Raw genomic sequence first — 57467 nt, 5'->3', positions numbered from 1 at the left:
CGGTCTGGTGGTCCGGGCACTTGCCGTCCACCAGCTCCTTCTCGGTGTAGAACCGCTCGCAGCCGAAGCAGTAGTGGCCGCCGTACTCGCCGAAATAGATGTCGCCCGCGTCGAAGACCTTCTGGAGGATCTCCTGGACCACCTTGACGTGGCGGGGCTCCGTGGTGCGGATGAAGTCATTGTTCGAGATGTGCATCTCGGGCAGCAGATCGCGGAACCGGGCGCTGATGGCGTCCACGTATTCCTGGGGCGACTGCCCGTTGGCCTCGGCGGCCTTGACGATCTTGTCGCCGTGTTCATCCGTTCCCGTCAGAAAATACGTTTCCGCGCCCATGAGCTTGTGAAACCGGGTGACGGCATCCGCCACCGTCGTGGTATACGCGTGTCCCAGGTGGGGTTTCGCGTTGACGTAGTATATGGGCGTGGTGATGTAAAACCTGTCCAAACCGAACTCTCCTTGCCGGGTGGTCCACCCCGGTCCATTTACTTCCTCGGCGGTTTGCGCCGACGCCTGCGCGGGCGGCGCGCCTTCCTGGACCTGTCGTCGTCCCCCTCGTCCGCGGGACGGGCGGAACGGCCCTTTCGGGAATCCTGCTCCTGCAGGTCGTCCCGGTCATCAACATCCGGCGCATCGACCGGGTCCCCTTCGTATTCGTCCTCGGCGTCGATCCACGCCTCGGACGATTCGATTTCCCTGGCCGGTTCCGGAGCCATGGCACGCCGCCCTCCCCTGCGCATGCGCTGCGACTGGGCGCGGACCTCGGCCATGGCCTCCTCGTTGGGCGGCTTGTTAACTATTTCATTCCATTCGTCAATGGAAACCTCCCGCTCGTCAAAGTTCTCCATGAGCACGGACAGCGACTTCTTGAAGAAGTTGGAGCGCAGCACCTTCACCGGCCCGATGGCGGTGGTGTACTTCTTGCCCACGCGCGGACACATGCGGTGGAACTCCTCGTACCCCTTCTGCTCGAAGCTGAGGCAGCAGAGCAGGCGGCCGCAGATGCCTGAAATCTTTGTCGGATTCAGGAAGAGATTCTGCTCCTTGGCCATCTTGATGGTCACGGGCACAAACTTGCGCATGAACCGGCGGCAGCAGCACATCTGGCCGCAGTTGCCGATGGCCCCGAGCATCTGGGTCTCGTGGCGCACGCCGATCTGCCGCAGCTCGATGCGGGTGCGGTATTCACGAACCAGATCCTTGATGAGCTCGCGGAAGTCGATCCGGCCGGGCGCGGTGAAGTAGAAGATCATCTTGGAGCGGTCGAAAAAGACCTCCACGTCCACCAGCTTCATGCCCAGCTTGAGCCGGGACACGCACTTGCGGCAAAAGGTGAAGGCGTCCCTCGACAGGGCCTCGTTCTCGGCCACGGACTCCAGGTCCTTCTCGTTGGCCAGGCGATAGATGGGCTTGTAGCCCTCCTCGTCGTCCGTATCCACTTCCAGCGGCGCCTGGCGGGTGAGGATGACCTTGCCAAGCCCCATGCCCTGGTCCGTCTTGACGATGACGTGCTGCCCTTCCCGAACCACGAAGGCTCCGGAAGCGAAGTAATACACCTGCCCGTAATCGTTGAATTTAACACCGAGTATTTGGCTCATTTTCGGTTATCCCGCATATGCAGACCCCCGCCGGGCGGGGGGGAGAAAGTGTCGCAAAAAAAAAGAACATATTAGAAAACCGCGCCAGGGGCAAATGGCGTGAGCGCAAGCAAGCCGGACAGGAACCCCGCGGGTCGCCGTCCGGCCTTCCGGATGCAATGGGCGGTGCGGCTAGATCAGCCCGAGGCTCTTCACCTCGCCCAGGAGCTTGTCCTCGTCGATGGGTTTGACCAGGTAGGAGGTGGCTCCCCCCAGGAAAAAGGCGTCGTGGGTCTCCTGCTCGTCGTCGAGCATGGTGGTGACCACCACCTTGACCTCGGACTGCATGGGTACGTCGCACTCCTTCTCGATGGCCCGGATCTCGCGCAGGGCCTGCTGGCCGTCCAGCTCGGGCATGAGCAGATCGAGACAGATCAGGTGGTAGGGCTCGCCCTGCATGAGCGCCCGGCGGAAGGCCTCGATGGCTTCCTCGCCGTTGACGGCGATGTCGCAGTGGGCCACCGACCTGAGAATTTCATGGATCATGTTCCGGCTGTAAAAATCGTCATCCACGATCAACGCTTTCATCGCATCCTCCACCTGTCATTTTCCATACCCCCTCCGGCCGCGACTTGGCAAACGCATTGTCGCTTCCGGGGGACCGGCGCCAGGCCGCCGTCACACCTCCACGGTTTCCCCTTCCCGCGCCATGTCGAATCGCACCCGACGGTCCGCCCACTCCCGTTTCAGCCGGTCGAGGATCGCGTCCACCTCGGCGTCCGTCCGGGTGGTCTCGTGATGGGTCAGGTACACTCGTCCCACCCCGGCCTCCTCGGCCAGGGCGAGCGCCCGTTCGAAGGTGGAATGGCCCCAGCCCCGCCGGGTGGCGTATTCCTCCTCGGTGTACTGCGCATCGATGATGAAGGCGTCCACGCCCCGCAGAAATTCCGTGATGGCCCGGTTGCGCTCGTCCACGATCTTGCCGTAGTCCGCATAGTCCTCGTCGCCGGGCTCGTAAATATTATAGAACGGCTCGTGGTCGCCGGTGAAGAACAGCGTCTTGCCGTCGCAGGCCACCTTGAAGCCGAAATCCATGGCCGGGTGGTTCATGAGCATGTTGGACACCGTGGCGAAACCGAGGTCCACGACCTGGCCGTCGCGCAGGGTCTCGTAGTCGATGTCGGCCAGGAGTTCGGCCGCGCGGACCGGAAAGTGCGGATACTCCATCTGCTTGGTCAGCACAGCCTCGATGCCGGTCATGGTCAGGGGATCGGGCGGGCCGTAGATGGTGATCCGGTTGCCGGGCACGAACAGCGGCACGAAGAACGGCAGCCCCTGGATGTGGTCCCAGTGGGTGTGGGAAATGAAGACGTGACAGTCGATGGGCATCCGCCGGGCCTCGTCCAGGCCGAGTTCACGGATGCCGGTTCCGGCGTCCAGGACGAGGAGCCCGCCCGCGTCGGACCGGACCTCGATGCAGGTGGTGTTGCCGCCGTACCGGACGGTGTCCGGCCCCGGCGCGGGCAGCGACCCCCGCGTGCCGCGAAACCTGAAGCGCATCTAGGAGGCCTCCCCGAGCTTGATGAAAATCCGGGCATGCTCCACCTCTTCGTCCAGGGTGGGCATCTCCTTGATGAGCCCCTCCAGGTCGAGGGCGAAGCGCGCCTCGACGCCGGGAGGCAACGGCGTGGACGAAAAATCACCGGCCGCGCCAAAGGCGAGCTTCTTGCTGATCTGGTTGGCGGCGAACACGCAGTCCACCAGTTGGGAGCGGCCGCCCTCGCCCACATCGTGGTGGCGCTCGATGGCATTGCGCAGCGGTCCGGGCAGGTTCCACTTCTCGGCCAGGAGCGCGCCGATGTCCGCATGGGTGGCCCCCAGGGACTCGGCCTCGGCCTCGTGCAGGGGGGAGTTGTCCTCGGCCGCGCGGGCCAGGGCCTGCTGGAATTCGACGGGCATGTACAGGGCGAAGACCACCTTGCCGATGTCGTGCAGCAGCCCGGCCGCGAAATAGTCCGCCGCCTCGTCGCGCGAGACGCCGAGCATGGAGCCGAGCATCCGGGTGGCCGTGGCCACGGCCAGGGAATGGAGCCAGAAGGCCCCCATGTCCAGCCCGGCCACGTTGGCCTTCGGAATGGCCCCCACGGCGGCCAGCCCGAGGGCCACGTTCTTGAGGGTGTTCAGCCCGAGGTAGACCGAGGCGTGGTTGATGGACGTGATCTCCCGCGCCAGGCCGAAATAGGCAGAGTTGACCAGGCGGAGAATCTTGAGGGTGAAGACGGGATCGCGCTTGATGACCTCCACCAGCTCCTTCTGCGGGCAGTTGATGTCCGAGGCGAGCTTGAGGACCTGATGCACGCTCTTGGGAAAGGCGGGCATCTTCTCGACGGCGGTCAACAGCTTTTTCTTGACGTCCTGCATCGGTCACACGGTGGGATAAAGGTGCTGGGGCCCCGAGACGCCAGGCCTGTCCGCCTCGGGTCATACCTTTCGCCTTATTGCAGGAATAGACGAATTTGGCAAGCGGGTTACGGCCGGAAGACGCGCAATGTCAGGCGATTGTCGGCATCCCAGACCGCGGAGACCGCCCCGTGCGTCGCGGTGTCGCACACCGGCGCGCCCACGCTCCCCATGACCTCGGCGTGCGGAAAGCCGTAGCGGTTGAGGTAGCCGGTGGAGCACAAGGCAGCCTCGGGCGCGACCCGCCGGTACAGCTCGGGCGACCGGCTCGTCCGGCTGCCGTGGTGCGGCAGGACCAGGACCTCGGCCGAGACGTTCCCGCCCGGAGCGAGAAACGCGCCCTCCCCTTCCCGCTCCACGTCGCCCGGCAGCAGGGCCAGCCCCTTGCCCCGGCGGACCAGACGCAGGACCAAGGACCGCTCGTTGGCGCGGGCGGAGCCGAAATCCGGGGCCGGATGCAGCACATCGAGAACCGTGTCGCCATCCAGGCGCACCGAATCCCCGGCGGCCAGGGGCTCGGGGACGATCCCACGGCCGGCCAGGACGCGGGCCATGCGTTCGCCGGTCAGTCCGCGCGGCAGCATCCCGTTGGTATAAAAGGCATTGGTCCGAAACCGGGAGAGGATGAACGGCAGGCCGTGGCTGTGGTCCACGTCCGGATGGCTCATGAATACGCCCTCGATCCGGGGCGGCCGCCCCCAGGCCAGGGCGGGCCCGACCACCGCCTCGCCCAGGTCGAACCGGGCGAAGCCCCCGCCGCCGTCCACCAGCCAGCGGCGGCCGCCGGGCGCGGCGATGAGCGCGGACTGCCCCTGCCCCACGTCCAGCAGGGTCAGGGTGACGCGGTCCCGGCTGTCCTGTCCCATGACCCACAGGTGCGGCGCGGCCAGCAGGAGCAGCCCTAGCCCGGCCAGCCCGAGGCGGACGTCCCGCCGGGCCCGGCCCACGGCCGCCAGGACCAGGAGCAGCGCGAACCCGAGCATCTCCGGCCACAGGGGACGGAGCGCGGCCAGGACCGGGGTCAGCCCGGCCGAGGACGCGGCTCCGAGAAACGCGATGAGCCCGTCGGCGCAGGCGGCGGCCAGATGCAGGAGCGCGCCCCCGGCCGGGGCGGTCCCCGGCAGAGCCGAAAGGGCCATGCCCGCGAGGCTCAGGGGCATGACCGCGCAGCCCAGGACCGGCAGCCAAAGCAGGTTGAGCAGAAAATCCGGGCTGAAGGAGCCGAAATACCAGGTGGTCAGGGGCAGCAGCGCCAGGATGGCGCTCAGCGACACGGCCAGCACGCCCCAGGCCCAGCGGAGAGGCCTGAGCCAGCCCCGCCCGCCGGTCCCGGGCAGGCGGTTCAGCCGGGGCAGCAGCAGGCCGATCCCGGCCACTGCCGTTGCGGACATCTCCAGGCTGAGGTCGTAGACGGACAGAGGCGCAACCAGGATGATGGCCGCCAGGGCGAAGAAGAGGCCGTCCAGGAGGACGCGGGAGCGCCCCTGCCAGAGCAGGACGCCCCAGGCCCCGAACATGACCGCCGCGCGCAGCAGGGAGGCTGACGGCTGGCCGAGCCAGGCGTAGCCCAGCACCAGGGGCGCGGCCAGGAGCACGCCCAGCTTCGGGCGCGGCACGGTCAGGAGCAGCCCCGGCCACAACCGGCCGACCAGCCAGGCCAGGCCGAACCCGATGGCGGCCACGAAGCCCACGTGCAGGCCGGACAAGGCCAGGGTGTGGGCCAGCCCGGCGCTGCGGGTCATGTCCAGGAGGTCGTCGCCAAGGGCGGAGCGGTCGCCGGTGGCCAGGGCGCGGACCATGCCCCCGCCCGGCGTGTCGGGAACTCCGGCGGCCACGCCCGCGCGCAGCCGATGCTTGAGGGCGTGGAGTGGGCCGTTCGGCGGCGCTCCCCAGGCAAGGACCGCGTTCCCAGACGGCCAGCCGCGCCAGAGCACGCCCTGCCGCCGCCAGTACCAGGCGTAGTCCCACGAACCGGGGTTGCCGAAGCTGCGCACCGGGACCACGCGGAAGGCTGCGACGTCCAGGGTCTGCCCCGGTTCGGGAGCGGTGTCGGGATAGCGCCAGTTCCAGGCCAGTTCACCGGGGAGCGCGACCTCCTCTCCGTCCACGCGGCAGCGCAGGTCGCGCAGGACCACGCGCAGCCGGTGATCGCTCAGGGGCTCGGCCCGGTCCACCACGGCGGAAAGCCCGACGGGACGGCGCGTCTCCATCCAGGCCGGGACCGGCGCGGGGGCCGGCGCGCGCTGGGCGGCGTAACCGTAGCCGAAGGCGAAACAGACGGCGAAGGCCAGGAGCGGCAGCCGGTGCGCCCGGCCGCGCAGGGTCGCGTCGGCCAGCAGGAGCACGGCCAGCGCGCCGAGGGAGGGGGCGGAAAAACGCAGGGCCAGGACGCCCAGGACAAAGGCGAGAAACAGGCTCTGCCACGGCAGCAGCCCGGCGGCGGGACGCGCGGGGCGGTGCACGCGGCGTTCGGTCACGGGTGCTTCCCCTGCCCGCTAGGCGCTCTTGGCCAGTCCCTGCTGCATCATGATCTTGAACACGGTCTCCATGAACTTGCCGGAGACCACGTCCGGCAGGGGAAAGTGCGGCAGGCTCTCGGTCCCCATGGAGCCGGTGTAGGCGAACCATATCTCGGCGGAAATCTTGTCCAGGGCCGGGGTCAGCATCTCGCGCCACAGGACGTCGCCGCCGGCCTCCTCCAGCCCGAAGGTCCGGCACTGAAGCGGGCGGCAGTCGAAGAGGCGGCACCGCCCTGCCTCAAGCAGGGGACAGACGGTCCCGGCCTCGGACAGGCAGTACTCGGTGTTCTCCCCGGCCTCGCCCAGGTCGTGCACGGCTTGGCGCTCCTTGAGGGCGACATCCACGGCCCGCTCGATGAGGGCCACGCGGGCGTCGCTGTCCAGGACCTTGTTGATGGAGTGGGTCAGGTGCACGGCCTCCACCAGGGTAAGCCGGACCGGCGTGGAGCAGCACTGGACGTTGTCCAGGCCGCACGCCCTGCCCTTGAGGGAGTCGCCCATGCGCTCGTTGGCGCGCTGGACGAGCTCTGCGTAGTCGTTGAAGAACGGCGAAAGGTCCACCAGCCGCTTGAACTCCAGTGACGGCTCGCGCACGGTCAGCCGACCGGACTGCTTGCCGTAGTTGCGCACCGTGCGCCACTGGACGAAGTTGGCGGGCTTGCTCTTGAGCTTCTTGAGGGCGCGCCCGGCCAGCTTGTGGCCCAGCCCGCGCCGCAGGAGGTAGGCGTTGAGCACCGTGCCGGTGCGGCCGATGCCGTGGCGGCAGTGGATGAGCACCTTCTTGCCCAGGTAGATGGCCTCGTCCAGCCAGGACAGGGCCTTTTCCAGCTCGATGAGGCTCGGGGCCTCCTCGTCGTTGAGCGGCAGGTAGTGCACCTCGAACCCGGCGTCCGCCTCGATCTCGTGCAGGTCGCAGAACTCGCCGCACAGGTTGAGGATGGCGTCCACGCCCTGGGCGCGGATGGCGTCGAGCTGGGGATAGCTCATGGGCGCCTGGCCCACGCCGAGCTGGTCCGTGACCCAGGTCACCTGGTAGGCGGGCTTATCCTTGCACAGCATCATCTGTTCTCCGCTTCCGTCATGAACCGCTCCACCTCGGCCTCCACCTGATCCTCGTCGTCCATGCGCATGTCCATGAGCCGGGTCACGGCCATCAGGTAGCCCAGGCGGGCCAGCAGCCGCCGGGTCTCGTTCTCGCTCATGCGCCCGACCTTGGCGTCGATCATGTCGCCCCGGGTGGCGGTTTCGAACCCGTACCGCTCCAGCACGCGCTGAATGAACAGAAGGCGCAGCAGCCGCTGGTCGAACCCGGCCCCGCCGCCCTTGAAGCGGAAGTTGATGTAGTTGGCCCCGTCGTCCGGCCCGCAGATGGAGTCCACCACCGAGAAGTGGTAGCCGAAGCGGATCATCAGGTGGAGGTAGTCCTCGCTGATGAGGCCGTAGCTGGCGAGGAGCTTGGAGTCGAAGCTGAAGATGCCGCCGGACATCTTGTCGAACTCCTCCCAGTCCATGTGGGTCAGGGTGTTGGGCCATTTGACCCGGCCGTCCGAAAGCCCGTACCAAAGGGCCCACATGGGGCGGCTCTTGATGTCCGCCGCCTCCACCAGCTTGCCGTCTGCCGCGGTGGGGAAGAGGCCCTCGCCCAGATCCAGGAGATACATGACCAGCGGCAGGTGGGTCTTGAGCCGCCGGGCCGCGCCCATGCCGCGCCCCTTGCGGTCCACCAGGGAGAACATCTCGCCCACGCTCTTCTCATGGCAGAACCGGACCACGTCGTGCATGGACCGGCATCCCTCGGGGGTGAAGTTGTCGGCCCTCGGGTCGGTCAGGTTGAGCCTGACCGTCAGCGGCACGACCTTCTCATACTGCTTGAGCACCCGGCCCGAGACCCGCCCGCCCTCGCGGGAGCGGGTCAGGATGGACTCCATGCATCCGTCGTGGATGGTGCCGGTGGAGCCGTCCACCGTGACCAGCCTGCCGGGGGCCAGCGGCGGGTCCAGCTCGCCCACCAGCACAGGCACGCCGTACTCGCGGGCCACGGAGGCGAAATGGCTGGCCCGGCTGCCCGTACGCGAGATGACCCCGCTCATGTTGCCGATGAAGGTCAAAAGCGACGGTTTGAGGGTGGGCGTGACCACCACCGCGCCGTCCGGGATGCGGGCGATCTCCGCGCCGGTGGGGGCGTAGTAGATCTCGCCGCAGCCCGCGCCAGCCGAGGCGCGCTCGAACCCCTCGGCCAGGGGAACGGCCGCCACCGGGGCGTGCTCCTCGGCCGCCTTGTCCCGCTCCAGTTGGAGGGGCCGCGTCTGGAGGATGAAGAGGCGGCCGGTGACATCCTCGGCCCACTCGATGTCCTGGGGGCCGCCCAGAGCCTTCTCCAGCTTCATGGCCAGCCGCCCCAGTTCGCACAGGGTCGTCTCACTCGGCAGCCCGCCTTCGTCCGGGGTGCATCCCTCGGCCAGTCGGGGCTCGACCTCGCGGGTCAGCACGGCCTTGGCGGGCGAGGCCGAGCCGTCCACCAGCCGGTCGCCCAGGCCGCGCACGCCGTAGACGCCGATGGCGTCCCGGCCGTGGCAGTCCGGGTCCATGGAATAGACCACGCCCGCGTTGTCGGCGTCCACCATGGGGATGACCAGGATGGCCATGGCCGTGTCCGCGTCCGTCAGGCCGTTGGAGATGCGGTAGGACACGGCGCGCGGACAATACTTGCCAGCCAGCACGCGCTTGTACGCCTCCAGCACGTCGTTGGGCTGAACGTTCAGCTCGCTGGCGTACTGCCCGGCGAACGAGATTTCGCCGTCCTCGGCCAGGGCGCTGGAGCGCACGGCGATAAGGGCGTCGTCGTCCTCGATGATCTCGGACACGGCGAAGCGGATGCCCCGGGCTATTTCCTCGGGCACCTCGGCGGCCAGGATCAGCTCCTGCATCTCGGCGGTCAGCCCGGCCAGGAGATTCCGGTCGCCCACCACCATCTGCCGGAGGCGGCTTTCGATTTCCGCGCCCAGCTCGTTGTAGTCCACCAGGTAGTTGAAGGCGTTGGCCGTGATGACGAAACCCGGCGGCACGGGCACGCCCCCCACCCCGAGCACGCGGCCCAGGTTGGAGGCCTTGCCCCCCGCCAGCCGGGGCATGGCCGCGGCGTCCCCCAGGGAGAGGATGTACGGCGGGCCGACCTCGGGCTGCTCCAGCTCCAGGGCCATGCGCACGTAAAAGTCGATCTTCCGGAAATACTCCGGCAGATCCATGAATTTCGACGGATTCATCTCCACGAGCTGACCGGCCATGGTCTTCACGGACTTGGACAGCCGGGCGGCCAGCCAGTTGGCCCGCTGCCGGTCGGCCAGGACCTCGCCGTAGAAGAGCTCCTCCAGATCGGCGATGAGCTCCAGCGCGATGGCGTCGTGCCTGAGCAGCGACTTGAAGGCCTCGTACTTTCGCCTCAGCAGGGTGCCCGGCGAAAAGACCTGGTATGTCCAGTGCTTGAAGAGCTGACTAACATGCATGAACTACTCCCCGAGAACTTCAGCGACCTTGGTCTCCAATTCATCCTTGTTGATCGGTTTCACACAGTACTCCTGGGCCCCCAGGCGCAGGGCGTCCCTGGCTGTCTCCAGGGTGGGGTAGCCGGTGAGCATGATCGCCTTGATCCCCGGCCGCTCCTTCTTGAGTTCCTCGAGCACTTCGACGCCGGTCATCTTCTTGAGCTTGATGTCGAGGATGGCCATGTCCACGGGCGTCTTGCGGACGAATTCCAGGGCGTCCTCCTCCTCGGTGAAGGCGGTCACCTGATGTCCCTTGCGCTCCAGAATGCGCCTCACCAGCATCCCGGCGTCCGAGATGTCGTCCAATACGATGATATGAGCCATGATAACACTCCTTATTCATTGCCGGTAACCCCCGTTTCCGGCTTGTTCGCCTTGGTGTTTTCCCCCGTGTCGGCATGGTCGAGCGGCAGGTCGACCTCGAACAGCGTGCCCGGGCCCCGCTCCTCGCCCTCCGCGGACAGGGGGAAGTTGAAGCTCGCCGGGACAGGGCTGGTGGCCATGATCTGGCCGCCGTGGTCCTCGATGATCCCGAACGAGACGGACAGCCCGAGGCCGGTGCCCCGGCCAACGGGCTTGGTGCTGTAGAACGGATCGAAAATCTTGCCCAGCTTGTCGGCCGGGATGCCCTCGCCCGTGTCCGCCACCCACAGGGAGACGATGCCCGAGGGCGAGTCCAGCCGGGTGCGGATGACGATGGCGCCGCCCCGTCTCAGCATGGCGTCGCGGCTGTTGTTGAGCAGGTTGATCCAGACCTGCTTGAGCTTTTCCGGGTCGCCGTAGATGACCGGGAAGCGGTCGTCCAGCTCGGTGACGATCTCCACCCGGTCGAGCTTGAAGGTGTGGCGCACCAGGCTCACGGCCTCCATGACCGAGTTGTTGAAGCACATCTCGCGCTTGGCCGAGTCTGTCTGTCGGGAGAAGCCGAGGAGGTCGGCCACGATCTTCTTGCAGACCTTGGCCTGCTTCTCGATGATGCCCAGGTCCTGGTGGATCTGGCTGCCCTCCTTGACGTCCTCCTGCAGGAGCTGGGAATAGCCCAGGATGATGCCCAGCGGGGTGTTGATCTCGTGGGCCACGCCCCCGGCCAGCATACCCAGGGATTCCATCTTCTGGGCCTGGATGAGCTGCTTCTCGTACCCCTTGAGGTCGGTGATGTCGCGGTCGGTCCGGAGCAGGCCGCCGATGCGCCCGTCCTCCTCGTACACCGGGATGCAGACCACGTGGTACCAACGCTCGACAGACTCCTCGACCACACGCAACTGGGTGTCCAGCCGCCTGCCGGACTGGAGGATGTCGCGGGCGGCCATGTGCCGCTCCTCGGCCACGGTCTCCTCGAACAGGTCGAAGTCGGTCTTGCCCTTGAGCTCTGAGAGCTCCATGCCCACCGACGCCGCGAAGCTCAGGTTGGCGCCCTGGTAGCGCATGGTGGTGTCCACCAGGGAGACGCGGTCCGGCGTGGCGTCGAGGATGGTGCGCATGAGCCGTTCCTGGTCGCGCAGGCTGCGTTCGGCCGAGCGCAGCTCCTCGATGTGGGTCTTGAGCGATATGGCCATGACGTCGAAGGTCTCGGCCAGGTCCTGGAGCTCGTCCCCCGCGCTCTCGCGGTAGACGCGGCAAAGCTGGCAGGAGGATTGGCGGTCGCCGATCTTGGTGTCCCCGCAGTCCGGACAGAGGGTCCCGGCGATGTACCAGCAGCGCCGCCGCGTGTCGCCGTAGGCCGGGCAGGACTTGAGCCCGCACTTCATCCGCTCCCAGCAGTGGGTGCCCACGTCCGGGCCGGACTGGGTGTCCAGGTTGCCCATGAGCATGGCCTCGGCGTGCTCGCGCAGGGTGGCCAGCCGCCGGGTGACCTGGCGGGCGAAGAGCGTGCCCATGATGGTGGTCAGGAACAGGGCCCCGGCAAAGAGCCCGGCCATGGTGGTCAACTGCCGGTGCACGCTGGCGTTGATGCGCGTCTTGGAGAGGCCCACGCGGACCGTGCCCAGCCGGTCGACGCCCACCCTGACCGGCGAGGCGAAATCGTAGATGCGCTCGGCCCCGTTGGCCAGGAGCTGGATGTGGACCGTGTCCCCGTCCGCCACCCCGTTGGCCTTGACGAGGTCCAAGGGGAACCCCTTCTGAAAGGTATGGGCCAGGACGTGCCCCCGGTTGTTCTGGACGAAGACGTAGACCACGTCGCCCATGGCCACCTGCTCGTCCACCATGTTCTTGAGGCGCAGGAAGTCCTGGGCCAGGATGGGCTCCACGGCGCGGGCAGCCAAGCTCTGGGCCAGTGCCGAGCCGCGCTTCTTGTTCTCCTCGATGAGCAGCTTGGCGCTCATGTTCCCCACCAGGGTCAGCAGCAGCACCGCCATGACCACGAGGATGCAGCAGATGCCCAGGTTGAGCTTGGTCCGGAACTTGAGGGTGGAGAGGAACCGCATGGGAGACGCCTACTGGATGCCGAGCTTTTCCACGAGCTCGCGTACAGGTTCGTAGTCCTCGTCGCGCGCCGGGATGATGCGCCGCATGCCCGCGGCCCCGAGGATGGCGGCCTGGTCCGGATTGTCCGGGTCCAGGGCGAACATGGCGCTGGCCACGGCCCGGATCACCTCGGGGTCCAGCCCCTGGCGGGCCGAGTAGACCCAGCCGGGGTACGGCCGCGTCTCCGCCAGGATGCGGATGTCGTCGCGGTGAATCTTCTGGGCCACCACGTCCAGGGTGCCCTTGCGGATGGTGCCGATGTCGTAGGCCCCGGCATGGACGGCCAGCACGACCTTCTCCTGCTTGCCGCCGGGCCCCGGAGCGAAATCCACCTCGGCGAAGTCGTGCAGGTGGATGCCGTGGTCGTAGAAGAGGCCCAGGGGGAAGAGGTAGCCGCCCGCCGAGCCCGGGTCCACGGCGATCCAGCGCTTGCCCTTGCAGTCGGCGATGGACTTGATGGTCGGGTTGTCGCTACGGCAGATGACCTGCCCCCGGAAGTCGGGCTTGCCCGAGGGCTCCACGCTGCGGGCGAAGGCCGTGGCCCCGACCTTGGCCAACTGGAGGTAGACGAAGGGGTTGGAGTAGGAAATGTCGATCTCGCCGCGCTGCACCATCTTGATGTGCTCGTCGAAGGTGTCCGGGAAAATCTGCCGGAGCGGCAGGCCGGTGGCGGTGCGCAGGTACTTGAGCAGGGCGCGATGTCGCTGGAAGGAAATGGTGTGGGAGTACTGCGGCAGGTAGGCGTAGGTGATGGCCTCCAGGGGCTTGGGAGCCATGAGCCGCTCGCGCTTGTTCAGGTCGACCTTGACCACGGGCTCGTCGTCGCCGCACCCGGCGCAGGAAAGGGCCGCCGCCAGGAGCAGGACCATGCCCGCCCACCGGGCGATCCGCCCCATCCATCCGTTTCCGACCTTGCCCGTCGCCGCCACCATCCGTCTCCTTCCGCTCCCGTTTTCGAACGTCTCCCTACCCTACAGAATTTCACGCCGTAGTCCAAACCTATCTTACCCCTTGGCAACCGCCCGCCAAGCCCGTATGTAGGGCAAAAAAAACGCATCCCCAAGGAGTCGCCTCATGGCAAGCACCTACAAGATACCCATGAAACCCATCGTCCCCGTCCTGCTGCTCGTGTTCGTGGTCGGCGTCACCGCCGCCGTGGCCTGGTGCTTCCGGTCGGGCCTGACCTGGAGCGGCATCAGCCTGGCGGCCATCGCCGGGCCGCTGGCCATGCTCTACTGGTACATGCTCTACATCAACCCCAAGCGGGCGGCCATCACCGTGGCCGACGAGGGCCTCCTGCTGGCCGCCCCGCCGTTCGCCAGCGCGGTCATCCCCTGGGCGTCGGTGGAAAAGGTCTTTCCGGGCAACCTGAAGCTCGACGACGGCCTGGCCGTGGCCAAGAGCCGAAAGATCATGCAGTTCGCCGGATACCAGTCCGGCCTGGTGGAGCTCAAGAACGGCGCGGAAGCCGTGATCGTGACCAACCGCCCGGACGTGCTCTGCATCAAGACCGCCGAGCGCCACTACCTGCTCGGCCCCTCGGACCTGGAGGGATTCGTCCGCGACGTGGCTGCCGCCCGGGGCGAGTAGCCTCCCCGCCGGGACTGGCCCGGCCCATCTCAAAGAGCAAAAAAAAGGCCGCCCAAAAGGGCGGCCTTTTTCACTCGGACCTTCAGACGCTGCCCGCCGCGGGCTGCTTGTCCGGGGCCGAGGACGTCGGCTTTGCCAGATCGGAAAAGAACATCATTTCCTCGTCTCCCTCGTTCTCCTTGATCTTCCGCTTGATGGTCCGGAAGACCGGCATCCACGGCTTGGCCTTGCAGAACAGGACCCGGGTCAGGATGTAGAGCGGGAGGAAGTAGAAGGCCGGGCCCACCGAGCCGAGGAACGGGACATTGAAGTCCACCGCGCCGAAGCGGTAGTAGACCCAGCCCAGCCCGAAGGGGACCATCCAGACGGAGGACGCGAAAAGGGCGACATGGGCAAAGAAATTCTTGCCGAAGGCCTCGTTGGCGATGGAGTTGCAGGCCTTCCAGGCCGTCTTGTTCCGCACGCCGAGGGCCTGCACCGACAGGTTGTGGTTGTGCACCATGTCCTTGTTCATCTTCCCGAAATGCTTGGCGTTCAGGAAGTAGACCCCGGCCATGCACAGCTCGCCGAGAACGGTGGCCGCCAGGCAAATCCAGAAGATGCCCAGGGCGAATCCCAGGTAGGGATTGGCGGTCAGGCGGAAGGACCAGATCAGCCAGGGGTCGAGAAATTGAAAGATCGCTTGAGCGGTCATGGTTGTTCCTGCGGTTTTTTTGTACGGGGCCGCCCGGACGGGCGGCCCCGATGTTGTTGCGCTTCTTGAGGCTTGTTCGCGACCTAGAAGGGGGGCAGCCAGGACTGGCCCAGGAAGCCCTTGGTGGTGTAGCGGATGCCCACGTAGGCGGCCAGGATGATGAAGATGTACTTCAGCACCTTGTCCGGGATGAACTTGGAGGTCTTGGGTCCGATGATGGAACCGATGACGATGCCCACGAGTTCGGCGCCGATCAGGCTCCACTCCACCGGGGAGTGCTTGATGACCATGTAGGAGAAGATGGAGCTGATCATGCCGACGAGCACCGCCAGGGCGGAGGTGCCGGCGACCAGGTACATGGGCAGACCGGCCACGGAGGTCAGGAACGGCACCAGCAGGAAGCCGCCGCCGACGCCCAGGAAGGAGGCCAGGGCCGCGATGACGAAGCCGCCGATAACGGGAATCAGCGGATTGAAGCTGAACTCCACGCCGAAGAAGGTGAATTCACAGGCGGTGGGGGTGAACTTCTGGACCTTGACGCCCATCTCGGCCATGTCGACATGGCCACCGGCCTGCTGCTCCTTCACGGACTTCTGGAAGGCGGCGGCGGCCTGCTTGGCGGCCTTCTGACCAGCCTGACCCTTGGGGGTGGTCTGGTAGAACAGGTAGCAGCCCAGGAACAGGACGAAGAGACCGAAGTAGCCCAGGTAGGCCTTCAGGCTGATCTTGCCGGCGGTCAGAATGGGCACCAGCAGGGAGCCGGACACGGAGCCGATGGCCAGGGCGATGGCCAGGGGCAGCACCAGGCGGCCGGCACGGTAGTAGTTGAAGGAAGAAAGCGCCGCGGAGCAGCCCACCAGCCACTGGTTGGACACGCGGATGGAGTCGGTGACGATCTTGTTGAGCTTCATGGTTTTCTTGAAGCTCTTGGCGTAGTCGCCGAGGCCGTAGATGGTGATGTGGCCGACACCGGCCATGATGCCGCCGAACGCGCCGACGGTGGAGAAGATCCAGCCAACCCAGATCGCCCAGACGAAGCCGATCATGACGTTGAGCTGCGGACCGCCGGGAATGCCCAGATAGCCGGGCTCACCCTGCGGGTTGGCCTCGGCGATGGCGTCGGCCAGCTGGTCGGCCAGCGCCGGTACCGCCATAAGGCAGACGGCGGCCAGCAAGGCCAGGATCAGAAGCATTTTCTTGGAACGTAACACGGTTACCTCCTCACATGATGTTGATAGAACCCCGAAAAATCACCCCGCCATACCGCATGGCGTGGTTTGAACCTCACCTACTCGGGCCGGACGAAGGTCAACGCCTTGGCCGTACAGCCCGTAACGCAGGCGGGTGTGCCGCCGGCATCCACCCGATCCACGCAATAATCGCATTTCATGATCTTGCCGGTGGCCTCGTTGAACACCGGCACGCTCCAGGGACACGCCTCGATGCAGGCCTTGCAGCCGTCGCATTTGTCCGCATGCAACAGGACCAGGCCGTCCTCGCGCTGATACAGGGCGCCGGTGGGACAGGCGTCAACGCACTGCGGATTCTTGCAGTGGCGACAGTTCTGGTACTTAAGCTTGGCGGTGGGCCTGCCATCCTTGCCGGCCATGGGGCCTTCGACAAAGAGGTGATTGAGGCTAAGCCCCTCGGGCACCTTGTTCTTCACCTTGCAGTGAATGAGACAGGCGTCGCAGGCGATGCACCGGCTCTTGTCAAATTTCATCTTGTAAATGGCCATTTTTCCACCTCATAAAAAGTCGTGATGGGCGCGCGCAGTCCGATCATGTCCCACCATCTGAGGAAATTTTCGGATATGGTCAACGGAGTCCCAGCTTGTGATATCTTTCTCAATTAAGCCACCAAAATTTCCTATTATTTTTTCTTCCGACCCACAAAATAATGTGAAATCTTTCACATCAGGGCTAATCATTGCGATGTGTTGACGCGCGCTGCTAGCGTGCCAGTCATCAGAAAAGTCGCGCAGTCCACCTTATTCCCGACGGATCGGGAACCAATCAGGGAGGAGTTGATGAAGGAATACGTTTACAGCATATGCGGCATGTGCACCGTGCGCTGTCCCATCCAGGTCGAAGTCGTGGATGGCAGGGTCGAGTACATCCAGGGGAATCCCCATGCCGCCGGGATCGAGGGGGCGCTGTGTCCGCGCGGAGCCGCGGGAACCGCACTCACCTACGACAAGGAACGCCCGCAGGGTCCGATGATCCGCCAGGGCGCACGTGGCGAAGGAAAATGGAAATCCGTGTCCTGGGACGAAGCCCTGGACTACGTCGCCGAAAAACTCACCGCCATCCAGAAAGAGTACGGCAGGGACTCCGTGCTCTTCTCCGACCGCGGCGGTCCGTTCCGAGATTTCTACCGCGCCTTCCTGCGCGGCATCGGCACGTCCAATTACAACAACCATGACGCCGCCTGCGCGCGCAACGTGCAGAACGCCGCCCTTTCCGTGTTCGGATTCGGGCGCAAGGGCGTGGCCTACGACCTCAAGAACGCCAAGCACATCGTGCTCCAGCAGCGCAACATCTTCGAGGCCATCAACGTGGCCGAGGTCAACAACACCCTGAACGCCATGGCCAAGGGGTGCAAGCTCTCGGTCATCGACATCCGGGCCAACGTTCCGGCCACCAAGGCGGACAACTTCTACATGATCCGCCCCGGCACGGACTACGCCTTCAACCTGGCCGTCATCCACACCCTCATCGAAGAGGAGCTCTACGACAAGAAGTTCGTGGCCGACTGGATGGACGGGTTCGACCAACTGAAGGACTTCGTGGCCGGGTACTCGCCCGAATGGGCCGAGCGCGAAACCGGCATCAAGGCCGAGGCCATCCGCGACTTCTGCCGCCAGCTCGCCGAGGCCGCCCCCAGCGTGCTCTGGCACCCGGGCTGGATGACCGCGCGCTACACCGACTCCTTCGACATGAGCCGGACCATCTACCTCATCAACTCGCTCCTGGGCTCCGTCGGCGCCAAGGGCGGGCTGCCGCTGATGGTCAAACCGGGCGACGTGGGGGCCAAGGGGCTCAAGAGCTTCATGAACCTCTACCCGAAGCCCGAAGGCCGCCGCGCCGACGGCGTGGGCTGGATGGAAGGCCGCAAGCACTATGACGCGGGCCCCGGCCTGGTCAACCTGGCCTACGAGGCCGCCGAAAGCGAATCGCCCTACCCGGTCAAGGCCTACATCGTGAACCGCCACGACCCGCTCATGGCCTTCCCGGACAAGAAAGACGTCCTGAAGATGTGGGAGAACATCGAACTCATCGTGGCCGCCACCTTCACCTGGTCCGACACGGCCTGGTACGCGGACGTGGTTCTGCCCATCTCCCCGTACCTGGAGCGCGACGAGATCATCATGACCAAGAACGGCGCCAAGCCCGCCTTCCAGATTCGCAAGCGGGCCGTCGAGCCGGTCTACGACACCAAGGCCATCTGGGAAATCTACGCGGGCCTGGCGAGGCGCATGGGTCTCAAGGAGCTCGCCTTCGACAAGATCGAGGACATCTGGAACTTCCAGTTGGAAGGCACCGGCGTGACCATCGCCGACTTCGACAAGAAGGGCATCGTGACCCTGGCCAGCGAACCGCTGCTCAAGCCGGTCAAGGAAGGGACCTTCAAGACCCCCTCCGGCAAGATTCAGGTCATCGACGCCAAGCTCGAAGCGGACGGCCTGCCCTCCCTCAAGCCCTACGTCTCGCCCGAACGGCCGCCCGAGGGCTCGTTCCGCATCACCTTCGGCCGCTGCGCCCTGCACACCCAGGGCCACACGGTCAACAACGCCCTGCTCTTCGAGCGCAAGCCCGAGAACGTGCTTTGGATCAACACCGCCAAGGCCGCCGCAATGGGCATTGAGAACGACGAGTACGTCACCGTGACCGGCAACGGCTACTCGGCCAAGATCAAGGCCTTCGTCACGGACTTCGTCCACCCCGAATGCGTGTTCATGCTCCACGGGTTCGGGCACACCCTGCCCGTCGAGTCCCGCGCCATAGGCAAGGGCGCGGCCGACAACCTGCTGATGCCCAGGGGCATCCGCAAGTACGACAAGGGCGGCGGGGCCGTGGCCATGCAGGAGCACTTCATAACGGTTTCCAAAGGATAACCTCCTTACTACCTACCCCCAAGATGAGAGAGGCCGGGATCGTCGTGATCCCGGCCTCGCTCTCTTTGATGTATTGGATGGGCGGCCCGGCCGCTCCCGTTATGCCGGAACCCGCTTGATGCGCGCGCCCACGCCGGAGAGCTTGGCCTCGATGTTCTCGTAGCCCCGGTCGAGATGGTAGATGCGCTCGATGGTCGTCGTGCCCTCGGCGGCCAGCCCGGCCAGGACCAGAGAGGCAGAGGCGCGCAGGTCCGAGGCCATGACCGGCGCGCCGATGAGCTTGCCCACGCCCTGGACCATGGCCGTGCGGCCCTTGAGGCGGACGTCCGCGCCCAGGCGGACCAGCTCCAGGACGTGCATGAACCGGTTCTCGAAAATCTTCTCCTCGATGGTGCCCGCGCCCTTGCCGAAGCACATCAGGGCCATGATCTGGGCCTGCATGTCGGTGGGGAAGCCGGGGTGCGGCAGCGTGGTCACATCCACGTTGCGCAGCGGGCCGTCGGAACGGCGCACCAGCACGAAGTCGTCCATCTCCTGGAGCCAGACGCCCATCTCGCGCAGCTTGTAGCTGACCGCGTCCAGGTCGGCGAAGGGGCAGTCCACGATCTCCAGCTCCCCGCCGGTGATGGCGGCGGCGATCATGTAGGTGCCCGCCTCGATCCGGTCGGGCATGACGCGGTACGCGCACCCCTTGAGGGTGGAGACGCCCTCCACGGTAATGACGCTGGTGCCCTGGCCCGTGATCTTCGCGCCCATGGCGTTCAGAAAGTTGGCCAGATCCACGACCTCGGGCTCGCGCGCGGCGTTCTCCAGGGTGGTGGCGCCCTGGGCCAGGCTGGCGGCCATGAGCAGGTTCTCGGTACCGCCCACGGTGGGGAAGTCGAGGGTGATCTTGGCCCCCTTGAGCCCGCCGGGGCAGACGCCCCGGATGTAGCCGCCGGTCAGCTCGAACTTCGCGCCCATCTTCTCCATGCCGCGCAGGTGCAGGTCCACGGGCCGCGCGCCGATGGCGCACCCGCCGGGCAGGGCCACCTGGGCCTCGCCCAGCCGGGCCAGCAACGGCCCCAGGCACAGGACCGAGGCGCGCATGGTCTTGACCAGATCGTAGGGGGCCTCGGACTTGAGGCCGGTGCACACGCTGGTGGCGTCGTTGCCCTCGAAGGCGGTCTCGCAACCGAGTATATTCAACAATTTTAGTGATGTGCGAATATCAGCCAGTCTCGGGACATTGGTCAGGGAGACCGGTCCCTCGGCCAGGAGGCAGGCCATGAGGATGGGCAGAGCCGCGTTTTTGGCTCCGCTGACCCGGATGGAGCCCTGCAGGGGCACGCCACCTTCAATAATAAGTTTATCCATGGGTTACCTTTTTTTATTTCTTTGTGCTTGACCGCCGGTGAAACCTTCGCTACATCAATCCCCTCACGTGGTGGGTGTAGCTCAGTTGGTAGAGCACCTGGTTGTGGCCCAGGGGGTCGTGGGTTCAAGCCCCTTCACTCACCCCAGCTATCATTTGGACGGAGTTTCGGCTCCGTCCTTTTTTTGCGCCTTTTCGCCTTGTTCCAGCGCGTCGCCCAGGGCCCGGCGCAGGGCCAGGCCGTCGGCGGGCGCGGGCGCTCCCTTGAAGAGAATGGGCTCGGGATCGCCCTCGCCGAAGCCGTAGTATGCGCGGTTCAGGTACTCGCGGCTGAGAAGCCCGCCGCCGTGCACTCCCACTCCCGCATACAGCCCGGCGGTGTCGCCCACGAAAAACACGTTGCCGCTCCCGTTGAACTTCGGAGTGTCCTTGCCCTTGAAATTGGTGTTGAGCACCGTGACGGACGCCCGGCCCTGGAAGACACCTCCGGTCTCCAACAGGTAGCGCACGTCTTCCACGTCGGTGTAAAGGAACACGCCCGAGGTCTTGGTGACGCCCGCCTGGAGGCCGAAGCCGCCCGTGGCCTCGGTCAGGAAGACCGGGCCGGTCCAGCCGTTCCCGGAGCGCAGGAGCAGCACGCCGTTGCCGGTGTCCACCGAAAAAAGGAAACCCGCGCTGCCCATGTCCGGGACGATGAGCACGCCCCTGGCCCTGGGGAGCAGCCGCCGCAGGTCGCCGCCCCGCGCCCCCGCCAGGCAATCGGCCAGGGTGGCCGAGGCGCGCTCCACCAGGGCGTGCGCCTTGGCGGCGTCCTGGTCCGGGGTGGCCGACGACCGGCGCGTGGCGCAGCCCGCCGCCAGCCCCAGGCAAAGGGCGACGGCGAGAAGAATGGCGTGGCGGATGTGCATGACCATGGCGTAAAAGGGTTCCTCCGGCCCGTCAAGACCGTTTGCGCAGGTGGCGGGCGTCGCCCACGCGCACGGTGACCTTTTCCTTGTCGAAATACTCCAGCACCGGGATGAGGTATTTGCGCGACAACCCGGTGATTTCCTTGAAGTCCGGCGCGGTCATGGCCTCGTGGTCGGCAAAGAAGCCGACCATGCGCTCCCGGATCTCGGCCAGGGCCGGGACATGGTAGTACATGTCATCCTTGATGCGCGTCAGCTCCCCCTGGTCCTGAAGCAGCTTGAGCACGGGCGCGGCCTGCTTGAAGTCCATGCCGAGCGGTTCCAGCACGTCCTTGAGGTTGGGCGGGGTCAGGCCGCCGCCCGCGTAGGCCGAAAGCAGGGCCTCACGCACCTTCGCCTGGTCCGAGGCCAGGGAGACCTTGTGGTCCTTGAGCCGCAGGATTTCCTGCTCGGCCGCCACATCGCCCTTCCTGACCAGCCGCTCCAGGATGAAATGGAAGAGCTTGGGCGGCAGGTCGCGTCCCCAGGACGAGGCCAGTTCGCCCCGCTGCACGCCGGACTTCATGGAATCCTTGCGGTGGAAGGCGGCCAGGAAGTCGAGGAGGGAGTCGGCCAGGGACTGGACCAGCCCGCCGCCCGCATAGCGCCGCGCCTCCTTGTCGAAGAGCACGGCCTCCTGTCTGCCGCCGAGCACGCCCAAGGTCTTTTCAAGGGCCTTGGTCTCCTGGTTGGTCATGGTCAGCAACTGGTCGAAGGTCAGCCCGGCGGGCCCGGCCAACTCCAACTGGGTGGCGGCCACCACTTCCGGGGCGTCGTCGCAGAGTTTTTTGATGGAGTCCACCGTGCCCGAAAAGCGCTTCACCTTGTGGCCCAGGGGGCAAATGATCCGGCCGCCCGCAAAGGCGCGCAGGGGCGAGAACGAGCGAAGCACCACGCGGTCGCCATAGACCCCGGCCAGGGGCTCGGTGAACCGGGCCTGGCACACGGCGGTCTCGCCCGGGGCGAGCTCGTCGCGGTCCAGGAGGTGGATGCGCGCCAGGACTTCGCGCGCGCCGTGGTGGAAATGAATCTCCTTGCGGTGCTTGAGCGGCAGGCGCGAAGAGGCGAGCACGGTCAGCTCGATGTCCCAGACAGTGGACGGGAACAGGGTGCCGGGCCGGGCCAGCACGTCGCCCCGATGGACGTCCTCCACCTCCAGCCCGGCCAGGTTGACGGCGGTGCGCCGCCCGGCCGCGGCCGTCTCCACGGTCTCGCCGTGTGACTGGAGGCCGCGCACCTTGGTCTCGCGGCCGCCGGGATAGAGGACCACGTCCTCGCCCAGGGAGACGGAGCCGGAGACCATGGTCCCGGTGACCACCGTGCCGTGCCCCTTCATTGTGAAGACGCGGTCCACGGGGATGCGGAACAGGTCGGAGCGCCTCCGGGGCTTGAACTGCCGCACCAGGCCGGCGATGGCCGCCTTGAGCTCGGGCAGCCCCTTGCCGGTGTGGGCCGAGACCGGCAGCACGGGCGCGCCGCCGAGGAAGGTCGGCTCCAGGTAGGCCCCGACCTCCTCCGTGACCATGTCCAGCCACTCCTTGTCCACCATGTCGGTCTTGGTCAGGGCCACCAGGCCGGTGGTCACGCCCAGGAGCTGGCAGATCTCCAGGTGCTCGCGGGTCTGGGGCATGATGCCCTCGTCCGCGGCGATGACCAGGGTGACGAAATCCACGCCAGCGGCCCCGGCCACCATGTTCTTGACGAACTTTTCATGGCCCGGCACGTCCACGACGCCGACCCGTTCCTTCTCGCCCAGGTCGAGGAAGGCGAACCCCAGCTCGATGGTGATGCCGCGCTTCTTCTCCTCGGAGAGACGATCGCAGTCGATGCCCGTAAGCGCCTTGACCAGTGTGGTCTTGCCGTGGTCGATGTGCCCGGCGGTTCCCATGATGACCGGCATGCAAGCCTATCCTTTTTCTCGCGTGAATTCGGCGTGTTCCCAACTCGGCCGACCATACCAGACAAACGCGCGGGACGCCACCGGCCCGGACCTGGGCGCGATCCGGCAGCGACGGGACGAAAAAAGGGGTCCCGCCGGTGGAGGGCCGGCGGGACCAGGGGGCGTGAACGCGGGGATGAGGCGGCGCTATTGCGTTGCGCCGGTGCTCAGCCCCTCGATGAGTTCGTTGAGTTCCCGGACGATGTCCGTCAGCTCGGCGCAGGCCTGGGCGGACTCGTCCATGGCGTCGCTGGTGGACTGGGAGATGCGATGCATCTCGTCCGTGCCCCGGGTGATGTGCTCGCTGGTGGCGGACTGCTCCTCGGCGGCCAGGGCGATCTCCTGGATCTGTTCCGACGCCCCCTTGGACAGGGAGACTATCTCGACCAGGGCGTCGCCCGCGTTTTCGGCCAGGGCGGAACAGTTCTGGACCACTTCGGCGACCTTGTCGGTCTCCTTCATGTTCTGGCGGGTGCCGCTCTGGATGGCGCCGATGGTGTCGCCCACCTCGGTGGTGGCGGTCATGGTCTTTTCGGCCAGCTTGCGCACCTCGTCGGCCACCACGGCGAAACCGCGCCCGGCCTCCCCGGCCCGCGCCGCCTCGATGGCCGCGTTGAGCGCCAGCAGGTTGGTCTGGTCCGCGATGTCGGTGATGACGGTCATGACCCGGCCGATGTCCTCGGCCTGGGAGCCGAGTCCGTTCATGTTGTCCTTGAGGCGGGAGGCCATGGTCCGGACCTGGTTGATGGAGCCGGTCACCTCGTCCACGATCTCGTGCCCTTCCATGGCCTTGCGCTCGGTCTGCTCGGCGTTCTGGGCGGCGCGATTGACGTTGCGCGCCACCTCGCCCACCGAGGCGTTCATCTGCTCCATGGCCGTGGCCGTCTCCGTGGCCCTGGCGGCCTGGTCGCTCGCGCCGTTCATGGCCTCGTCCACCCGGCCCGAGAGCTGCCCGGTGGCCGTCGCCATGCGCAGGGAGAGGTTACGCGCCCGCTCTGCGGCCTCGACGATGCGCCTTTGCGTGCCCAGGACCTCGGTCTCGTCCATGACCACCTCCAGCGCGCCGCCCGCCCTGCCGTTCTCCACGGCCAGGGGAATGGCGTAGCCCCTGATGTCGCGCTCGCCGCAATCCAGGTCCGCCTTCGCCGAACAGGAGGAGCTCTGCAGGGCATTCATGGCCTTGGTGCACAGGCAGTTCTTGGTGCCGCACATGGCGGTTTTGAAGACCTCGCTGCACTTGCGTCCCACCAGGGGCTTGTCCGTTCCGGCCGCCTCCCGGGTCTTTCCGTTCGCATAGAGCAGGGTATGGCCGGGATCGATGGTGAAGACCGGGAACGGCAGCACGTCGAAGGTGGAGACAAAGGTGTCGGCCAGAATGTTCATGCTTCGCACGAGTTGGGCGAATGCCCCCTCGTAGCGGGTCTCGTCCCCGCGGGCCGTGAGCCTGCCTCGCCGGACCTGTTCCGAAATGTCCTCGCAGTTGCCGATGAGCCCGGAGAGATTGACGGGAATCTGCGCCACCGAGCGCTGGATGTCGCCGATCTCGTCATTGGGCACCTTGCCCGTGAACTCGGTCAGGTCGCCCTTGGCCACCTGGTCCGCAAACCGGCGGATGCGCGCCAAGGGACGGCACACGGTGAAGGGGAGCACCCCGACGATGAACAGAAACGGGATCAGCACCGCGGCGGCGAAGATGCCGACCACAAGCAGGGTCGCGCCGTCCAGGATGCGGTTCTGCAGCGAAATGTCCTGCGCCAGGGCCAGGACGCCGATGGGCCGCCCCTGATAGTCCCGCACCGGGGTGAACGACAGGGCGAAGTCCCCGGCGAGGTCGTAGAACCCGTCCGTCAAGGCGCGACGCAGGTCGGCCGCCGTGATCGCCTTGTCCAGGGCCTCGCTCTTCTTGCCCGCCACGCGGACGAACGCCTTGTCCAGCACCGGATATTTTTCGGGGTCCTGCAGATTGGTCGTTGTCGGCAGCAGGGCCACGTCCATGTAGATGGTGAAGAACTGTCCCTTTTCCTGCTCCAGCGGCCTCAGCACGTCGCCGTAGCTCTTGAGCACCTCCACGGAACCGAGCCGGTTTCCGGCCGAGTCCAGGACCGGGGCCACGCCCCGGATGGCGAAGCCGCCGCGCCCCGGCTCGATGCCCTGGCGGGGCTTGCCGTCGCGGTTGACGTCGAGGACGGTCTGGCGGAACCCGGAGATGTCGTCCGAGATGTCCACCCACTTGCCGCCCCGCTTGGCCTGCTTCTCGCGCCACATGCGGGCCAGGCTCCGGCCGTTGGGCAGATGGAAATGCAACTGGAGCTTGTCGCCCACGATCTCCTTGTAGCCCTTGAGCGAGGCGGCCAGGCTCCGCCGGAGCTGCTCGCGCGCCTGCTGCGCGGCAGGGTCGGCCTCGTCGTCCATGTCGCCGGTCCGCGCCGTCTCGAAGGCCGCCACCACCCCGGGCAGGCGGCTGAACAGGGCCGCCTCCTCCAAGGCGCGGACAGAGGCGTTGCGCGTGTTCAGCTCGACCGATTTGGCCACGTTCCCCACCAGCATTCCGGCAAAGGAATGCCGCAGTTCGTCGAACTGGCCGACCAGCAGCCAGTACCCGCCAAGGCCCACCACCAGCAGCAACGGCAGGATGGGAAGCATAATCTTGTACCGAATACTCATCACGATCCCCTAAATCATCTCACGGTGACACATACTGTTCCCCCAGGGCCCACAGCGAAGCCAAATCCACTGCCTTCACGAAACGACGGCCCTCGGGACTTTCCCGATAAAATATCCGTCTGCGGCTATGGCGAGTATCCACCACTCCACCCTCGGCGTTAAGTTCCGCCTCTCGTAAAGGTCAACCCACACGCCTTTTGTGCTTTTTTGGACATAATATTGAAACAGATCCGCCCCATTTCGCCACCAAACCGCAAAACACTTGTGAAAAATGACTGTATCTAAATCATCTCATTTAATGCAATCCTGTTATAGTAACATTATCCGGTCGCTGAAACCGGGCCGGGACCTCTCCCGGCCGAATTCGTTGACTTGCCGCGCAGCCCTGCTAACATCCGAGAATAATCATCACCCATACCGACAGGGGGAACCCCGCCGATGCCCACATGCCCGTCGCCACGCCTGGCCTCCTCGGCCCTGGCGCTCCTGCTTCTCGCCAGCCTGTGCCTGGCCGGCCCTGCCCGGGCGGCCGAACCCATAGGAAAAGTGATCTCCATGACCGGCTCGGCCAAGGCCGTGGCCGAGGACGGAGCGGACCGCGCCCTGGACCTGGACAGCCCGGTCTTCGCGCGCGAGCGGCTGGTCACCGGCCGGGCCAGCAACATCGAGGTCCGGCTGGCGGACGAGACCCTGCTCGCCCAGGGGCCGGATTCCACCATCACCCTTGATGAATATGTTTTTTCCAATGATCCCGGCATGTCCAAACTGCTCTTCAAGATGGGAGCCGGGACATTCCGTTTCCTGACGGGCCGGATCGTCCAGCAGAACCCGGAGGGGTTCAACCTGGAGACCCCCCTGACCACCATCGGCATCCGGGGCACCGAGCCCTTCGCCGTGGTGGCGGCCACGGAGCAGATCGGGCTGCTCTCCATCGACCCGCATCACACCATGGAGGTGGCCACGGCGCGCGGCGCGGTCAGCATGAACCGGACCGGGACCTCGGTGAACGTGGGGCCTGACGGCGGCATGACCCCGCCCGCTCCCACGCCGCCTTCGGTGCGCAACGCGGTCATGCAGGCCGCGCCCATGACCAGCCAGGGCGAGGTGGGCCCCAAGGGCCAGCAGGACGACCGGGACCGCAAGGTCAGGGCGTTCAAGGAGAACATCGCCCACTCCAAGAGCCAGTTGGGCGACGTGAGCGGCAGGCCGGACTACGGCGCGCTGCACAACATCGGCATGCAGAACCTGGGCGAACAAGCGGCCGAGAGCCAGCGCGACGGAACGGACGGCTCCATGTCCGGCCTGGGCAGCGATTCCGGCTCCGATTCCGGCGGCGGCGGAGAAAGCGGCGGGGGCGAAGGAGGGCACCAGTGATGCGCAACCATCCCACCCGGAACGACGCGCGGCCCGGCAGCGAGGAACCGAACATGACGAAGACGACTCCCCGGCATCCGGCCGCCCTGATCCTGGCCCTGATCCTGGCCTCCCTGCTCTGTGGCTGCGTGGTCACGGGCCAGATGGCCGAGCGGCGCGGCACCAAGGCCTACCTGCTCAAGGACTACCCCACGGCGGCGGCCAATTACCAGGAGGCGGCCGACGACGGGGACAAGGACGCCCAGTACCACCTGGCCGTCATGTACGCCGAGGGCCAGGGCGTGGGAAAAGACCTGGCAAAGGCCGCCGGGCTGCTCAAGCGCTCGGCGGACCAGGGCCAGACCGACGCCCAGCTCATGCTCGGCCTCTTCAACATTTACGGCGACGGCGTCCCGGCCGACCCCGAGGCGGGCGCGCGGCTCATCGCCAGGGCCGCCGAGGCCGGGAGCGACGTGGCCATGTACTACCTGGGCAACCTCTACGCCGCAGGACTGGGTGTGGAAAAGGACGCGGCCAAGGGGCTGTACTGGATGCGGCAGGCGCGCGAGCACGGCTTCCCGGTCAGCGAGACCATCCGCACCGAGGCGGACGTCGAGGCCCTGTACAAGGATTGACCCAACACCACGGGAAGGCGAAATGACCATCAAGTTCGAAGGACCGGCCATCATGGTGGCCGACATGCAGGCCGCGCGCGCCTTTTACGAGGGGCTGCTGGGCCAGGAGGTCCTGGCGGATTTCGGGGCCAACGTGCCCTTCAAGTCCGGCTTCTCCCTCTGGGAGGCGGACCACGCCCTGGGCGTGATCTACAAGGACGGGCGCAGACCCCCCGCCCCCCTCGGGCGGGACAACGTGGAGTTCTACTTCGAGAGCACGGACCTGGACGCGGCCTGGGCCCGGGTCTCGGCGGGCCGGGCGGACGTCATCCATCCCATCGAGGAAGCCCCCTGGGGCCAGCGCTGTTTCCGCGTCCACGACCCGGACGGCCATATCGTTGAGGTGGGCGAACCCCTGCCCACGCTGATAAAGCGGCTCCACAGCCAGGGCCTGACCGCCGAGGCGATCAGCGCGCGGACCTCGGTCCCGATCCCCATGGTCGAGGCCATGCTGCAATAGAAAGGCCCCCGGACCATGGTCCGGGGGCCTTGTCTTTTTCGGATCGTCCGCGCCTAGCTCTTCAGGAACTCGCGGAAGGCCAGGGTGGTGGCGTAGAGGTCCGCCTTGCTGGCCAGCTCGAAGGGCGAGTGCATGGAGAGCACGGGCACGCCCACGTCGATGACGTCCATGCCGTACACGGCCAGGAACTTGGCCACGGTCCCGCCGCCGCCCACGTCCACCCGGCCCAGCTCGGACATGTGCCAGGGAATCCCGGCGTCGTCGAAGATGCGGCGCAGCCAGCCGATGAAGTCCGGGTGGGCGTCGTTGGCCCCCACCTTGCCCCGGTGGCCGGTGAACTTGTTGAAGCACGGGCCGTAGCCCAGGCGCGCGGCGTTGAGCGGCTCATAGACGTCCTTGAAGTCCGGGTCCATGGCGGCGGACACGTCGGCCGACAGGGCCGAGCCGCCCATGAGCACGCGGGAGAGGCGCGCGGACGGCTCCCAGGCCTCCACCAGCTCCTCCATGCAGTACTCGAAGAACAGGGACTTGGCCCCGGTGGCGCCCTCGGACCCGATCTCCTCCTTGTCCCAGAAGAGCACGACCTGGCAATACTCCGGCTCGGGCTCGGCCAGGAAGGCCTCCAGGGCGCAGAAGACGCTGGACCGGTCGTCGTGGCCGTAGCCGCCGATGAGCGACCTGTCGAGGCCCACGTAGCGGGCCGGACCGGCCGGGACCGCCTGCATCTCGGCCGAGAGGAAGTCCGCCTCCTCGATGCCGTACTTCTTGTTCAGAATCTCCAGGACGTGCCGCTTGACCGGCTCCTTGGCCTTGTCCTCGTCCTTGTCCACGGCCGCCGGGGACTGGCCCAGGACCAGGTTCAGCTTCTCGGGGTCGAAGGCGTCCTCCACCTTCTTGACCACCTCCTTGTAGGCCAGGTGCGGCAGCAGGTCGGTGATGGTCAGGACCGGCTCGTCCGGGGACTCGCCGATGCGCACCGTCACTTCCTTGCCGGACTTGAGAAAGACCGTGCCGTGCAGGGCCAGCGGGATGGTCAGCCACTGGTACTTGCGGATGCCGCCGTAATAGTGGGTCTTGGCCAGGCAGATGTCCGTGTCCTCGTAGAGGGGCCGCTGCTTGAGGTCCAGGCGCGGGCAGTCGGCATGGGCCCCGACCAGGCGGAAGCCCTCGCTCAGCGGCCGCCTGCCCTTGCGGGCCAGGAAACAGGTCTTGTTGCGGTTGAAGCGCATGACCTGCGGCTTGGCGAAGTTCTCGGCGAAACCGGCGGCCACCATTTTTTCGCGGACGTGGTCCATGACCAGCCGCTCGGTCTTGCAGCCGCTCAGGAAGGCCACGTAGCGGTCGGCCATCTCGTCCATGGCCTTTTGATGCTTCTTGGAGGCGTAGGCCTCCCAGGCCGATTTCGGCTCGTATTCCAGGGATTTCTTCTTGCTCATTTCGCTATTCCTTCAGGGATTCGACGGCCTGGCGCAACGCCTCGGCCGCCAAGGTGATTTCGGTGTTGCCCAGGGTGCGCGGGTCCAGGAGGAAGACGTCGTCCTCGATGCGCGCCACCAGGGGCGGGTCGGTGTCCAGCAGGGCCCGGCGCAGGTCGTCGGCCGGGACGCCCGCCACGCGCACGCTGACCAGGGTGCCGGGCAGGTCGTATTCCGGGAAGGCCCCGCCGCCCACGCGGGAGCTGCCCTGCCGGAGCCCGGTCTCGACCGCCTCGCCCAGGGCGGCGCGGATGGCGTCGGCCAGGCGGCGGGCCTTGCTCTTGAGGGACTCGCGGGACGCGGTGATCATCCTGAGCGTGGGCACGGTCCGCCGGGCCAGGTCCATGTCCAGGTAGAGGCGCAGGGTGGCCTCCAGGGCGGCCAGGGTCATCTTGTCGATGCGCACGGCCCGGTTGATCGGGTTGCGCTTGATGCGGTCCACGAACTCCTTCTTGCCGACGATGACGCCCGCCTGGGGCCCGCCGAGCACCTTGTCGCCGGAGAACGAGACCACGTCCGCCCCCTGGGCCACCACCTGCTGCACCGTGGGCTCGCCGAGCAGCCCCTCGCCCGCCAGGGCGTAGAGCGTGCCGCTGCCCAGGTCCTCGATGACCGGCAGGCCGTACTTGTCGCCCAGGGCGCGCATCTCGGCCAGGGTCACCTCCTTGGTGAACCCGACCACGCGGAAATTCGAGGTGTGCACGCGCATGAGCGCGGCCGTGGCGTCGCCGATGGCGTTCTCGTAGTCGTGGACGTGGGTCCGGTTGGTGGCCCCCACCTCGCGCAGCACGGCCCCGGACTTGGCCATGACGTCCGGGATGCGGAAGGACCCGCCGATCTCCACCAACTGCCCGCGCGAGACAATGACCTCCCGCCCCCTGGCCAGGGTTTCGAGCATGATGAACACGGCGGCCGCGTTGTTGTTGACCACCAGGGCGGCCTCGGCCCCGGTGATGTCGCACAGGATCTGCTCCACATGCGAATAGCGGCTGCCCCGCTTGCCCGTGTGCAGGTCAAACTCGCAGTTGGAATAGTGGGCGCAGGCCTCGACCACCGCGTCGATGGCGGGTTTGGCCAGGAGCGAGCGGCCCAGGTTGGTGTGCACCACCACGCCGGTGGCGTTGAGCACGCGGCGGAAGTGCGGCCGGGAATGGGAGCGGACGTAGGCGGCCAGGCGCGGCAGGAGCGCGGCAGGGTCCAGTTGGCCCGGCTCGGTGATGGCCCCGGCCTTGATCTCCTCGCGGCACAGGTCCAGGAAGGCGGCCGCGTGATCCTTGACCAGGGGACGCGGCAGCCCGGCCAGGGCGGCGTCGGCCGCGAGCCCGTCCAGGATCTGGTCCATGGATGGCAACAGGCGAAAAAGTTTGCTCATTCCCTACCCCTTCGGCGTCAGATATTCACGGTGCACGCTATAGAACTCGGCCAGCAAATACAAGGAGCCGCAGATCAGAACCGGCTCCTCCCCACTTTTCCGGACGCCGTCGCGCGCCGCGGCCAGCGCCTCGGGCAGGGAGCCCACGGGACGCGCGCACGGCCCGATCCGTTCGGCCAGCTCGCGGTTGTCCGAGGCCCGCTCGTTGTGCAGCGGCGGCACCAGGACCGGGCCGTCGGTCAGCGTGCGCACCAGGGGGATCATGCCCTCGATGTTCTTGTCGCGCAGGCAGGCGAAGACCAGCGCGCCGGGCCGGACGTCCGCCGCGCGCAGGGCCGCGTTCAGGGCCTCCAGGGCCGGGACGTTGTGCGCGCCGTCCAGGATCGCGGCGCGCCCCTGAAGCTCGATCCGCTGCATGCGGCCGGGCAGAAAGACGCTCTCCAGCCCGAACCGCTCCAGCGCCACCTCGCTCTTGAGGCCGTGGTCGGCCGCGAACCAGCGCCAGGCCGCCAGGGCCAGGCGGGCGTTGGCCGTCTGGTGGATGCCGAACAACCCCAGGGGCAGGTCGTGGACCGGGCCCGCCATGTCCACGGCGTGCATGAACCGGGCGCGCACCCGCTCGGCGCGATCCTGGAGCGGAATCATGGCCTCGGGCGGCTGGACGCCGGTGATGACCACCCCGCCCGGCCGGATGGCCCCGGCCTTGTCCGTGGCGATGTCCCGCAGGGTCGGGCCGAGGATGGCCTCGTGGTCCATGCCGATGGGCGTGAACAGGGTCATGTACGGCGAAAAGACGTTGGTGGCGTCCCACCGCCCGCCCAGCCCGGCCTCCATGACCGCCAGGTCCACGCCCTCGCGCACAAAGGCGAGCATGGCCAGGCAGGTCTGGAACTCGAAATAGGTCAGGGCCTCGCCCTCGGGAGTGGAGAGGATGTCGTTGGCCAGGTCCACCCATGTCTCGCGGGAGAGCATGGCCCGGTTGACCTGGACCCGCTCGCGCGGGGTGACGAAGTGGGGCGAGGTGAAGAGCCCGGTCTTGAGCCCGTGGGCCCTGGCCAGGGAGCAGACGAAGGCGGCAGTGGAGCCCTTGCCGTTGGTGCCGACCACGTGGATGATCGGCATCTCGGGCATGGCCCGACGGGCCCAGAAGGCCTCCATGCGGCCAAGGGAGAGGTCCATGTGGAACAGCCCGAGCCGGTCCATGTGAGCGGCGAGTGCGGCGTAGTCGGCAATGCGAGTCATGAGGGGCAATCTAGCAGGAAGCGGGACCAGGGGGAACCCCCCGCAACCACCCGTCGTTTTGGCACGAAAGGCGGCCCAAACGGCGCGCCCCGCCCCTATTTCAGCAGCGAAACGGCCAGCCCGATCAGCGCGCAGCCCACGCCCGCCAGGACCATGACCAGTCCGGCCACGGCCTCCTCCTCCGCGCCCACCTCGCGCGCCCTGGCCACCCCGGCCCCGTGCGCGCCCATGCCGAACATCATCCCCCTGGCGAAGGACGAGCGCAGGGGCAGGATGCGCAGCAGCACCCCGCCGATGGACGCCCCGAACACGCCGGTGAGGATGACGCAGACCGCCGCCAGGTCCGGCGAGCCGCCCACGTCCGAGGCGAAGGCCATGGCGAAGGGCGTGGTGAAGGACCGGGGCAGGATGGCGAGGCGGAGCCCATCGGACAGCCCGAGCCAGCCCGAGACCAGCCAAGTCCCGCCGAAGGCGAGCAGACTGCCGCAGGCCAAGCCGACGAGCAGGGTCTGCCAATGCTTCCGGATCAGGGCGCGATGCTCGTGGATGGGCAGGGCGAAGGCCACGGTGGCCGGGCCGAGCAGCATGAGCAGCCATTGCCCGCCGCGCATGTAGTCGCCGTAGCTGGCGTGCAGGCAAAGGGCCAGGGCCAGGCAGGAGCCGCAGGTCATCAGCAGCGGCGAGCTCCACCACGCCCCCATCCGCCGGTGCATGGCCCGGCTGACAACGAAGAGGAAATAGGTGGCCCCGATCCAGAACACGGCTGCCGCGCCGCCGGACATGACGGCCGCGCTACCGGACATGGCGGGACCTCAGCACCAGGTGCCACTCCACGGCCATGGCCGTGCCGACCATGACCAGGAAGATGCCGACCACGACCACGGCCACCACCTTGAGCCCGGTCCACCCGAGAAACTCGGGATGGTTGAGCAGGGTCATGGCCGCCGGGACGAAAAAGAGCAGGAAGTTGTCCAGCAACAGCCCGGCCCCGCCGGACACCCACCGGACCGGGAATCGGCCGGACAAGAGCAGGGCCGCCAGGACGAACAGCCCCAGCACCCCCCCGGGCACGCCCAGGTGGCACGTCCGGGACGCCGCCTCGCAAACCCACCACAGGCCGATGAGCAAACCCGCCTGAAAAAACGTCCGCATCCCCCGCCCCATGGAATCACGGGCGAGGGCAACTCTGTTGTGCATGGCGATATGCCTCCTTCGGCTTGCCAAGTATGTCCGGGACGGGTAGTTGTAAAATGAATTGTTAGAATGCAATCCATTCCAAAGAGGAATAGCAATGGAACTACGGAACCTGACGACCATGGTCGAAGTCGCCCGCCAGGGGGGATTCTCCCAGGCGGCCCGCGCGCTCTTCTCCACCCAGTCCACGGTGAGCAAGGCGGTACGGCAGTTGGAGGAGGAGCTCGGCGAAGCGCTGTTCATCCGGTCCAGCGACGGGGCGCGGCTGACCGACGCCGGGGAGGTCGTCTACGCCAGGGCCGCGACCATCCTGGCCGAGGCCGCGCACCTCAAGGCGGAGGTGGCCGAACTCCAGGGGCTGCTGACCGGCAGACTCCGCCTGGGACTGCCCCTCCTGGGCAGCGCCAAGCTTTTCGCCCCGCTCTTCGCCACCTTCCGCAGCCGCCATCCCGGCGTGGAGATCGAACTGCTGGAACAGGGCAGCGCCCAACTGGAGCAGGCGGTCATGGCGGGCGAAGTGGAGCTGGCCGTCTCCCTGCTGCCCGTGGCCGAGGCCTTCGATTGGCAGGCGGTCTGCGACGACCCGCTCATGGCCCTCCTGCACCCCGACCACCCGCTGCGCCACCGCCGAACCATCCGCCTGGCCGAGCTGGCCGAGACGCCCTTCATCCTCTTCAAGAACGGCTTCGTGCTCAACCCGCGCATCGAAGAGGCGTGCCGCCGCCTGGGCTTCACGCCCCGTGTCACGGCCCGGAGCAGCCAGATGGACTTCATCGTGGCCCTGGCTGCGGCCGGGCTGGGCGTCCCCCTGCTGCCCCACGTCATGGTCGAGGGCCGACGGTTCGCCCCGCTACGCGCGATCCGCATCGACGAACCGGACCTGCGCTGGCGCGCGGCCCTGATCTGGCGGCGCGAGGCCCGCCTTTCCCCGGCGGCCCGCGCCTGGCTGGCCCTGACGCGCGAGCGGTTCCCGTCCGCCCCGCAACCCGATCCGGGGGCCCTGTCCCTCCACGAATAGCTTGACCTGCGGCCGATCCCTCGATTATCAGAGAGCCCAACGCGCCAGTAGCTCAGGTGGATAGAGCAGCGGCCTTCTAAGCCGCCGGCCGAGGGTTCGAATCCTTCCTGGCGCACCACGCAAACATAAGGACATCAATCGATGGATTGGTGTCCTTCTCCATTTTCATCCTCCCGGGCCAGGGCGTCGGAGACCACCCGGGCGGTCTTCATCAGCCGCTCGGCTATGCCCGACACCTCGCCGGGAGCCAATTGCAGGTCCGACAGGGTAAGGGTCGCCACGGCCCGCCTGCGACGGAAGATCGGGGTAGAGACGCAGGTCATCAGTTCGTTGAACTCCCGGTCGTCGATGGCGTATCCACGGCTTCGAATCCGCTCCAGTTCCTCCATGAAGTCGACCACGTTCTGGATCGTCCGGTCCGTGAACCGCTTGAAAGTCAACAAGGACAAAGCCTTGCGCTGACGCTGCTCCGGCATGAAGGCGATCAGCGACTTGCCCGAGGCCGAGGCGTGGACGAAATCCATGCCGCTCGACGCCACCGGGGAGACTATGGAGCCGATGGGGCGGTGCTCGATCACGTAATTCAACGTGCCACGCTCATAAATGACGAGCGACCCCGCCATGTTCAACGCATCCGCCAGGTCCGCCAGGTGCGGCTGCGTGGCCCCGTACAGGTCCTTGCCCTTGGAATAGGTCTCGCCCACCTCGTGCGCCATGTACCCGACGGCGTACCGCTTGTTGGATTCCCGCAGGAAATGCGCCTTTTTCAAGGTCTGCACGATGTCGAACGCGCTGGCCTTGGGAAGCCCGAGCTCGCCCCCGATCTCGGTCAGGGTCAACCCTTCCGGGCTTTCGGCCAGCAGCCGCAATATTTCCGTCACCCGGTGGGCCGTCCTGTTCACTTTCATATCCATCCTCCTGATTCATAAACGGAAAGCGCAAGCCTTCCCTTCCTCTCGTGTCCTTGCATTCTCTTCTATCGCCTTTCGATTCGACATGCAACATTTTTCGCATATGCGAACTTTTTTTCGTATTTAAAAATTTTTTTGACAATATCTTTGGGACGGCAGTAGACCGGGGTCACAGCCAACCGGAACCGGGCAGCCCCCGCCAAAGCGGCCGCCGGGGATTCCGGACAACCATAACCCGGCCGCCCGTCCCATCGAATTCCGCGGGCAGACCGAGCAGCAACCGAGTGGAGGTCGAAGTGACCGGATCTGAAAAAACAAGCGCCCGCATGACGCAGAATCGAGAGCTCTGCAAAGGATGCGGCTACTGCATCCTGCAGTGTCCCAAGGACGCCCTTTCCTTCTCCAGCACGGTGAACCGCAAGGGCTACAACGTCGTCGACATCGACCAGGAAAAATGCATCCAGTGTGCGATCTGCTACACTGTCTGCCCCGATTCCGTATTCGAACGAGTGGAGGCCTAGGCATGTCCAGACAACTCATGAAAGGCAACGACGCCCTCTCCGAGGCAGCCGTTCGCGCCGGTTGCCGCTTCTTCGGCGGCTACCCCATCACCCCCCAGAGCGAGATTCCCGAGTACCTCTCCTGGCGCATGCCCGAAGCCGGCGGCACCTTCATCCAGGCCGAATCCGAACTCTCCGGCGTCAACATGGTGTACGGCGCGGCCGCCGCGGGCTTCCGGGCCATGACCAGCTCCTCCGGCCCCGGCTTCAGCCTGCTGCAGGAGGGCATCTCCTACATCGCCTCCGCCGAGCTTCCGGCAGTCTTCGTCGACGTCCAGCGCTACGGCTCGGGCCTCGGCGACATCTTCCAGGCCCAGGGCGACTACTGGCAGGCCACGCGCGGCGGCGGCCACGGCGACTATCGCATGTTGGTCTACGCCCCGGCCTCGGTGCAGGAGAGCGTGGACCTCGTGTCCGTGGCCTTCGACAAGGCCGACCAGTACCGCAACCCGACCCTCATCCTCTCCGACGCCTCCATCGCCCAGATGATGGAGCCGGTCACCCTGCCCGAGATGCGGGAGCATGACCCGAACGCGGATTGGGCCGTACGCGGCAAGCACGGCAAGCCCTTCAAGCGCGTGACCTCGACCATGTACTACATCGAGGACTTCGACGCCTACATCAAGGGCAAGTACGACGAAATGGCCGAGGCCGAGCAGCGCTGGGAATCCGTCCGGGTCGACGACGCGGACGTGGTCCTCGTGGCCTACGGCATCAGCTCCCGCATCTGCCGGGAGGCCGTGGAGATCGCGCGCGGCCGGGGCGTCCGCCTGGGCCTGCTGCGGCCCATCACCCTGTGGCCCTTCCCGGCCAAGGCCTTCGCCGAGGTCAATCCTCTTGTGAAGGCGTACTTGTCCGTGGAACTCAGCGCCCTTCCGAAAATGGTGGAGGACGTCCGGCTCGCCTGTGAAATGAAAGCCCCGGTGGAGACCTTCCTCGGCGGCGCGCATATCCCCGAATCCTCCGCCATCGTCGAACGCGCGGTGGCCATTCTCAACGCACAGAGGTAGTCAAATGTCGGAAAAACTTACTCCCAAGCTGCTCGTCGAGCCGAACAAGTTCTGCCCCGGCTGCGGCCACGGCATCATCAACCGCGTCCTGGCCGAGGTGCTGGAAGAGTCCGGCCTAGCGGACCAGGCCGTCGGCGCCCTGGCCGTCGGCTGCGCCTGCCTGATGATGGACACCTTCGGCACGGACTGGGTCCAGGCCCCCCATGGCCGGGCCGCGGCAGTGGCCGTCGGCGTCAAGCGGATGCGCCCCGAATGCTGCGTCTTCACCTACCAGGGCGACGGCGACTCCATGTCCATCGGCTTCTCCGAGACCCTCTATGCCGCCATCCGCAACGAGAACATCACGGCCATCCTGGTGAACAACGGCATCTTCGGCATGACCGGCGGCCAGATGGCCCCCACCTCCCTGCCGGGCCAGAAAACGACCACCTCGCCCAAGGGACGCGACGCCGCCACCACCGGCCAGCCGCTGAACATGATCGACCAGATGAAGCACCTGCCCATCGGCTACCTGGCGCGCGGCTCCGTGGCCTCCGCCAAGGACATCAACAACCTGAAGAAATACATCAAGACCGCCATCGAGACCCAGATGAACGGCGGCGGATACTCCATGGTGGAAGTGCTCTCCTTCTGCCCCACCAACTGGAAGATGAACATGGAGAAGAGCGTCGCCCACGTCCAGGACACGGTCAAAGCCATCTTCCCCGTGGGTGAATTCGTCAAAAATGGAGAAAGAACCGATGCTTAGTATCACTTGCGCAGGTTTCGGCGGCCAGGGAGTGCTCACCGCCGGTTTGTTGCTGGCCCATGTCTCCATGGAGTCCGGCAAGGAGATCACCTGGGTCCCGTCCTACGGCTCCGAGATGCGCGGCGGCACCGCAAGCTGCCGCCTGCGGATCGGCGACGAGCCCATCCTGAACCCCTTCTTCAGCGCCATCGACGCCCTGATCGGCATGAACCAGGACTCCGTGGACACCTTCCAGGGCGCCATCGCCCCCGGCGGAGTGCTCATCGCCAACTCCAGCATGGTCCGGGGCGGGGCCTTCCGAGACGACATCCGCGTCGTCGAGGTCCCGGCCACCGAGATCGCGGGCGAGCTGAAGAACCCGCGCGGGGCCAACCTGGTCATGCTCGGCGCGGTCATCGGGGCCACCGGCCTGGTGGACGCCGAGGAGTTCGCGGACGGCATCGACGCCTACTTCAACAAGAAAGGCCGCAACAACCCGCTCAACCGGGAATGCTTCATGCGCGGCGTCCAGGCCGCTGCGAACGCCTAGGAGCCGAAGCCATGAGCATGGAAAAACTCCTGTCCCCGAAGACCGTCGCCATTGTCGGCGCGAGCGAGAAGGAGGGGTTCGGCGGCGACACCTGCCGCAACGTCCTCGCCTACGCGAACACCGACAACGTGTACTTCGTCAACCCCAAACGGGACGAGGTGTTCGGGAAGCCGTGCCACCACACCCTGGCCGACATCCCCGTGGACATCGACATGGTGGTGCTGTGCACCCCGCAGAAGACCATCGAGCCGCTGCTGCGCGAGGCGGCGGCCAAGGGAGCGGGCGGCGCGGTGGTATACGCCAGCGGCTACTCCGAGGTCGGCACCCCCGAGGGCGTGGCCGCCGAGGAGAGCCTCAAGGCCCTCTGCGCCGAGCTCGACATCTCCCTCATGGGCCCCAACTGCGCCGGGTTCATCAACTACATCGACCGGGTCGTCGGCTTCGCCTTCATCTCGGACGAACGCGACCGCACCGGCTCCGTGGGCCTCGTCTCCCAGAGCGGCCAGCTCTGCCTCTCGTTCATGGACAACAAGTCCATGCGGTTCTCCTATTCCATCTCCTCGGGCAACAGCTCCGTGGTGACCATGGAGGACTACCTGGACTACCTGATCGAAGACGGACACACCAAGGTCGTGGGCCTCTACCTGGAGGGCGTCACCCAGCCCGCCAAGTTCGAGAAGGCGCTGGCCAAGGCCGCCCGGATGCGCAAGCCCGTCGTGGTCCTCAAGGCCGGGCGGAGCGAAAAGGGGAGCAAGGTCGCGGCCTCCCACACCGGCTCCCTCTCCGGCGCCGACGTCATCTACGACGCCCTGTTCCGGAAGTTCGGCGTGATCCGCGTCAACGACGCGGAGGAACTGCTGGCCACCACCCAATTGTTTGCGACCTTGCCAACCCTGCCCCGGCAGACCGGTCTCGCCTCCATCAACCTGTCGGGAGGCGAGACCGGCATCTGCGCCGACATGGGCGAGATGGCCGGGGTCGAGTACCCCGACTTCGAGGCGGCGACGCTCGAAAAGCTGCGCGCCCTGCTGCCCTCCTACGCGAGCCCGGCCAACCCGCTGGACACCACGGCGACGATCTCCTATGACGCCGACGTCTATGCGTCGGTCCTGCAGACCGTCATGGACGATCCCGGCGTCGGCCTCGTGGTGATCGGCTACACCCTGCTCCACGAAATCGCCGACCCGTGCATCCACTACATGGCGCGGGGCATCGAGCAGGTCGTCAAGAACGGCCGCTCCAAACCCATGGTCATGCTCCCGTTCTTCGAGAACTCCCGCAACCCGGAGTACCTCGACCGGCTGAACGGCCTCGGCGTGCCGGTGCTGCCGCCGCCCACCTACGGGTTCGCGGCCCTGCGCCATCTTGTCGACTTCATCGGCTACAACCCCGATGAAAACACGCTGGAGCTGGCCATCCCCGACAAGCGGGAAGGCGCGGGCCGCCGGACGCTCTCCGAGTTCGAAAGCGGGGCCATCCTGCGCGAGTACGGCGTGCGCACCCCGGAGGGAAGCGTGGTCGGCACGGCCGAGGAAGCGGCGGAAACGGCCGAGTCCCTCGGCTACCCCGTGGTCATGAAGATCGCCTCCGCCGACATCGCCCACAAGTCCGACATGGGCGGCGTGGCCCTGAACATCGGGAGCGCGGACGAGGCGCGCCAGGCCTTCGAGCGCATCATGGGCAACGCCCGCAAGCACGCCCCGAAGGCCCGCGTGGACGGCGTCTACGTCCAGAAGATGCTGGCCCCCGGCCTGGAGGTCATCATCGGCGTGAACAGCGACCCGCAGTTCGGCCCGGCCGTGCTGGTGGGCCTCGGCGGCATCTTCGTGGAGATCTTCCGCGACACCTCGCTGCGCCCCGCGCCGTTCGGCAAGGACGAGGCCAGGCGGATGCTCAGGCGGCTGAAGGCCTTCCCGCTCTTCAACGGCTACCGGGGCCAGGAGGAGCTGGACGTCGAGGCGCTGGCCGAAACCATCGCGAACGTGGCCCGCCTGGCCGCCGAGCGGCGAAACGAGATCGTCGAGCTCGATATCAACCCCGTGTTTGTCTACGGCAAAGGCAAGGGAATCTGCGCTGCGGACGCCCTCGTCGTGGTGAAGGATTAGCACACCGGCGGCCCCGGAGCGCCGGGGCCGCCGACAAACCCAGGTTTTCAGGAGGTTGGCATGAATCTTTTCAGGAAATACTTCGTGTTGTTCGCGCTCTCGCTCGGATACGCCGCCAGTTACATGTTGCCGTACATCAAGTACGTTTTCTACGACCAGTTGCTGGAAGGAGTCGGCTGCAACAACGAGCAGGCGGGCTTCCTGCTGACCGTCTACACCATCACCGCGCTTGTCCTGTATATCCCCGGCGGCTGGGTGGCCGACAAGTTCAAGGCCAAATACGTGCTGGTGGCCTCCCTGTTCGCCACGGGCGTGCTCAACTTCGCCTTCGCCCTGAACATGAACTACTCCTTCGCCCTGGTCGTATGGGTCCTCCTGGCGTTCAGCACCGCCTTCGCGTTCTGGTCGGGCATCATCAAGGCCATCCGCCTGCTCGGCACCGCGGCGGAGCAGGGCAAGCTCTACGGCTTCTTCAGCTCCGGCGTGGGGGCGTTCTCGGCCATCACCGCCTCCGTCGCCCTGTACGTCTACGGCCTCTTCACCGCCGACGCAGTGGGCGGCCTCAAGGGGGTCATCTACGTCCAGGGCGCGACCTGCGTCCTCTCGTCGATCATCGTGTTCTTCTTCTTCGAGGAAGCCAAGGACGCGGCCGAGGAATCGGAAGACGACAAGTTCAAGACCAGCGACATCCTCATCGTGCTGAAGAATCCCATGACCTGGGCCATCTCCATCCTGATCTTCTGCGGCCACGGCATCTACACCAGCACCTCCTACTTCAACCCCTACATGACCAAGGTCATCGGCGTGACCATGACCTTCTCCGGCCTGCTCGCCATCGTCCGCACCCATGTGCTCCGCCTGACCTGCGGTCCCCTGGGCGGCATCTTCGCGGACAAGCTGAAGTCCCCGGCCCTGGTCATCATCAGTTGTTTCGCGCTGATGACCTCCATCCTGATCGTCTTCATGCTGCTGCCCGTGGGCACCAGCGCCGCCGTGGTCATCGGCCTCCAGCTCCTGCTCGCCGCCGTGACCTTCACCTGCTACTCGATCCTCTACTCCTGCATCGAGGAGGTCGGCATTCCCCGGCGGTTCACCGGCACGACCGTGGCGGTCGCGTCCATGATCGGCTACCTGCCCGACATGATCTACAACCCGCTCTTCGGCGTCTGGCTCGACAGATTCGGCAACACCGGCTACCTGTATATCTTCAGCTTCCTCGCCGCGTCCGGCGTCGTCGGCCTCTTCTCGGCCCTGATGATCCGGCGCAACAGCGTCACCGCAGTCAGGGCGACTTCCCAGGCGGCGTAACCGCGTAACCAGCAACGGCCGGACAGGACGTTCCTGTCCGGCCATGCGCAACAAGAGGGGGCGGCATGGAAGCGATCGACTACACGGTGCTGGTGCTCTACTTCTGCTCGTTGCTCGCCATCGCCGTGCACGCGAACAGAAAGCAGAAGACCACGGAAGACTACTACGTCGGCGGGCGCGGGGTGGGCACCCTGTCGCTGGCCGCCCTCTGGATGTCGTCGTGGGTGGGCGGGGCCGCCATCATGGGCACGGCGGAGAAATCCTACCAGATCGGCATATCCTCGCTCTGGTACCCCTTCAGCATGTTCAGCGGCTTCATCTTCTTCGCCCTCATCTTCGCCGGCAGGATCAAGGAGCTGGGCGACAAGCACCGCCACATCACCTATTCGGACCTCATCGAGCAGCGATACGACACCAGGGTCCGCCTCGTCAGCACCATCACAACCATCCTGGCCTACATCGGCTACACGGCCAGCCAGCTCCTGAGCGCGGCCCAGATCATCACCTCCATCACCGGCGTCGGCCTCGGCGTCTCGTTCCTCGTCGCCACGTCCGTCACCGTGGTCTACACCTCCATCGGCGGTTTTTTCGCCGTCGAAAAGACCGACCGTTTCCAGACCCTGCTCGTCATCATCGGCGTCTCCGGCGTGGCGGTTCCCCTGACCTGGCATTCGCTCGGGGACGTCTCCCGCCTTTCCACCGAGCTGCCGACCGGCTTCTTCAATTTCGGGGCCTGGGGCTGGGGGGCCATTCTCGCCATGTTCATCAGCATGGTGCTGACGTTCTTCACCTCCATGGACAGCTACACCCGCTGCTATGCTGCCAGGACGGCGCGGGCCGCCCGCAACGGCACGCTGCTCGCCGCCCTTATCGTCCTGTGCATTTCCGTCTCCATCTGCTTTCTCGGCATGAGCGCAAGGCTCATCATCCCTGCCGGAGAGGACGGCACGTCCACGCTGATCCGGCTCATCATCCACATCTTTCCCGTCGGGGTGAAGGGGCTGATGCTGGTGGCCATCCTTTCGGCCATCATGTCCACGGCGGACACCTGCATCCTGTGCGCCTCCGCCAACCTGACCCGCGACATCTACCAGCGGTTCATCAACCCCGGCGCGCACCAGGCCAAGGTCATGCGGCTGAGCATCGCCAGCTCCATCCTGGTGGGCGTCATCGGCGCCCTGGTGGGCTGGTACTCCAAGAGCATCATCAACCTGCTCATCATGGCTTTCACCATCAATTCGGCAGGCCTGTTCCTCCCGACCATGGGCGTCCTGTTCTGGAGGCGCGCCTCTTCCACGGCCGCCTTCTGGAGCATCAGCGTCGCGCTGGTGACGGTCATCGGCTGGTACCTGGCCCGGAGCGCCTTTCCCGAATCCGCGCTCTTCTCCATCGACCCCGTCTGGCCCGGCCTGCTGGCCTCGGCCCTGTTCTTCTTTTCCCCCAGCTTTGCGCCCCGAAGGGCGCGGGAGGCCGAATAAATGCTCGCCGCCACCCTGTTGAGAGACTGCTGGGTGCAGCTCTACTCCGCCATCGCGCTGGAGCTCGGCGGCACCCTGGCCGTCAAGTATTCCGAGGGGTTCTCCCGGCTCATCCCCTCGGCCTGCGTGATCGGGCTCTATTCCGCCTCGTTCTTCATCATGAGCCAGGCCGTCAAGAAGATCGAACTCGGGGTGGCCTACGCCATCTGGTCCGGCGTCGGCATCATCGCGACCTCCGTGCTCGGCGTGATCCTGTTCAACGAAAGCATCACGCTCAGAAAATTCATCAGCGTGGCCATCATCCTGGTCGGCGTCGTCTCGCTCAACCTGACGGCGACGGAATAGCCAACGTCTATCAACCCACAACTCACTGTTGGAGCATGTATGTTGCACCAAGAATTCATCAGCAAACTCGAAGCTCTCCTCGGCAAGGACCGCTGCTCCTTCTCCCCGGAGGACATGGTCGCCTATTCCTATGACGCCAACCCCGAAAAGCGCGCCAAGCCCGAGGGCATGGTCTCGCCCAAAAACACGGAGGAAGTGGCGGAAATCATGAAGCTGGCGTATGCGTACGACGTCCCGGTCACGCCGCGCGGCGGCGGCAGCGGCTACACCGGCGGCTGCGTCCCGGTCCGGGGCGGCATTGTCATGGCCATGGATCGCTTCAACCGGATTCTCGAAATCGACCGGGACAACTTCCTCGTCATCGTCGAGCCCGGCGTGGTGGTCAAGGACCTCCAGGCCGAGGCGGACCGCATCGGCCTGATGTATCCGCCCGACCCCGCCTCCATCGCCTTCGCCACCATCGGCGGCAACATCGCGGAAAACGCGGGCGGCATCCGCGCCGTGAAGTACGGCGTGACCAAACACTACGTCATGGGCCTGGAAGTGGTCCTGCCCACGGGCGAGATCGTCCGGACGGGCTCCAAGTGCATCAAGGATGTGGCGGGCTACAACCTGACCGAGCTCTTCGTCGGCTCCGAGGGAACGCTGGGCGTCATCACCAAGGCCGTGGTCAAGGTCGTGCCCAAGCCGGAGGCCCGCCGGACCATGACCGCCACCTTCGCCACCCTGGAAAAGGCGGCCGAGGCCGTCAGCGCCATCTACGCCACAGGCGTCCGCCCGGCCACCCTGGAATTCCTGGACCGCATCTCCCTGGAGGCCGTGGAAAAGGCCATCGCCTTCGGCGCGAAGCCCGAGGAGGGCGCGCTCCTGCTCATCGAGGTGGACGGCTCGGACCACGGCCTCGACGCCGAGGTGGAGAAAATCCAGGCCGCCTGCGAGAAGTGCGGCGTCATCACCTTCCGCAAGGCGCAGACCGACGAGGACCGCGAGGACCTCTGGAAGGCGCGCCGCGCCCTCTCCTTCGCCCTGTGCGAGATCGCCACGGAATGGGAGGACGACGACATCTCGGTGCCCATCGCCCGCATCCCGGCCATGATCCGCAAGCTGGACGAGATCGCCGAACGCCACCACATCATCATCGCCAACTTCGGCCACTACGGCGACGGCAACATCCACATCGGCATGACCACCGGCAAGAACGGCGGTCCCTTCCCCATGGTGGCCAAGCAGGAGGTCGTCGCCGCGGTGGTGGAGCTCGAAGGCCGCATCGCCGCCGAGCACGGCATCGGCTGCGTCAAGGTCGAGAACCTGCACTGGAACATCGACGAGCCGACCATGAACCTGATGCGCCGCTTCAAGACGCTGCTGGACCCCAAGGGATTGCTCAATCCGGGCAAAGTGATGCCCGAGGTATAAGCCATGGCGAAACAGACCCAAGCCGAAAAATTGGCCGCGCTGCAAAAGCTGGTCAAAAACGAAACCGACAAGTGCATCCGTTGCGGCGAGTGCCGGACCGTCTGTCCGGTGTTCGGCGAGACGCCCCTGGAACGATATACGGCCCGGGGCAAGATCGCCATCGCCGACAGCCTGGCGCGCGGCGAGCTGGAGTTCGACGCGCACACCCGCGAGCTCTTCGACAACTGTCTGCTGTGCACCGGCTGCGCCAGCCAGTGCTCCAGCGGGGCTCGGGCGGACAAGGTGGTCATCGCCGTGCGCGAGGCCTTTGCCGACAAGCTGGGCGTCCCCCTCGTCAAGAAGGCCGTGGCCCAGGCCCTCTCCCTGCCCGGCGGCGTGCTCGAAACGGGCGCGAGGATCGGCTCTGCGGCGCAAAAGCTCGCCTTCAAGGCCGTGCCGGAGACCAGCGGGCTCTACCGCCGCTTCGCCATGCCCCTGGTCGACAAGGACCAGTACGTGCCGCAACTGGCGGCCACCCCCTTCCGGAACGCGGTCCGGTTCGCCGGAAACCCGGACCAGCCCAAGGTGATCTTCTTCACCGGCTGCATGACCAACTACTTCATGACCGAAATCGGCCACAGCCTGGTCAAGGTCCTCAACGCCCTCGGCGTCGCCGTGGAGGTCCCGCCGGACCAGGCCTGCTGCGGCATGCCCATGCTCGCCTCGGGCGAGCACGAGATCGTGCGCAAGCAGGCCAGGCGGAACATCGGGGCCCTGGCCCTCGGCGGCGCGGACGTGCCCATCGTCACCGCCTGCGCCTCCTGCGGCCACATGCTCAAGCACGGCTACCTGGACCGGTTCGGGGACGACCCCGGACTCGCGCCGGGACTGGAGGACATCGCCGCGCGCACCCGCGACATCACCGAGTTCCTGGCGGCCGACGCCCTCCGGGACCGGCTGGCCGCCCTGACCGCGAAGGCCGCCCGGCGGAGCGCCACCTACCATGACCCCTGCCACCTGCGGAAAGCCCAGAAGCTGGTCACGGAGCCCCGGCGCATCCTGGAGATGGCGACCGGCGGCGCGGTGGACGAGATGCGCCACCCCGAGGCCTGCTGCGGCCTCGGCGGCACTTACTGCCTCGCCAACATGGAGCGCTCCAAGCAGATCCAGGCCAAGAAGATCGAGGACGCCGTCTCGACCCGGGCGGACGTCGTCGCCACCGCCTGCCCCGGCTGCATCCTCCAACTGCGGGACGGAATGCGCAGGCGCAAGGGCGCGAACATGCCGGTCAAGCACATCATCCAGCTCCTCGCCGAGGCCATCGGCGCATAGCCCCCGCGCACCAACGGCGAATCCCCCGGCGGCCGGACGACCGCCGGGAGATTCGCCGCCCTGGCCGGGCCGGGTTCAGTGGCCGGAACCGTACGGCAGGGACGAGTGATGCAGGAAGATGCGCAGCCGCCCAGAGTTGTCCCGGACGTAGCCGAAGGTGAACTCCACCTTGGACTCCCGCCCGGTCCCCGCGTCGGTGAAATAGTAATTGCCCTGGGCGATGGCGTCGCAGTCGTGCACCACGATCTTCTGTTGGCCGAACCGCACCTTGGACCAGGGTTGCAGGGCGAAGCCGTGGTCCTCGGACGCCACGCCGCCCACGAAATAGGAAATCGCGCCTTCCCTGTCGGGCCGGAACTGCCGGTCTGCCGCCTTGGTGGGCTTGAACAGAACCTCGGCCAGGCCGTAGGCGTACAGGCGGTCGATGGCCTCGCCCGCCGCCGCCCGGCAGTCCCCGCCCACCTGGCAGGCCTTTCCGATGGCCACGATGGCCGCGCCCCATTCCTTCTCCGCATTCAGCACGTCCTGCTCCGTGATGGGCCCGGCCAGGGAGGGGGCGGCTGTGCAGAGCATCAGGAAAAGCGCGGCATAACTCAAGATCATGCGCATGGGAGGACTCCTCGGGTTGCGGTATGGGACCTCCAGCATACCTGGGCCCGCGAACCGCGGTCAATCGAATTGGACCGCCATGCGGGACAGCCCCCCCGCAGGTCGGACAACCCGGTTGACAAACCGCCGTGCGTGCGTATGGGATGGTGTACGCCCCTTCCGGCCCCCGCCGGGCCGGCGGCGAAACGACCCCTTGCGCGAGACGAGGCCGCCCATCATGATCCGGACCACAGGCAAAACCCAGACGCTGATCGCCCTCCTGCTGCTGGCGCTCTGCCTTGCGCCCGTGGCCGGGTTCGGTCAGGCCCTCGACCAGCCCCTGAACCGGGGGACCGACGCGGCCCGATTCGCCCCCGCCATCCTGGGGGGTGACGCCGGGACCGCCGATCGCGTCGAACGCACCCGCGCCCCGGAGGCCAGCCCCGTCCCGGACGCCCTGCTTCCGGGAACGGTCCTTTTCCGGCCCGTCGTCACGGACTCGCCCGCCGCAACGGACCTCGGCGCAAGCCCCGCCGCCAGCGGCAGGGCCCGGTCCATCCCCATCCGCGCCCCGCCCCGCCTTCCGCTCTGATTCCCCTGCGCCAATGGACGCCGGGCCGCACAGCCGCGCCCGGCGCAGCATGTTCCCGGAACACAGCGGAGGCCGTATGAAAAACGACGCAGCCAAGCCGTTGTCCACGGACGGAACGCCTGCCGCCGCCACTCAGCCGAATGCTGCCCCGAAGCAGTACACCCTGCGCGAGCAGATCGTGATCGGGCTGAAGCTAGGCATCAGCGCGGGCCTGTTCCTCCTGGCCATCTGGCTTGTGGAGCACAGCTAGCCACGACAGGGCCCCGGCGGGAGACGCGCTCCCGCCGGGGCCTCATTTTTCGGAGCCGGGACGGATCAGGCCTTCCAGCCGCCGCCCTTGAAGACGATCCGGTTGAGGGCAAGGGCCATGTCCGAGGCCGCCATGGTGTCGGTGACGATCTCGATGTACACGCCGGCCTTCGCCTTGCCCGCGCGGGTCAGGGCCTTGTCCAGCTCGCCGTTGGTGGCGACGCGGGCGCACTCCCAGTCCTTCATGCCAAAGGCGGACGGGAGCTCGCTGTAGTTCCACTGGGCCAGATCATTATAATAGATGGAGGGGTCCTCGCATAGCATCCGCTCGATCAGGTAGCCGTTGTTGTTCAGGCAGATGACCACGGGCCGCAGACCGAAGCGGCCGAACTGGCCGATCTCCTGGACCGTGAGCTGATGCGAACCCTCGCCCGTGACCAGGACGGTCCGGGCGTCGGGCCGGGCCATGGCCGCGCCGAAGGCCGCCGGGGTGGCCCAGCCGATGGCCCCCCACAGGGTCTGGTTGAAGAAGACCGCGTCCTCCGGAAGCTTGGCCGTGACCAGGCCCATGGACGCGGTGCCGGTCTCGGCCATGATGATGTCGCCGGGGCGAAAGAATTTCTCCAGCCGGGGGTACAGGTAGCCCGTGGTGATCGGGTCGGCCGTCTTGCCCTTGGGCTTGCCCAGCCCGGCGGGCTTGAACGGAACCCTGGCCTTGCCCTTGGCCGCCTTGGCGGCCAGGGCGGCCAGCACGTCCTCGATGTACACGCCGGGGTAGACGGCCGGGCCGATCTCCACCCGGTCGGGCTGGATGCGCACGTCCCGCGACCGGTCGATGTTGGCGGTGAACGCGCCGGTGTTGATGTCCGACATGACCGTACCCAGGCTCAGGACCAGATCGCTGCCCTCCACGTATTCGCGCACGTCGCAGGCCTGGATGCGGCCGTTGTACACGCCGATGAAGTTGGGGTGGGATTCCGAGAGCGTGCCCTTGCCCATGAACATGGAGGTGAAGGGCACGCCTGTCTTCTCGATGAGGGCGCGGACCGCGTCGCGCAGCTCGTACCGTCCGATGAGGGAACCCACCAGGATCACCGGCGACTTGGCCTTGCACATGCGCGCGGCCAGGAGGTCGGCCACGGCGGCCAGAGTCCCGGGGTCGCTGGACGGGCCGGGCACGGGCGTCAGCGAGGCGCAGCCAAGCTCCATGAGGGCGAAGTCGCCCGGCACGCCGATGTAGACGGGCTGCTTGCGGGTCAGGGCGGCCTTGATGACGCGGTCGGTCTCGGCCAGGGCGTTCTCCGGCGTCAGGATGGTCCGGGCGCAGACCACGGGCGCGGTCATCTTGTAGAAAAGGTCGAACTCGCCGTTGCCCAGGGTGTGGTGCATCAGCCCGCGCCGCCGCTGGATGACGTCCTTGGGCATGCCCACGATGTGGATCACGGGCAGATGCTCGGCATAGGCCCCGGCCACGCCGTTGAGGGCGCTCAACTCGCCCACGCCGTAGGTGGTGCAGAGCGCGGCCACGCCCTTGATGCGGGCGTAGCCGTCGGCCGCGTAGGCGGCGTTGAGCTCGTTGCAGCAGCCGATCCAGCGCAGCTCCCTGTCGTTGCAGATGGCGTCGTTCACGGGGAACGCATAGTCGCCCGGCACGCCGAAGATGTCGGTGACGCCGATTTCCTTGAGACTATCGAGAAGATGACGGATGACGGTTTTGCCCATGGACTCCTCCGGTTGGTGCGCGCGGCGTTGAGGGGACTCGACACATACCCCGTATCTATCCGAACAGGGGACTTGTGGGAACAGCGATCAACAGCTTTATTCGTCTCGGTCAGGCGGCGGCCGGGGGGCAGGTGATGGTTATCAGGGTCTCGTCGCGCTCGTCGTCGATGTCCAGGTGCAGGTCCAGCCCCATGGCGTCGGCCTGGAGCTTGGCGGAATAGGCCCCGAGCCCGGTGCCGCGCTTCTTGCCGTGGGTTTTGTATTTCTGGAAGAACTGGCCCCGGATCTCGCGTGGCACGGCTCCCCGGTTGCGGATGCTCACGCGGCAGCCGTCGCCGCCCACCTCCACGAAGACCGCGCCGCCCGCCGGGGAGGCCTCGATGGCGTTGGTCAGCAGGTTCGCGAAGATGCTGTGCAGCAGGTCCTCCGAGGCCATGACCGGCAGCGCGTCCAGCGAGGCCGGGAGCCCGGCCGCTGACAGCCTCACCTCCACCGCCGAGGCGCGCGCCAGGGAGGCGGATTCCCCCAGGACGGCGCGCAGGACCCGCAGCGCGTCCACCCGCTCGGGCTCGTAGGCGAAGGTGCCCTGCTCCATCTTGAACAGGTCGAGGGAGTTGTTGACCATGCGCAACATGCGACGGCTGGCCTCCTCCAGGGCGGCCAGAAGCGAGCGCTGCGCCTCCGTGAGATTGCCGTCGGCCAGGAGCAGGCCCGGGATGGCGATAATTCCGCTCAGTGGGCTTTTGAGGTCGTGGCGCATGATCTGGTCCACGCTCTCCTTGAGCCGCTCGAAATCCTTGCGGTCCGTGACGTCCTCCAGGGTGGCCACGTGGTTGAGCAGCGCGCCGTCCCCGCCGGTCACGGGCGCGACGGACAGGCGCAGCCAGCGGGAATCGCCGTTCGCCGGGGAGCGGTGCAGCTCGCCCCGCCACGCCCGGCCGGAGGTGATGGCCTCCCCGAACCCGCGAAAGGCCGCGCCATCCTCCACGCCCTCCAGCAGGGAGGGGAGCGTACGCCCCCGGAACTCAGCCGGACCGGTCCCCATCATCGCACAGAACGCGGGGTTGCCATATTCCACCAGCCCCAAGGGGTCGGTGATGACGATGGCCCCCGGGTTGCCCTCCACGGCCAGGATCAGCTTGCGCAGTTCACGTTCCTGCCGCCGCCGTTCGGTCACGTCCCGGTCCACGCCCCGGTATCCCCGGACCTCGCCCCGCTCGTCCACGATGGTCATGCCGTGCCGCTCCAGGACCACGCGGCGGCCGTCGCGGTGGACGAACTCGCTCTCCTGGTTGACCAGGCACGGGCAGACGTCGCCGGGCGCGGCGAAGACCCTCCTCGCCCGGGCCGCGTCCTCCGGGGCCAGGAAGTCGGCCACGGGCCGCCCGACCATCTCCTCGGGCTCGTAGCCGAGGATGGCGCGGACGTGCGGGCTGACGTAGGTGTACTCGCCCTGCCGGTTTTCTTCCCAGATGATGTCCATGGAGCTCTCGACCAGGGCGCGGAACTTGGCCTCGGAATCCTGCAGGGCCTTGAAGAGCACGGCGTGGGGCTTGGTCAGCCCCGTGGACACCAGGGCCTTGTAGATCAGATAAAAGGAGAAGACCTTGAAGTAGTGGCCGACCAGGTTGGAAAAGCCGTAATTGCTGATGTAGAAGGTGAAAGCCAGCTCCGAGGCGATGGTGAAGACCAGGGACCAGACCAGCCAGCGATGTACCGCCGGGTCGAACTCCTTGCGCACGCTCAGCAGGATCGCAATGTCCAGCAGCAGGATGGCGGAGATGACATACTCGCTGTTCTTTTTGAACGGGGTCAACCCCTGCCCCTCGACAAAGCAGACCGGAAAGACGTGCCACCAGAAGATGGCGGCGATGACCAGCAGCGTGACGGCCGAGAAGGCCGCGAACACCGCCTGCGGATTGAACCGGCGCCGCTCGCGCACGAACAGGAAGGCGGCCAGCAGCGACAGGCTCTCCATGTAGCGAGTGGCGATCCAGAGCTGGTTGGCGTAATACTGGTAGGAGAAAATGCCCATCCCCTTGTAGGAAAGCGTGTGCAGAAGATCCAGCAGGGCGATGAACAGATAGGCGATGGCCAGGAAGAGCAGGTAGTTGTTTTTGATATAGCTGCGGGAATTCCAGCCGATGACGAAGATGCCGAAGGCGACGACGATGCTGAACATCTCCGCCAGGGCGTGAAACAGCAGATAGCTGTCGAGACTCGTAAAATAGAGCCCGACCAGCACAGTCGCCCCCAAAACGAAATTGGCCGCCCTGCTTTTCGTATTGGAATTCAAGATGAACCTCTGGATGACGACCCTACCAGCAAGCCCCACCTTTTTCCGTTATAATCCTCCTTCACTTTAGAAAAGATTTCCTCCGCGCATTCCCGATGCCCGATTGCATATCCCTGCTTGACGTTGGCGATTTTAGTCATTTAAATATATAATATCAGAAAAAGAGATCCGGCGATCATTCAATCCGGCAAAGGCCCTGTGCAACGCCAACCCGCCGACGGCGGCCGCCAGGCGGGGAGTGCAGGCCAAAACGGGTCTGCAGGCATCTTACCAGGAGGTATTTCATGCAATATCTCAAGAAGTTCTCCCCTCTGATCGTGGCCATCATCATGGCCCTCATGCCCACCCCGGAGGGGCTGGCCCCCAACGGCTGGTATTTTCTCAGCATCTTCGTCGGCGTTGTGGTCGGCCTCATCATCGAGCCCATCCCGACGGCCCTGGTGGGCCTGACCGGCGTTTCCGTGGTGGCCATGCTCCGGCTCATCGACCCCAGCGCCACGGTAAACCGGAACTGGGCGCTTTCCGGCTTCTCCAACGGCGTCATCTGGCTGATCTTCGCGGCCTTCATGTTCGCCCTGGGCTACCAGAAGACCGGGCTGGGCAAGCGCATCAGCCTGCTGCTCATCAAGTACCTGGGCAAGCGGACCCTGGGACTGGGCTACGCCGTGGCCTTCTCCGACGCCATCCTGGCCCCGTTCATGCCGTCCAACACCGCCCGCAGCGCGGGCACCATCTATCCGGTGGCCAGCAACATCCCGCCCATGTTCGGGTCCACCCCGGACAACGAGCCGCGCAAGATCGGCGCCTACATCACCTGGGTGGGCATCTCGGCCACCTGCGTGACCAGCTCCATGTTCCTCACGGCCCTGGCCCCGAACCTGCTGGCCGTCGAGCTGATCCAGAAGAGCGCGGGCTTCGCCATCCAGTGGGGCCAGTGGGCCCAGGTCATGCTCCCGTGCATGATCCCCCTCTTCCTGCTGACGCCCTGGCTCGCCTACGTCATCTATCCCCCGACCCTGAAGCACTCCCCCGAAGCCCCGGCCTGGGCCACGGAGGAGCTGAGCAAGATGGGTCCGATCTCCACCAAGGAACTGATGATGCTCGGCTACGCCGTCACCGCCCTGATCCTGTGGATATTCGGCAAGAAGTTCGGCATCGACTCCACCGTGGCGGCCGTGTTCATCCTCTCCCTGATGGCGCTCACCGGGGTCATCTCCTGGCAGGACGTCATCACCAACAAGGGGGCTTGGAACGTCCTGGTGTGGTTCGCCACCCTGGTGGCCATGGCCAGCGGCCTCAAGAAGGCGGGCGTCCTCTCCTGGATGGGCGGCATGGTCGCCGCGCATCTCCAGGGCCTGGAGCCCATGACCGTGGCGGTCATGCTGGTCATCCTGTTCTTCGTGCTCCACTACTTCTTCGCCAGCACCACGGCGCACACCACGGCCCTGCTGCCCCTGTTCATGGCCACGGCCGCCCCTCTGGTCCCGGCGGAGATGCTGCCCCGGCTGGCGCTCATGCTCGCCGGCTCCCTCGGCCTGATGGGCATCATCACCCCCTACGCCACCGGCCCGTCGCCCATCTGGTACGGATCGGGCTACATCAGCCAGGCGCGCTGGTGGGGGCTGGGCACCATCTTCGGAGGCATCTACCTGGCGGCCATGATCGCGGTAACGTACTTCTTCGTCTAGGCGGCCGCAGCCCATTCGGTTTCACGGCCCGGGAGCCCCGCTCCCGGGCCTTTTTCTCCCCCGCGCGCCCGGGCTACCGCCCCCGGTTCGCCACCCCGGCGGGAATGCGGCTCCCGAAAAATCGATACTCCGCATAATAATTGACATTTTTATCAACCAAGGCATAATGTCGCAAAACATCCTGCCCGGCACAGCGCCAGCGCAAAGGAGACCGGCCATGGCCACCACCGGCGACGAGGGACTCTGCCCCCTGCCCGCTTCGATCATCGATCCCATCGGAGACCTCAAGTTCCCGGTGATCCCCGACGCCATCATCGCCACCCTCGACGCCGAAAAACTGCCGCCCGAATACAAGGGCAAGGAAGTGGTCTTCGAAAAGGCCAACATCGTGGTCAACGGCAGCGACTACACCCTTGGAGCCACCACCGTGGGCATCATGGAGCTCTCGGAAAAGGGTCTGCGGGTGACGCCGCTCTGGTCCGTGTCCGACGACGCCATGACCATGCGCATGACTTTCCACCCCAAGAATTGCTTCGGCAAGCCCATCTCCGACGACAAGTACCGCGAGTACCTGCCCGAGGGGAGCAAGGGCGTGGACAACGACGTGCTGGACGAGGCCGTGGCCAGGTCGCGGGACTCGGACGCGGTGGTCGCCGACGTGGAGATCGCGAAGGGCGTGCCCCCCTCCCCCGGACGGCCCGGCGAGGTCCGGCTCATGTTCACCAAGGGCAGCGAAGTGGGCGAGCGCCAGGACGACGGCTCCATCAATTTCCGCGAGCGCGGGGCCACCGCCTGCGTGGACGAGGGCGACGAGATCGCCCGGCTCATCCCCCCCACTTCGGGCCATGCCGGCTTCGACGTCCTGGGCCGCGAGATTCCGGGCGAGGACGGCAAGCCCGCCGTGCTCAAGGCTGGCAAGGATATCCGCGCCACGGGCGAACCGGGAGAGACCATCGTCTACACGGCGGCCTCGCCGGGCATGGTCCTCTACCGCGACGACACCCTGTCCATCTCCGAGCTGCTGGAGATCAACTCCGACGTGGACCTCTCCTCCGGCAACGTGCATGTGGAAAAGGGGTCCATCCTCATCAAGGGCACCGTGACCACGGGGGCGGAGGTCACGGCCAGGGAGAGCGTGGTGGTCGAAGGCGTGGTGGAGAACGCCGTCATCCGCGCGGGGGCCGACGTCACCGTGAGCGGCGGCGTGCTCATGGAGGAGGGCGGCATCATCGAGGCGGAAGGCGCGGTAACGGCCAAGTTCATGCGCAACGCCACCATCCGCGCGGGCGGGGACGTGGTCATCGGCATGGACTGCGTCAACTGCGACATCGTGGCCGGGGGAAAGATCGTCGCCGGGTCAGACAAGGGCATCCTCAACGGCGGCGTCTACGTCTGCGGCGGCATGGACGTGGCCGAGATGGGCTCCCCGCTGGGCGCCAGGACCCACATCACCCTGGCCCTGCCCCTGGCCGAGGGCGAGGACACGGAGCCCAGGGCCCGCAAGCTGCGGGAGAAGATCGCGGAGCTGGAAAAATTCATCGGCACCGGCAACATCAAGGACACCCTGCTCCTCGCGCCCAAGGAGGACCGGGGCATCCTGGCGGAGCTGTTCAAGATCAAGGCCCTGCTGTTCCGGAAGATCGCCGAACTGGAGGAGCGGAAGCAGGCCGCGCTGGCGGCCCAGGGAGAGGAGCTGTCCAGGCGCAGGCTCAAGGCCCGCCGCACGGCCCACGCCGGGGTGACCATCAACATCGGCGATCGGTCCATCACCCTGAGCAAGGCGGAGCAGGCCTCCAAGTTCCACTGGAACCAGGAAAAGTCCGGCATCGCCATTTCCGGGATCTAGGAGGACGCCGCCATGTCGAAAGCCAAGGTAATGCTCGTCACCTCGGACTCCGGGTTCGCCGCCAAGGCCGGCGAGGTCCTGGAATCCGTAGTGGACCTGGCCTGCCTGCCCGACGCGGAAAAAGGACTGGCCATGCTGGCCGAGGACGGCCGATTCGCGGCCGTGCTCTCCGGGCTGCGCCTGCCGGGCATGAACGGCATCAAGTTCCTGTCGCGTGTGCGGCGGGAATTTCCCCGGACCATGCGCCTCATGGTCACGGCCGACCGCAGCTTCAAGACGGCGGCCGGGGCCATCAACGCCGCCCACATTTCCAAGATGCTGCCACGCCCCTGCCCGCCCCAGGCCCTCAAGGCGGCCGTGCAGGACGCCGTGCGCAAGTACCGCAGGGAACGCAAAAGCGAGGGTGACACCTGCCGCGACGTGCTCTTCGGCTGCGTGCGCATGTTGGTGGACATCATGGAGCTGACCCATCCCGACGCCGTGGAGCGGAGCAAGCGCATCCGCCGCCCGGCCCAGTGGGTAAGCGCCGAGCTCAAGGCCATGTCCACCCAGCTCATGGACATGGTGGTACTGCTCTCCAACATCGGCTGCGTGGCCCTGCCGACAGAACTGCTCGAATCCCTGGAAGCCGGGCGCCGGCCATCCAAGGAGGCGATGCAGATTTTCTACACCCACCCGAGCATCGCAGCCCACCTGCTCGGCAACGTGCCGCACATGGAAAAGATCGCGGAGGTCATCCGCCACCAGAACACGCCCGCGTCCCAGAACCCGCCGCTGGGCGCACGCATCCTCAAGGCGTGCATCGACATGGACCAGATGCAACTGACCGGGGCCCCGCCGGACAAGGCGCTGGAATTCATGGCCGCCCGGCCCAAGGTCTACGACACCGAGGTGGTGAAGGCGCTCCGTCACTATCAGGAGGAGAGCGCCCAAGCCCGCTGCCTGAAGCTCGGCGTGGCGGGGCTGGAGCCGGGCATGGTCATGGGCCGGGACATGATCGCCGGTTCCGGGGCCGTGCTCCTGCACAAGGGCGACACCCTGAGCGAGGCCTCCCACATGCGGCTGCAGACCTTCCAGGACCTGCTCAAGGTCAAGGAACCCATCTGCGTGGTCCCGCCCGACGAGGCGTAACCTTTCGGCCTTCCAGCCAAAGGACGGCCGCAAGCCCCGCCGGGACGCCTGCTCCGGGCAACGCGTTTCCCAATCGTCCAGGCCACAGAAAACGAGAAAGGCTTCTCGGGACCGTCCCTCGAAGCCTGGATTCTCGTGTGCAAATAAAAGGAAGAATGATGATTTGAACTTAGCAACCTCCGTGCCACCAGGAAGGCCGAGGTGGAATATTTCAATTATATTATTAAAAATCAGCATATTACCAACGAACATTCCTCAACCCCATTGATCTTCCTTCCGGGCAGGCCAGTAAAACTTTTTTTACCTTCACCGGAACGGCGGCCTGGGGGTACAAGATTTTTTACTCCTCCGGCCTGGAACAGGACGCAGGCCGGAGGCGTCCCGGCGCGGAACATGGCGTCGGCTCGGAGCCATGCGCGGCACGGTCCCGAAACGGGTCCGGAGAGGGCCCGGACCGGCCCAGAAGCAAGGCCCGCCGCCGTCCCGGGGCCTCCGGGGGGCGTGGCGGAAAACATGCTGAAATTACAGGATCAAAATAATCTGCATTTTCTCTTAAAAAAAACCTTGCAAAGGGGAATGGGCGCGTATATAAGCCTTTCTCACCTGAACGTGCCGAAGTGGTGGAATTGGTAGACACGCTAGGTTCAGGGTCTAGTGGGGGTTCCCCCGTGGAAGTTCGAGTCTTCTCTTCGGCACCAGAATGAAACAAGGGTTGCGGCTAAACAGCTGCAACCCTTTTTCTTTTTTATCCGGCAAGTTACGTGATTGTCTTCTTTTCGGCGTGATTTGACCCCAAGGGGTCAAAGTGATGGGTCAAAGTACCCGGAATCGTCTACCGCCGGAGACGTCACATGCCGCAAATCGCGCGTTCCCCGAACCACCTTTACCGGAAGGGCTCAATCTATTACTTTCGCCACGTCATCCCGCACGACCTGCGGGACTCGTTGGGCCGCTCCGAAGTCAGGATGTCTCTCCAGAC

General features: G+C 66.2%; 49 protein-coding genes and 3 tRNA genes (1 of these 52 running past the window's edge). 25 read left to right on the top strand and 27 right to left on the bottom strand.

The features are described 5' to 3' along the window. From metG to PHP91_RS03875, 11 genes are all read right to left on the bottom strand, one after another. Positions 1-445, bottom strand: the beginning of a protein-coding gene (metG, locus tag PHP91_RS03925) for a methionine--tRNA ligase (protein ID WP_300137163.1). The gene continues 1529 nt to the left of window position 1, outside the view; the window shows 445 of its 1974 coding nt (coding positions 1-445); the start codon lies at positions 443-445; its stop codon lies beyond the left edge, outside the window. Positions 446-483: 38 nt separating this feature from the next. Beyond that, positions 484-1596 carry a regulatory iron-sulfur-containing complex subunit RicT gene (gene ricT / locus PHP91_RS03920; protein WP_300137160.1) on the bottom strand — a complete coding sequence of 371 codons (1113 nt, stop codon included), beginning with the start codon at positions 1594-1596 and terminating at the stop codon, positions 484-486. A 171-nt stretch (positions 1597-1767) separates the two neighbouring features. Further along, positions 1768-2163 (bottom strand): response regulator, encoded by a 396-nt coding sequence (locus PHP91_RS03915; RefSeq protein WP_300137157.1) that lies wholly within the window; start codon positions 2161-2163, stop codon positions 1768-1770. Positions 2164-2253: 90 nt separating this feature from the next. Then, entirely contained in the window at positions 2254-3135 is an 882-nt protein-coding gene (locus PHP91_RS03910; RefSeq protein ID WP_300137154.1) for an MBL fold metallo-hydrolase, read from the bottom strand. Then, entirely contained in the window at positions 3136-3996 is an 861-nt protein-coding gene (locus tag PHP91_RS03905; RefSeq protein ID WP_300137152.1) for an HDOD domain-containing protein, read from the bottom strand. Positions 3997-4103: 107 nt separating this feature from the next. Beyond that, positions 4104-6512, bottom strand: coding sequence for a DNA internalization-related competence protein ComEC/Rec2 (locus tag PHP91_RS03900; RefSeq protein WP_300137149.1), 2409 nt, complete (start codon positions 6510-6512; stop codon positions 4104-4106). A gap of 18 nt (positions 6513-6530) precedes the next feature. Continuing rightward, positions 6531-7613, bottom strand: a complete 1083-nt coding sequence (locus tag PHP91_RS03895; RefSeq protein WP_300137206.1) for a dual specificity protein phosphatase — start codon at positions 7611-7613, stop codon at positions 6531-6533. Then, the gene (locus tag PHP91_RS03890) at positions 7613-10057 is read right to left on the bottom strand and encodes a PEP/pyruvate-binding domain-containing protein (RefSeq protein WP_300137146.1); all 2445 of its coding nucleotides are present in this window, start codon (positions 10055-10057) and stop codon (positions 7613-7615) included. Before PHP91_RS03890 ends, PHP91_RS03895 begins: the two co-directional genes overlap by 1 nt. 3 nt (positions 10058-10060) lie before the next feature. Further along, positions 10061-10420, bottom strand: coding sequence for a response regulator (locus PHP91_RS03885; RefSeq protein WP_300137143.1), 360 nt, complete (start codon positions 10418-10420; stop codon positions 10061-10063). A gap of 11 nt (positions 10421-10431) precedes the next feature. Next, the gene (locus tag PHP91_RS03880; protein WP_300137140.1) at positions 10432-12522 is read right to left on the bottom strand and encodes an ATP-binding protein; all 2091 of its coding nucleotides are present in this window, start codon (positions 12520-12522) and stop codon (positions 10432-10434) included. Positions 12523-12531: 9 nt separating this feature from the next. After that, a complete protein-coding gene (locus PHP91_RS03875; protein ID WP_300137204.1) occupies positions 12532-13431 on the bottom strand; it encodes a phosphate/phosphite/phosphonate ABC transporter substrate-binding protein in 900 nt (299 codons plus the stop codon). A 205-nt stretch (positions 13432-13636) separates the two neighbouring features. On the opposite strand from PHP91_RS03875, the gene PHP91_RS03870 reads away from it, so the two are divergent. Beyond that, entirely contained in the window at positions 13637-14152 is a 516-nt protein-coding gene (locus PHP91_RS03870) for a PH domain-containing protein (RefSeq protein WP_300137137.1), read from the top strand. An 82-nt stretch (positions 14153-14234) separates the two neighbouring features. On the opposite strand, the gene PHP91_RS03865 is transcribed toward PHP91_RS03870, so the two are convergent. From PHP91_RS03865 to PHP91_RS03855, 3 genes are all read right to left on the bottom strand, one after another. Further along, positions 14235-14846 (bottom strand): hypothetical protein, encoded by a 612-nt coding sequence (locus PHP91_RS03865; RefSeq protein ID WP_300137134.1) that lies wholly within the window; start codon positions 14844-14846, stop codon positions 14235-14237. 83 nt (positions 14847-14929) lie between these two features. Then, a complete protein-coding gene (locus PHP91_RS03860; protein WP_300137131.1) occupies positions 14930-16057 on the bottom strand; it encodes a sulfite exporter TauE/SafE family protein in 1128 nt (375 codons plus the stop codon). Positions 16058-16134: 77 nt separating this feature from the next. Beyond that, a complete protein-coding gene (locus PHP91_RS03855; protein WP_300137128.1) occupies positions 16135-16584 on the bottom strand; it encodes a 4Fe-4S dicluster domain-containing protein in 450 nt (149 codons plus the stop codon). Positions 16585-16872: 288 nt separating this feature from the next. On the opposite strand from PHP91_RS03855, the gene PHP91_RS03850 reads away from it, so the two are divergent. Beyond that, positions 16873-18963, top strand: coding sequence for a molybdopterin-dependent oxidoreductase (locus PHP91_RS03850; protein WP_300137126.1), 2091 nt, complete (start codon positions 16873-16875; stop codon positions 18961-18963). Between the two features lie 99 nt (positions 18964-19062). On the opposite strand, the gene murA is transcribed toward PHP91_RS03850, so the two are convergent. Beyond that, positions 19063-20319: a UDP-N-acetylglucosamine 1-carboxyvinyltransferase gene (gene murA, locus PHP91_RS03845; protein ID WP_300137123.1), complete on the bottom strand. Its 1257-nt coding sequence runs from the start codon at positions 20317-20319 to the stop codon at positions 19063-19065. Positions 20320-20389: 70 nt separating this feature from the next. On the opposite strand from murA, the gene PHP91_RS03840 reads away from it, so the two are divergent. Beyond that, positions 20390-20465 (top strand) — tRNA-His (locus PHP91_RS03840). 4 nt (positions 20466-20469) lie between these two features. Here PHP91_RS03840 and PHP91_RS03835 read toward each other — a convergent pair. The 3 genes from PHP91_RS03835 to PHP91_RS03825 all read right to left on the bottom strand — a co-directional run bounded on the left by PHP91_RS03835 (position 20470) and on the right by PHP91_RS03825 (position 25867). Further along, a complete protein-coding gene (locus PHP91_RS03835) occupies positions 20470-21231 on the bottom strand; it encodes a lipid-binding SYLF domain-containing protein (protein ID WP_300137120.1) in 762 nt (253 codons plus the stop codon). A 25-nt stretch (positions 21232-21256) separates the two neighbouring features. Beyond that, positions 21257-23164 carry a selenocysteine-specific translation elongation factor gene (gene selB / locus PHP91_RS03830; RefSeq protein WP_300137117.1) on the bottom strand — a complete coding sequence of 636 codons (1908 nt, stop codon included), beginning with the start codon at positions 23162-23164 and terminating at the stop codon, positions 21257-21259. Positions 23165-23350: 186 nt separating this feature from the next. Continuing rightward, on the bottom strand, positions 23351-25867 hold the full coding sequence (locus tag PHP91_RS03825) for a methyl-accepting chemotaxis protein (RefSeq protein ID WP_300137114.1): 2517 nt from the start codon (positions 25865-25867) through the stop codon (positions 23351-23353). A gap of 438 nt (positions 25868-26305) precedes the next feature. Here PHP91_RS03825 and PHP91_RS03820 point away from each other — a divergent pair, with 438 nt between their 5' ends. The 3 genes from PHP91_RS03820 to PHP91_RS03810 are packed head-to-tail and all read left to right on the top strand — an operon-like array spanning position 26306 to position 28354. Further along, positions 26306-27241 (top strand): FecR domain-containing protein, encoded by a 936-nt coding sequence (locus tag PHP91_RS03820; protein WP_300137111.1) that lies wholly within the window; start codon positions 26306-26308, stop codon positions 27239-27241. 53 nt (positions 27242-27294) lie between these two features. After that, a complete protein-coding gene (locus tag PHP91_RS03815) occupies positions 27295-27855 on the top strand; it encodes a tetratricopeptide repeat protein (RefSeq protein WP_300137108.1) in 561 nt (186 codons plus the stop codon). 22 nt (positions 27856-27877) lie between these two features. After that, complete coding sequence (locus PHP91_RS03810) at positions 27878-28354, top strand: VOC family protein (RefSeq protein WP_300137105.1); 477 nt, start codon at positions 27878-27880, stop codon at positions 28352-28354. Positions 28355-28407: 53 nt separating this feature from the next. Here PHP91_RS03810 and PHP91_RS03805 read toward each other — a convergent pair whose 3' ends face one another. The 5 genes from PHP91_RS03805 to PHP91_RS03785 all read right to left on the bottom strand — a co-directional run bounded on the left by PHP91_RS03805 (position 28408) and on the right by PHP91_RS03785 (position 33640). Continuing rightward, positions 28408-29790, bottom strand: a complete 1383-nt coding sequence (locus tag PHP91_RS03805) for an aminopeptidase (RefSeq protein WP_300137102.1) — start codon at positions 29788-29790, stop codon at positions 28408-28410. A gap of 4 nt (positions 29791-29794) precedes the next feature. Further along, on the bottom strand, positions 29795-31201 hold the full coding sequence (selA, locus tag PHP91_RS03800; protein WP_300137099.1) for an L-seryl-tRNA(Sec) selenium transferase: 1407 nt from the start codon (positions 31199-31201) through the stop codon (positions 29795-29797). A gap of 3 nt (positions 31202-31204) precedes the next feature. After that, a complete protein-coding gene (locus PHP91_RS03795; RefSeq protein ID WP_300137097.1) occupies positions 31205-32443 on the bottom strand; it encodes a bifunctional folylpolyglutamate synthase/dihydrofolate synthase in 1239 nt (412 codons plus the stop codon). A 95-nt stretch (positions 32444-32538) separates the two neighbouring features. Then, positions 32539-33246, bottom strand: a complete 708-nt coding sequence (locus PHP91_RS03790; protein WP_300137094.1) for an LrgB family protein — start codon at positions 33244-33246, stop codon at positions 32539-32541. Next, entirely contained in the window at positions 33236-33640 is a 405-nt protein-coding gene (locus PHP91_RS03785; RefSeq protein ID WP_300137092.1) for a CidA/LrgA family protein, read from the bottom strand. The genes PHP91_RS03790 and PHP91_RS03785 overlap by 11 nt, the downstream gene beginning before the upstream one ends. Positions 33641-33734: 94 nt before the next feature. Between PHP91_RS03785 and PHP91_RS03780 the strand changes: the two genes are divergently transcribed. Continuing rightward, positions 33735-34655 carry a LysR family transcriptional regulator gene (locus PHP91_RS03780; RefSeq protein WP_300137089.1) on the top strand — a complete coding sequence of 307 codons (921 nt, stop codon included), beginning with the start codon at positions 33735-33737 and terminating at the stop codon, positions 34653-34655. Between the two features lie 41 nt (positions 34656-34696). Further along, a tRNA-Arg gene (locus PHP91_RS03775) sits at positions 34697-34773 on the top strand. Between the two features lie 16 nt (positions 34774-34789). Here PHP91_RS03775 and PHP91_RS03770 read toward each other — a convergent pair. Next, on the bottom strand, positions 34790-35563 hold the full coding sequence (locus PHP91_RS03770) for an IclR family transcriptional regulator (RefSeq protein WP_300137086.1): 774 nt from the start codon (positions 35561-35563) through the stop codon (positions 34790-34792). A gap of 329 nt (positions 35564-35892) precedes the next feature. Here PHP91_RS03770 and PHP91_RS03765 point away from each other — a divergent pair, with 329 nt between their 5' ends. The 10 genes from PHP91_RS03765 to PHP91_RS03720 all read left to right on the top strand — a co-directional run bounded on the left by PHP91_RS03765 (position 35893) and on the right by PHP91_RS03720 (position 46376). Continuing rightward, positions 35893-36087: a 4Fe-4S binding protein gene (locus tag PHP91_RS03765; protein ID WP_300137083.1), complete on the top strand. Its 195-nt coding sequence runs from the start codon at positions 35893-35895 to the stop codon at positions 36085-36087. A gap of 2 nt (positions 36088-36089) precedes the next feature. After that, positions 36090-37136: a 3-methyl-2-oxobutanoate dehydrogenase subunit VorB gene (gene vorB / locus PHP91_RS03760; protein WP_300137080.1), complete on the top strand. Its 1047-nt coding sequence runs from the start codon at positions 36090-36092 to the stop codon at positions 37134-37136. Between the two features lie 4 nt (positions 37137-37140). After that, positions 37141-37884, top strand: coding sequence for a thiamine pyrophosphate-dependent enzyme (locus tag PHP91_RS03755; protein WP_300137077.1), 744 nt, complete (start codon positions 37141-37143; stop codon positions 37882-37884). Further along, positions 37877-38413, top strand: coding sequence for a 2-oxoacid:acceptor oxidoreductase family protein (locus PHP91_RS03750; RefSeq protein ID WP_300137074.1), 537 nt, complete (start codon positions 37877-37879; stop codon positions 38411-38413). Before PHP91_RS03755 ends, PHP91_RS03750 begins: the two co-directional genes overlap by 8 nt. An 11-nt stretch (positions 38414-38424) precedes the next feature. Then, on the top strand, positions 38425-40518 hold the full coding sequence (locus PHP91_RS03745) for an acetate--CoA ligase family protein (protein WP_300137071.1): 2094 nt from the start codon (positions 38425-38427) through the stop codon (positions 40516-40518). A gap of 60 nt (positions 40519-40578) precedes the next feature. Further along, on the top strand, positions 40579-41826 hold the full coding sequence (locus tag PHP91_RS03740) for an MFS transporter (protein ID WP_300137068.1): 1248 nt from the start codon (positions 40579-40581) through the stop codon (positions 41824-41826). Positions 41827-41891: 65 nt separating this feature from the next. Continuing rightward, positions 41892-43304 carry a sodium:solute symporter family protein gene (locus PHP91_RS03735; protein WP_300137064.1) on the top strand — a complete coding sequence of 471 codons (1413 nt, stop codon included), beginning with the start codon at positions 41892-41894 and terminating at the stop codon, positions 43302-43304. Then, positions 43305-43649, top strand: a complete 345-nt coding sequence (locus tag PHP91_RS03730; RefSeq protein WP_300137061.1) for a multidrug efflux SMR transporter — start codon at positions 43305-43307, stop codon at positions 43647-43649. Positions 43650-43688: 39 nt separating this feature from the next. Then, positions 43689-45065 (top strand): FAD-linked oxidase C-terminal domain-containing protein, encoded by a 1377-nt coding sequence (locus PHP91_RS03725; protein WP_300137058.1) that lies wholly within the window; start codon positions 43689-43691, stop codon positions 45063-45065. Positions 45066-45068: 3 nt separating this feature from the next. Continuing rightward, a complete protein-coding gene (locus PHP91_RS03720; RefSeq protein ID WP_300137055.1) occupies positions 45069-46376 on the top strand; it encodes a (Fe-S)-binding protein in 1308 nt (435 codons plus the stop codon). A 75-nt stretch (positions 46377-46451) separates the two neighbouring features. Here the strand turns inward: PHP91_RS03720 and PHP91_RS03715 are convergent, their stop codons facing one another. Continuing rightward, on the bottom strand, positions 46452-46985 hold the full coding sequence (locus PHP91_RS03715; RefSeq protein ID WP_300137052.1) for a hypothetical protein: 534 nt from the start codon (positions 46983-46985) through the stop codon (positions 46452-46454). 217 nt (positions 46986-47202) lie between these two features. Here PHP91_RS03715 and PHP91_RS03710 point away from each other — a divergent pair, with 217 nt between their 5' ends. Both PHP91_RS03710 and PHP91_RS03705 read left to right on the top strand, forming a co-directional pair. Further along, complete coding sequence (locus tag PHP91_RS03710) at positions 47203-47556, top strand: hypothetical protein (protein ID WP_300137049.1); 354 nt, start codon at positions 47203-47205, stop codon at positions 47554-47556. A gap of 76 nt (positions 47557-47632) precedes the next feature. Beyond that, positions 47633-47806 (top strand): hypothetical protein, encoded by a 174-nt coding sequence (locus PHP91_RS03705; RefSeq protein WP_300137046.1) that lies wholly within the window; start codon positions 47633-47635, stop codon positions 47804-47806. A 65-nt stretch (positions 47807-47871) separates the two neighbouring features. Here the strand turns inward: PHP91_RS03705 and PHP91_RS03700 are convergent, their stop codons facing one another. Both PHP91_RS03700 and PHP91_RS03695 read right to left on the bottom strand, forming a co-directional pair. Continuing rightward, the gene (locus PHP91_RS03700) at positions 47872-49527 is read right to left on the bottom strand and encodes a thiamine pyrophosphate-binding protein (protein ID WP_300137043.1); all 1656 of its coding nucleotides are present in this window, start codon (positions 49525-49527) and stop codon (positions 47872-47874) included. A gap of 109 nt (positions 49528-49636) precedes the next feature. Then, positions 49637-51772: an MASE3 domain-containing protein gene (locus PHP91_RS03695; RefSeq protein ID WP_300137040.1), complete on the bottom strand. Its 2136-nt coding sequence runs from the start codon at positions 51770-51772 to the stop codon at positions 49637-49639. 335 nt (positions 51773-52107) lie between these two features. Here PHP91_RS03695 and PHP91_RS03690 point away from each other — a divergent pair, with 335 nt between their 5' ends. The 5 genes from PHP91_RS03690 to PHP91_RS17275 form a co-directional block, all read left to right on the top strand. Continuing rightward, complete coding sequence (locus PHP91_RS03690) at positions 52108-53511, top strand: anion permease (protein ID WP_300137037.1); 1404 nt, start codon at positions 52108-52110, stop codon at positions 53509-53511. A 217-nt stretch (positions 53512-53728) separates the two neighbouring features. Then, positions 53729-55357 (top strand): FapA family protein, encoded by a 1629-nt coding sequence (locus tag PHP91_RS03685; protein ID WP_300137034.1) that lies wholly within the window; start codon positions 53729-53731, stop codon positions 55355-55357. A 12-nt stretch (positions 55358-55369) separates the two neighbouring features. Further along, positions 55370-56488 (top strand): HD domain-containing phosphohydrolase, encoded by a 1119-nt coding sequence (locus PHP91_RS03680; RefSeq protein WP_300137031.1) that lies wholly within the window; start codon positions 55370-55372, stop codon positions 56486-56488. A 611-nt stretch (positions 56489-57099) separates the two neighbouring features. Next, positions 57100-57186: transfer RNA gene (locus tag PHP91_RS03675), tRNA-Leu, on the top strand. Between the two features lie 153 nt (positions 57187-57339). Continuing rightward, positions 57340-57467 (top strand): DUF6538 domain-containing protein (locus tag PHP91_RS17275; RefSeq protein ID WP_366141531.1); only part of this gene is annotated, 128 nt, incomplete at its 3' end.

The organism is Pseudodesulfovibrio sp., from assembly GCF_028692895.1.
Taxonomy (GTDB): domain Bacteria; phylum Desulfobacterota; class Desulfovibrionia; order Desulfovibrionales; family Desulfovibrionaceae; genus Pseudodesulfovibrio.
Note: the sequence above shows the minus strand (reverse complement) of the source record. Positions and strands in the feature narration are given on the sequence as shown.

Coding starts and splice junctions, on each gene's coding strand:
- ricT (WP_300137160.1), bottom strand. CDS start 1,596: ATGAGCCAAATACTCGGTGTTAAATTCAACGATTACGGGCAGGTGTAT.
- PHP91_RS03915 (WP_300137157.1), bottom strand. CDS start 2,163: ATGAAAGCGTTGATCGTGGATGACGATTTTTACAGCCGGAACATGATC.
- PHP91_RS03910 (WP_300137154.1), bottom strand. CDS start 3,135: ATGCGCTTCAGGTTTCGCGGCACGCGGGGGTCGCTGCCCGCGCCGGGG.
- PHP91_RS03905 (WP_300137152.1), bottom strand. CDS start 3,996: ATGCAGGACGTCAAGAAAAAGCTGTTGACCGCCGTCGAGAAGATGCCC.
- PHP91_RS03895 (WP_300137206.1), bottom strand. CDS start 7,613: ATGCTGTGCAAGGATAAGCCCGCCTACCAGGTGACCTGGGTCACGGAC.
- PHP91_RS03890 (WP_300137146.1), bottom strand. CDS start 10,057: ATGCATGTTAGTCAGCTCTTCAAGCACTGGACATACCAGGTCTTTTCG.
- PHP91_RS03885 (WP_300137143.1), bottom strand. CDS start 10,420: ATGGCTCATATCATCGTATTGGACGACATCTCGGACGCCGGGATGCTG.
- PHP91_RS03880 (WP_300137140.1), bottom strand. CDS start 12,522: ATGCGGTTCCTCTCCACCCTCAAGTTCCGGACCAAGCTCAACCTGGGC.
- PHP91_RS03875 (WP_300137204.1), bottom strand. CDS start 13,431: ATGGTCCTGCTCCTGGCGGCGGCCCTTTCCTGCGCCGGGTGCGGCGAC.
- PHP91_RS03870 (WP_300137137.1), top strand. CDS start 13,637: ATGGCAAGCACCTACAAGATACCCATGAAACCCATCGTCCCCGTCCTG.
- PHP91_RS03865 (WP_300137134.1), bottom strand. CDS start 14,846: ATGACCGCTCAAGCGATCTTTCAATTTCTCGACCCCTGGCTGATCTGG.
- PHP91_RS03855 (WP_300137128.1), bottom strand. CDS start 16,584: ATGGCCATTTACAAGATGAAATTTGACAAGAGCCGGTGCATCGCCTGC.
- murA (WP_300137123.1), bottom strand. CDS start 20,319: ATGGATAAACTTATTATTGAAGGTGGCGTGCCCCTGCAGGGCTCCATC.
- PHP91_RS03835 (WP_300137120.1), bottom strand. CDS start 21,231: ATGGTCATGCACATCCGCCACGCCATTCTTCTCGCCGTCGCCCTTTGC.
- selB (WP_300137117.1), bottom strand. CDS start 23,164: ATGCCGGTCATCATGGGAACCGCCGGGCACATCGACCACGGCAAGACC.
- PHP91_RS03825 (WP_300137114.1), bottom strand. CDS start 25,867: ATGAGTATTCGGTACAAGATTATGCTTCCCATCCTGCCGTTGCTGCTG.
- PHP91_RS03820 (WP_300137111.1), top strand. CDS start 26,306: ATGCCCACATGCCCGTCGCCACGCCTGGCCTCCTCGGCCCTGGCGCTC.
- PHP91_RS03815 (WP_300137108.1), top strand. CDS start 27,295: ATGACGAAGACGACTCCCCGGCATCCGGCCGCCCTGATCCTGGCCCTG.
- PHP91_RS03810 (WP_300137105.1), top strand. CDS start 27,878: ATGACCATCAAGTTCGAAGGACCGGCCATCATGGTGGCCGACATGCAG.
- PHP91_RS03805 (WP_300137102.1), bottom strand. CDS start 29,790: ATGAGCAAGAAGAAATCCCTGGAATACGAGCCGAAATCGGCCTGGGAG.
- selA (WP_300137099.1), bottom strand. CDS start 31,201: ATGAGCAAACTTTTTCGCCTGTTGCCATCCATGGACCAGATCCTGGAC.
- PHP91_RS03795 (WP_300137097.1), bottom strand. CDS start 32,443: ATGACTCGCATTGCCGACTACGCCGCACTCGCCGCTCACATGGACCGG.
- PHP91_RS03790 (WP_300137094.1), bottom strand. CDS start 33,246: ATGTCCGGTAGCGCGGCCGTCATGTCCGGCGGCGCGGCAGCCGTGTTC.
- PHP91_RS03785 (WP_300137092.1), bottom strand. CDS start 33,640: ATGCACAACAGAGTTGCCCTCGCCCGTGATTCCATGGGGCGGGGGATG.
- PHP91_RS03780 (WP_300137089.1), top strand. CDS start 33,735: ATGGAACTACGGAACCTGACGACCATGGTCGAAGTCGCCCGCCAGGGG.
- PHP91_RS03770 (WP_300137086.1), bottom strand. CDS start 35,563: ATGAAAGTGAACAGGACGGCCCACCGGGTGACGGAAATATTGCGGCTG.
- PHP91_RS03765 (WP_300137083.1), top strand. CDS start 35,893: ATGACGCAGAATCGAGAGCTCTGCAAAGGATGCGGCTACTGCATCCTG.
- vorB (WP_300137080.1), top strand. CDS start 36,090: ATGTCCAGACAACTCATGAAAGGCAACGACGCCCTCTCCGAGGCAGCC.
- PHP91_RS03755 (WP_300137077.1), top strand. CDS start 37,141: ATGTCGGAAAAACTTACTCCCAAGCTGCTCGTCGAGCCGAACAAGTTC.
- PHP91_RS03750 (WP_300137074.1), top strand. CDS start 37,877: ATGCTTAGTATCACTTGCGCAGGTTTCGGCGGCCAGGGAGTGCTCACC.
- PHP91_RS03745 (WP_300137071.1), top strand. CDS start 38,425: ATGAGCATGGAAAAACTCCTGTCCCCGAAGACCGTCGCCATTGTCGGC.
- PHP91_RS03740 (WP_300137068.1), top strand. CDS start 40,579: ATGAATCTTTTCAGGAAATACTTCGTGTTGTTCGCGCTCTCGCTCGGA.
- PHP91_RS03735 (WP_300137064.1), top strand. CDS start 41,892: ATGGAAGCGATCGACTACACGGTGCTGGTGCTCTACTTCTGCTCGTTG.
- PHP91_RS03730 (WP_300137061.1), top strand. CDS start 43,305: ATGCTCGCCGCCACCCTGTTGAGAGACTGCTGGGTGCAGCTCTACTCC.
- PHP91_RS03725 (WP_300137058.1), top strand. CDS start 43,689: ATGTTGCACCAAGAATTCATCAGCAAACTCGAAGCTCTCCTCGGCAAG.
- PHP91_RS03720 (WP_300137055.1), top strand. CDS start 45,069: ATGGCGAAACAGACCCAAGCCGAAAAATTGGCCGCGCTGCAAAAGCTG.
- PHP91_RS03715 (WP_300137052.1), bottom strand. CDS start 46,985: ATGCGCATGATCTTGAGTTATGCCGCGCTTTTCCTGATGCTCTGCACA.
- PHP91_RS03710 (WP_300137049.1), top strand. CDS start 47,203: ATGATCCGGACCACAGGCAAAACCCAGACGCTGATCGCCCTCCTGCTG.
- PHP91_RS03705 (WP_300137046.1), top strand. CDS start 47,633: ATGAAAAACGACGCAGCCAAGCCGTTGTCCACGGACGGAACGCCTGCC.
- PHP91_RS03700 (WP_300137043.1), bottom strand. CDS start 49,527: ATGGGCAAAACCGTCATCCGTCATCTTCTCGATAGTCTCAAGGAAATC.
- PHP91_RS03690 (WP_300137037.1), top strand. CDS start 52,108: ATGCAATATCTCAAGAAGTTCTCCCCTCTGATCGTGGCCATCATCATG.
- PHP91_RS03685 (WP_300137034.1), top strand. CDS start 53,729: ATGGCCACCACCGGCGACGAGGGACTCTGCCCCCTGCCCGCTTCGATC.
- PHP91_RS03680 (WP_300137031.1), top strand. CDS start 55,370: ATGTCGAAAGCCAAGGTAATGCTCGTCACCTCGGACTCCGGGTTCGCC.